We start from the raw sequence: 56950 nt of genomic DNA, 5'->3' as shown, positions 1-56950 counted from the left end.
GTTCTCGATCTGCGTCAACCCATTGACGCCTGTCGCCTCCGGGCGACCGTTCGTCCTGCCGCCGCTTGCTGATCGGCGGCGGGACGTTCATCTTCTGTGTCATCAACGCTGGGGAGCGTTTCATGTCTTTGCGCCGGTCCAACGGCTTCACATTGATCGAGCTCATGGTGACCATGGCGGTGCTTGCCGTGCTGGTCGCGGTGGGGTTCCCGAATTTCCTGAGCGTGATCCGCTCCAACCGGGTGGTCGCGGCCAACAATGAAGCGCTGGGCCTGCTGTCGCTCGCGCGCAGCGAGGCGATCCGCAACAACAAGGGCGGCGGTGTCTGTGGCAGCGCCACCGGCACCAGCTGCGACGGGGACTGGAACAGCGGCATCCTCGCCTTCGCCGACCCCGACGGTAGCGGTACCCTGGAAACCGGCGAAACGGTCCTGCGCTACAGCCAGGGCCACCCCAGGCTGGTCGTGGACGGGCCGGACAACGTGGCCATCAGTTTCGACGGGCGAGGTCGCCGCCAGGCGCCTGCCGACCAGACGCTGACCCTGCGGCCGGACGAATGCAGCGGCCAACCGATGCAGCGCACCGTGACCATCAATTCCTCCGGCCAGGCACGCAGTGCCCAGGGAGCGTGCCAATGAAGCGCAAGCATCCTCGCCGCCTGCGCGCAGCGCCGGGTGGCTTCACGTTGATCGAGGTGCTGGTCGCCATTGTCGTGCTTGCTTTCGGCCTGCTCGGCTTCGCGCTGCTGCAGACCATGAGTGTGCGCTTCACCCAGAGCGCCAACTACCGCACCCAGGCGACCAACCTGGCGTACGACCTGATCGATCAGATGCGCGCCAATCGCTTTCAGGCGGCCTGGTACAGCACGGCGTCGTTCTCGCCCGGGACGGTGGCCGTTGCCGGGGCCTGCGGCCGGCCGACCGGCAATGCGGTCACCATCCAGCAGAACGTTGCGCGATGGCAGTGCCAGGTGGCCAAGGCATTGGGCGAGACCGCCAGTGCCAACGTGGCCTACGAAGATGGCAGCGTCACCGTCCAGATCGCCTGGGGTGACCAGCGCTGGGACAAGGACAAACCCGATGAAAAGACCACCTTCACCGTGACATCGCAGCTATGAGCCCTTTCCCGAACACACGGCGCAGGCAGTCGGGTCTGTCGCTGATCGAGCTGATGGTCGCGGTGGTGATCGGCACCGTGCTGATGCTGGGCGTCATCCAGGTCTTCATCGCCTCGCGCACCGCCTCGAGGTTGGCTGAAGGCGTGGCACGCACCCAGGAAAACGCCCGGTTTGCGATCGATTTCCTCGAGCGCGACATCCGCATGGCCGGCCACTACGGCTGCGTCAACGATCAGGCGCATTTCATCAAGGACGAGGGCGACCCGCGCCATCACTTCACGGCCGCATCCGGGGCCGGCAGTCCGCTGGATTTTTCGGTGGCGGTGCAGGGCTATGAAGCGGGAGGTACCGCGCCGGGCGATACCCTGACCCTGGGCGAGGCCTGGAGTGACGCAGGCAACCTGCCGTCCGAGATCGCCGGGCTGAATCCATTGGGGGGCAGCGATGTGCTGGTACTGCGCTTCCTGGCCGGTGAAGGCGTTCCGGTCACGGCCATTACCGCGGACAGCGGCGGCAGCGAATTGACGGTGGACACCGAGCGCGCCGCCCGGTTGAGCCAGGGCACGCCCGCTGCGCCGACCATGTTCGGCATCGCCGATTGTGCCCATGTCGACATTTTCCCGGGAAGCGTCGCCGGCGGCATCGTCACGGCGACCAATGCGGACCTGTCCAGGTATGCGCCGCCCAATGGGCAGACGCTGGTCTACCGCGCCGAGTCCATCGTGTACTACATCGGGGCCGGCGCGTCCGGCGAGCCAGCGTTGCGCCGTGCCCGCGCCAATGCGGCCGGCGCGTATCCGGCCGAGCTCAATGAGGAGCTGGTGGAAGGCATCGAAAACCTGCAGGTTCTGTTCGGCCTGGATTCGACCCCGGACATCAGTGTCGATGCCTCGCCCATCGGCAACATCACCGTGCAGGCAACCGCCAGTGGCGTCTCCACGGGCACCGATGCGGCCGCGGCCGGGCAGTGGCGACGCGTGGGTCTGGTGCAGGTCGGCGTGCTGGCGCGCAGCCCGCAGCCGGCCGATGCGCTGCAGGCCCAGCAGAAGGTGGCTCGCCAGGGCGCACTGGGCGTGGAGTTCGCGCCGTCCGATACCCGTGATACCCGCTACCGGGCCAGCTATGAAGTATCGGTGGCCTTGCGCAATCGACTCTATGGGAACTGACATGCACGCCTCCGTCCGCCCCGTCGTTCGTTCTCCGGCCCCACATCGCCAGCGTGGCGCCGTGCTGTATGTGGCGCTGGTGATGTTGATCCTGCTGGCGCTGATCGGTATCGCGGGCATGCAGGTCGCCGGCATGCAGGAGAAGATGTCGGCCAATTATCGTGCGAGCAATCTGTCCTTCCAGAACACCGAAGCGACCGTGCGCACTGCCGAGCATCTGGTGGAGAAAATCGCCAATCGTCAGGAGCTGCCCGATGGCAGCCTGATTGTCGCCGGCGACATCGATGCCGGCTGCGATGCTGCCTTCGACCCGTCAGAGTGGGGCAGCGAGCAGAGTTTCGATGCGGTTCCAGCGGTAACGGTCAGGCAGATCGATACCTGCGTGCCCTTCGGCACCGGCGTGGGCCTGGGCGGGCCGCGCGATACCCCCATTCCGATCTATCAGATCACCGGCTACGCCGCCGATGACGCTGAACATCCCACCTCTTCGACCGTGATCGACACGGTTTTCAAGCTCTGAGGACGCGCACATGGTATCGCGCAGGACCACACTCATTTCCGCGTCGGTACTGGCCGTTCTGGTCGGCGGCGGGGTGCTGACCTATCAGCTGATCGCCGCGCAGGGGCAGGGGACGCTGTCCCAGGTGCCGTTGAACAACCAGGTGCAGGCGCAGCCGGCCTTCATCATGACGGTCGACAACTCCGGCTCGATGACCTTCCAGACCCAGTTCCCCGGGGCGGATGGCCAGGCCTGCTGGAATACGTCGACCAAGAGTTTCTTCAGCGGCACCAAGACGCTCAGTACGACGGGTACCTGCGCCTTCTATTACGTGCTGCCGGGCACGCGCATTTCCGGCGCGTATTACGGCATTGCACCGTTCGACAAGTTCGGCTTCGCACGCTCCCCGACCTACAACCCGGCCTTCTACAACCCCACGATCAAGTATGAGCCGTGGATGCGCTATGACACCGCCCAGGAAAAGGTGGTCGATTACGCACAGGCAGCCATGTCCAAGACCCTGATAGATCCACGTCTGGCGGCGAACGCGTCCAATGCGGTGGATCTGACCGCGGCCACCACCGGTGTGTTCAACATGGTCGATGGAATGGTGGTGCCCCAGGGCACTGTCTTCGCGGCGAACGGGAAGGACGGAACGCCCTACGCGGCCAACAAGGACTACGTCTGGAACACCCAGGATTTCTACAAGGTCAACAAAAATCAACCAACGCGATACGACGCGACCTTCACCTACGTTCCAGCCACGTTCTTTCTTCCGTTCACGGGGAAGAGCGATCCGGTTCCGGAGTTGGCCGGGAGCCCCGGCGCCTACACGGCGGTAGCGCGCACGGAGGCCGCCAATGCCTGTGGCACGGGTTGCACGATGTGGAAGTACACGATCAAGAGCACCGACGGCGTCGCGCTGCAGAACTTCGCCAACTGGTTCTCCTACTACGGCAACCGCAACCGCTCCATGATCGCCGGCATGACCCGATCCATGGCGACGGTGGACAACCTGCGCGTGGGCTATTTCAAGATCAACGACAACGCCGACTACGACATGAGCGACAAGGGTGCGGCGTTGCCCATCCGCGATCTGGGTACCAAGGACGACAAGCGTGCGTTGTACGCCGACATGATCGCGTTGAACGCCTCGGGCAGTACACCCAATCGCCAGGCGGTGAAGGCGGCGGCCACCCAGTTCACCCGGACCGATGATCAGGCGCCGGTGCAGCTGGCTTGCCAGAAAAACGCCGTCATGCTGTTCACCGATGGCTACAGCAACCTTGATGGCCCGGAGGTCGCCAATGCGAATGGCGACGGCAACATGGGCATTCCGTTCAAGGATGTCCACGCCAATACGATGGCCGATATCGCGGCTTCGTACTACATCAACAAGGAGGGCAAATCCCCACTGCGTCCGGATCTCGCGCCCGGGCTGGTGCCGGTGCCGGAGGCCTGCAACACGGCCAACCCGGATCCGCGCCTGGATTGCCAGAAGAACCTGCACGTCAATTTCTACGGCATCACCCTGGGGGGACGCGGCAAGCTGTTCAACCCCGATATCGTCCAGGACCCGTATACCAACGCCTCCATCTACAACAACTGGCCACAGCGCGAGAACGGTGCGATCAGCACCATCGATGATATCTGGCATGCCGCCGTCAACACGCGTGGCGAGTTCATCAACGCGCGTACCCCGGCCGACATCACCCAGGCCATGCGCCGCGTGCTGTCGTCGGTGACGGCCGGTGCATCTTCCTCGGGCAGCTACGCGCAGTCGGGCGCGCGCATCGGCACAGGCTCGATGGCGGTGGCGCCGTACTACGAGATCGCCAACGAATCGACCGACTGGTTCAGCCGCCTCACCGCGAGCCAGATCACCGTGGACCAGGCCACGCGCAAAGCGGTCTACACCACAGCGTGGGAAGCCAGCGCCAAGATGCCGCAGCCGACCGCGCGCAAGGTGTTCTTCGGTACGAACACCGACGTGCTTCCCTTCAGCAGCAACAGTGTCACGCTGGAGTCGTTGTGTGACCTGTCCCCATCGTTGTACCCGGGCATGGCCCTGTGTTCGGTCGGTGGGCTGACCGATCTCGGTGCGACGCGCGCAAACGCGGTCAGCTACCTGCTGGGCGAAAGGAGTCTGGAAACGCGGCGAGGGGGGCGCTTCCGCGATCGCACCACGGTGCTTGGCGACATCATCAATTCGTCGCCGGTCATCAGTGCCCCCATCGACGACTACGGTTATCGCGGGCTGGATCAAGGCCTGGGCGCGAGCTACGCCACCTACCTGGAAACCAAGCGCAGTGGGCGTTACATGGTCTATGTCGGCGCCAACGACGGCATGCTGCATGCCTTTGATGGCGGCATGGGCGTAAGCGGCACGATGGATAGTGGCGGCGGCGCGGAAACGTTCGCCTACATTCCCGCCACCTCCATGGGGCACATGGGCAACCTGCTGTTCCCGCTCGATCCGAACAATCAGGCCTTCCAGAAGTTCTCTCATCGCTACTACGTCGATGGTCCGGTCGCCGTGTCCGATGCGCGTATCGGCAACAGCTGGGGCACCGTACTGGTCGGCAGTACCGGCGCGGGCGGCCGCGGCGTGTTCGCACTGGACGTGACCAAGCCGGGCAGCTTCGGCACCGGCAGCCGCCTGTGGGAAATCAACGACCTCAGCGGGTCTGATGGCGTGAAGGCCAATATCGGCCATGTGCTGGGCAAGCCGGTCATCGTTCCGTTCAAGGATGCGAGCGGAACCGTGACCTGGAAGGCCATCTTCGGCAATGGTTATGGCAGTGCCAGTGGCAAGGTGGTGCTGTTCATGGTGGACATCGGCACCGGCTCCCCCAACATCACGATGATCGAAGCGTCCGAGACGGCAGGAACCCCGCCGGCTGGCAAGAATGGCCTGGGCAACATCCTGGTGGTCGACCGCTGGACCGGCAGCGGCCGCAACACGCGCGGCCGTGATGGCTATGCCGATACGGTGTACGCGGCCGACCAGAAGGGCGCGGTATGGAAGTTCGATCTGCGCGACACCAGTGCGAAGGTCTCCACGCCGCTGTTCACCACGCAGACCAGCACCAGGAATGGTTTGACCTACCGTCAGCCGATCACCGGCGGCATCAACGCCACCAACGGTGACCGCGGTGGGGTGATGCTGTTCTTCGGCACGGGCAGTTTCGTCTTCAACGAAGATGCCCGTGACGAATCGATCCAGTCCCTGTACGCGGTCCTGGATGCCTCCGACGAAATGCCTTCCCTGACGATGACCGCGGCCGATCTGCGGCCGTATACCGTGTCTGCCTCGGGTGATGTGCGGACGATGACGCCGGGCACGAAGCCCGCCGATTCGCGCGGCTGGCATGTCGACCTGCCGGCGGGCGAGCGCTTCCTCGCGTATCCCGCGCTGGCGTCCGGGGTGGTCTTCATGCCCACCTATGTGCCCAATCCGAGCACCAAGAGCTGTGCGTCGGATGGCTCCAATTGGCTGTTCGGGCTGAGTGCGCAGTCCGGTGCGCCGGCATTGTCGAAAATGCGCGCCGGGTCGCCGACCGGCACCAAGTTCGGCGCTGGCACGGCGGCGGTTCCGCTGTCGACCGGCGGCAACGCCCCGGTGAAGGATGTCGGGGTGCAGGTACTGCCGCGCCAGCAGCCACCCGGCAAGATTTCCGGCGACAGCCCAGGCGGCGGTGGACCGGGTTCACCTGGCGGCACGCCCCCCCGGTGGACCCGCCCGCCGAGCCCTGCCAGATGCTGGTCACCGCGGCAGGCGGCGTCCCCATGTACGTGCCGTATCCCTGTGGTCGCCAGTCCTGGAGGCAGTTGCAATGAGTCGTTCGTTTCCCGCCCTGGCCCGCGCCGGACGCGTACCGCCTGTCCCCGCCCGCGCGATGGGGGGATTCACGCTGATCGAGTTGATGCTGGTGGTGATCGTCATGGCCATCCTGGCCGGTATCGCATACCCCAGTTACGTCGAGCAGACGCGCAAGTCCAAGCGCGGGCAGGTCAAGGCCGACCTGGTCGAGTACGCGCAGCTGGCCGAACGGTTCCACACCACGCAGAACACCTATGAAGGGTTCACGCTGCCCGGCGGTGGGAACTCGGTCAGCTCGCCGCGCGAAGGGGGTACGGCCGCCTACAGTGTCGGGTTCGTCGGCACCCAGTCCACGTTCACGCTGACCGCGACCGCACAGGGAAACCAGGCCAAGGACAAGTGTGGCGACCTCGGCATCAACCAGGCCAACGTCAAGACCAGTGGGGGCACGCTCTCCGAGTGCTGGTGACATGACGGACGGCGGCATGCACAAGGGTGTTGCCCTCCGCGCGAGTGCCCCGTACAATGCGCCTCCCCGCCCGAATAGCTCAGCCGGTTAGAGCACTTGACTGTTAATCAGGGGGTCGTTGGTTCGAGTCCAACTTCGGGCGCCAGATTCTGCAGAAGCCGCGAGCAATCGCGGCTTCTGTCGTTTTCGTGCCGGCATTTCCGGCAGGCCTGCATCAGCAGGGCGCGCGGTCGCGCAGTCGCTCCGAGCGGGCGCGCCCGGCATTGTTGACAACCACCTTGCTGTGTCTTTGTCCTCTGGTGCAGATGGTGACCGTCAGGTTGACACCCATGCTGCTGCCGTCCGGACGAAACCGCAGCCGAGGGCGCCCGGCAGAGGCCGGAGCCCGCAGGGTCAGGCCGGTCTGCCCCGGGTAGTACTGGAGGATGTCTGCCTCGGCCGGTTGTGGCTGGCGACGGGGATCGCGATACGTCAGCCACCCCGTGCTCCATTCCGACGCGCAGCGCCGGCCATCGTCACTGGGGCAGATGGTGACGATCTCGCGTCGTGTCACCGCGGCCATGCGAGCGCCGGCGAATGCCGAGTTCAGTTGCAGCCGCAGGGCATCGGCACGCAGGCTGGAGACGGTCTCGGCCAGGTTGGGTGCCGCCACGGCGACCACCAGCGCGAGGATCGCCAGGGTGGCCATCAGCTCCATCAGGGTGAGGCCAGCGCTTCGGTCACGCGGGCTGGGCCGGAGGCGCATGGGGCAGGTCATCCGTCAGCGGGGAGCCCTGAGCTTGCGCGCCGGTGCCGAGGCTGAATATCAGCCTGACCGGGCCCCAGGCATCGGTGGATTCCTCAACAGGCCGTCACCAACCCGGCCGTTATACTGAAGGCTTCCCGGCAGTGGCGGCACCATGAGCGATCGTTTCCAACTTGTATCCCCGTATTCGCCGGCGGGCGACCAACCGGCGGCCATCGAGAAACTGACCGCCAACTTCGAGGCGGGCATCGCCAAGCAGACCCTGCTCGGCGTCACCGGTTCCGGCAAGACCTACACGATCGCCAACGTGATCCAGCAGGTGCAGAAGCCGACCCTGGTGATGGCGCCGAACAAGACCCTGGCGGCGCAGCTGTACGGCGAGTTCAAATCGTTCTTCCCGCACAACGCGGTGGAGTACTTCGTCAGCTATTACGATTACTACCAGCCCGAGGCCTATGTGCCGTCGTCGGATACCTTCATCGAGAAGGACAGTTCGATCAACGAGCACATCGAGCAGATGCGGTTGGCGGCGACCAAGACGCTGCTGTCGCGCCCGGATGCGATCGTGGTGGCGACCGTCTCGGCGATCTACGGCCTCGGCGCGCCCGAGGACTATCTGTCGATGCGCCTGATCCTCTCCACCGGCGAGCGGATCGACCAGCGCGACCTGATCAAGCACCTGACCCAGCTGCAGTACACCCGCAACGAGTTCGAACTGCATCGCGGCACGTTCCGCGTGCGTGGCGAAGTGGTGGACGTGTTCCCGGCCGAGTCGGACAGCGAAGCGGTGCGCATCGAGCTGTTCGAAGGCGAGGTCGAGCAGATCAGCATGTTCGATCCGCTCACCGGTGAAAGCCTGCGCAAGATGATGCGCTACACGATCTACCCCAAGACCCACTACGCCACCACGCGCGAACGCGTGCTGTCGGCCGTGGATACGATCAAGGCGGAACTGAAGGTCCGCCTGGAGCAGCTGTACGAGCAGAACAAGCTGGTGGAAGCGCAGCGCCTGGCGCAGCGCACCCAGTTCGATCTGGAAATGATGGCCGAGGTCGGTTACTGCAACGGCATCGAGAACTACTCCCGGCATCTCACCGGCAAGAACGCCGGCGATCCGCCGCCGACGCTGTTCGACTACCTGCCGCCGGATGCGTTGCTGGTGATCGACGAATCGCACGTCACCATTCCGCAGATCGGCGCGATGTTCAAAGGCGACCGCTCGCGCAAGGAAACGCTGGTCGAGTTCGGCTTCCGCCTGCCGTCGGCGCTGGACAACCGCCCGCTGCGTTTTGAAGAGTGGGAGGAGCGCTGCCCGCGCAGCATCTATGTTTCGGCCACGCCGGGTCCGTATGAGCTGCGCGAGACCGAAGGCGAGATCACCGAACTGGTGGTGCGCCCGACCGGCCTGATCGATCCGGTGGTCGAGATCCGCCCGGTCGGCACCCAGGTCGATGACCTGATGAGCGAGGTCAACGAGCGCATCAAGCTGGGCGACCGCGTGCTGGTCACCACGTTGACCAAGCGCATGGCCGAGAACCTCACCGAATACCTGACCGAACACGGCATCCGCGTGCGTTACCTGCACTCGGATATCGATACCGTCGAGCGCGTGGAGATCATCCGCGATCTGCGCCTGGGCAAGTTCGACGTGCTGGTCGGCATCAACCTGCTGCGCGAAGGCCTGGACATGCCCGAGGTCTCGCTGGTGGCGATCCTGGATGCGGACAAGGAGGGCTTCCTGCGCTCCACCGGCTCGCTGATCCAGACCATCGGCCGCGCCGCACGCAACCTGCGCGGCAAGGCGATCCTGTACGCGGACAAGATGACCCGTTCGATGCAGGCCGCGATCGACGAGACCGACCGCCGTCGTTCCAAGCAGGTCGAGTACAACGAGCTGCATGGCATCGTGCCCAAGTCGGTCCTGCGCCCGATTACCGATGTGCTCGAAGGCGCGCGTTCGGAAGCGGCCGAGAAAGAGGCGCGCGGCAAAGGGAAGGGCAAGGGCAAGGGCGGGCGCGTGGCCGAAGAGGCGACCGATTACCGCACCATGGACCCGGCCCAGATCGCCAAGCGCCTGCAGGCGCTGGAGCAGCAGATGTACCAGCACGCACGTGATCTGGAATTCGAAGATGCCGCCCGGGTACGCGACCAGATCCGCCAGTTGAAGGAGGCCAGTCTGGGCTGAACAACACATCGTGAAATATCTTCACAAAAGTGTTGCGCTTTCCGGGGGGCATCCGTAATATACGCGGCCTGCACCGACGCATTCGCAGCGGGGCAGGGAAGCAGAACGGGCGGTTAGCTCAGCGGTAGAGCACTACCTTGACATGGTAGGGGTCACAGGTTCGAACCCTGTACCGCCCACCACTTCAGTACCTGGGAAACCACGGGAACAGGTGGAACAAGACGAAGCCGGCCAATAGGCCGGCTTTTTCGTTTTCTGGCGCCCAGTCAGAAGAAGCTCACGTTGCTGCGTGGAAGCGCGCGTGTTCCTGGCGCGCTGGCGTGTCGCTCTGCCTGGCAGCCACGAGTCTCCCTCAACACCAGGCGGATCCGGTTGCCTCGGCACTGCACGTTGCCCTGATAGGCCAGCGCGCGGGCACCGAGCGCCTGCCTGGCGAGCTCCACAGTACCGGGTGCCAGCGTCCGGTGGGGATCCAGAAGCCCGGCGATCACCACGATGCCCTGCTGTCCTCCACGTTGAATCGTGCGTGCGCGAAGACGTAGAGATCCTTTCTCTGCCGTCAGCAGGACCGCGACGACGTCTGCCATGCTCCGGAACGCCGCCAACTGCAGATCAAGGCTCAGATCACACGGGTCGCCCATCAAATGCGCGGGCAGGACGCGATCCGTCTGCGCCCAGGCATCGGCGATCGCGCCGGCCCGGAGAGCTACGTACAGTCCCGCGGATTCTATTTCGACGGGGTAAACCAAGTTCGCCTGCACCCGTAACGCACCCGATTGTGCGGCATGCAAGCGCTGGAGCTCCAAGGCCAAGCCGTCCTGGCCCTTTGCCGCGAGCGTATTTGCGATTTTCTGCAGGGACCGGTCGATGTCATCGCCGACATTCCGCAGGTACCAAGCGCGCTCGCGCCTGTCCTGTTCGCCGGCGACAAGCGTGGTCCTGGTCATGGCGATGGCGCGGCGCCCCAGCCACTCGTTCTGTCGGAAACGATGATAGTAGTGCGAGGTGGTCGCGCCGAGCAGGAGCAGTACAGTTCCAGTTGCTGCAAGAATCTGCTGTGCGGTGAATGCGGCGGGGTCATGGGAGCCTGGCAGGCCAGTACTATCCATGCGGAGCAGGACCATCAAGTTGACGCCGATCACTACCAGAGAAACCACAGCTGCCAGTGTCCAGCCACGCATTGATTCGGCAGCCATGCGCCTGCGTCGCCACATGACGACCAAGGGCGCGATCAACAGAATGCCCAGATAGTCCCCCACGGCATATCGCGCAGCGCCTTCCCAGGAGACGGCCACGTGCTGCGTGGGCATCAGTAGATACGCAAGGCCCTGATTCAGGGCGGTGACCACGATCGCCGCGAGCAGGGCGACCGAGAGCAGCCACGTGTCATTGCTCGACGCCATCCAGCGTCGATGCGTGTGCACGATCCCTGCGACAGCGGGCATTAGGCTGGCCGAAGCGACCACGGCCCAGGCGAGGCCATATTGCGGGATCAGCGGGTACCGCGCTAGGGCGAAGAAGGCGTACTCGCCCGCAATCAGGTAGACCCAGTAGCGCGGTGGGCAGAGCAGCAGGGCGGCAACGCGCAGGCCCGCAGGAAGATAGAGCTGGTCGACCGAAACATTGCGAGCTGCCCAGAAGGCAACGGCATAGCTCACCGCCAGCAGCACGCCACCGGGATGAAGGCGTACGTGCAGGTGGATGTCGCGTCTCAACCAGTCGAACGCCACGGTCGCCTCCTGTCGGGGGGCTGGATACCAGTCACCAGCACTGCTCGGACACTATCGGCGAATACAGGCTGCTGCAATGGCAGGTCAGGCCTCCCGCACATGGCCAGGCCAAGGCTCTTCCCTGTCCCGTGAGTCTCCAAGTTTCCGACAGACGGGCAGGTCCGGCGCCGATGGGCACACGCTGTGGGAACAAGCACAGTATGGTTTTCAGTGGGGCGTTGCGCATGTCGCGGGTGCTCGACAGTGCCGATCACGCCACCGATGCCGCCTTCCCGATCTTCGGCAAAGCGTGTGTCGTTTCGCTGTTGGCAGGCATCTGCGCGATCATCTTCTCGCCCCGGCTGCTGCCGATGGAATGGGGCGTTGCTGCGGCGGCGGTCGGTCTTCTGCTCTGGATCGTCCCCTCCCGCCTGCGCCTCCTCGGCGCCGCCCTCTTCGGTCTAGGCTGGGCGGCCTTCCACGGCCACGCCGGGCTCGCCCAGCAGCTGACACCCGGCAGCGCCGCCGTCGACCACGTGCTGCACGGGCGGGTGGTCAGCCTCCCCGACCACGGTCCCGGGGGAACCCGCTTCCGCTTCCGGGTGGACGAAGATCCGGCGATGCCCACCAGACTCCGCGGTCGCGACCTGGCGCTGGGCTGGTACGACGGATTCCGTGGCGCCGCCGATGATCGCCGGCGCACGCTGCGGGCCGGCGAGCGCTGGTCGCTCAGCGTGCGGGTCCGGCCGCCGCGTGGCCTGGTGAATCCGGGCGGGTTCGACGCCGAGGGCTATGCATTGCGGCAGCGGGTGGCGGGCAGTGGGTACGTGCGCGAGCCCGCCCGGGCGCATCCACTGGGCGAGCCGGCCGGCTTGCCGGCATGGCGCGAGCGGATGGCCGACGCGATCGCCCGCGCGGTCCAGGACGACGGCCGCCGCTTCGTCCAGGCGCTGGCACTGGGCGATACCCGTGGTCTTGGCCAGGCCGATTGGGACGACCTGCGTGCGCTGGGGGTGACTCACCTGGTAGCGATTTCGGGTTTCCATGTCGGCGTCGTGGCTGGCGTGGCCGCACTGCTGGCAGGCGGGCTCTGGCGGTGCCTGCCGATAATGGGCCTTTACCTGCCGCGCCCGATGGGCGCCGCAGCCGCGGCGGTCGCAGGTGCGGCGCTGTACGCAGCAGCGGCCGGTTTCGCGCTGCCGACGGTGCGCACCGTGCTGATGATCGCGGTGGTGGCAACGGCGCGTTGCAGCCGGCGACGGGCGACGGTCGCCCAGTCGCTGTCGCTGGCGGCGCTGGCGATGCTGTTGTTCGATCCGCTTGCGGTTCTGGCCCCCGGCTTCTGGCTGAGCTTTGCCGGCGTGCTGTGGCTGATCTGGTGCCTGCCGGGGCGCGAGCAGGGCTGGCTGCGGGGATTCCTGAGTGCCCAGGGCGTGGCCACCGTCGCGTTGCTGCCGCTGACCGTGGCGTTGTTCGGGCAGGCTTCGCGCGCCGGTCCGCTGGTGAACCTGGTGGCGATTCCGTGGTGGACCATGGTGGTGGTGCCGCTGGCACTGCTCGGTACCGCGCTTGAGGCGCTGATCGAGGGGGCGGGGCGCTGGCCCTGGCAGCTGGCGGCATGGTGCTTCGACGCGAGCTGGTGGCTGTTCGGCTATGCCGCGCGCAGCGAGCTGTCGCTGTGGTGGCTGCCACAGGCAAACCGCTGGGCATTGCTGGCGGCGGTGTCCGGCGTGTTCTGGCTGTTGTTGCCGCGCGGCAGTGGCGGCCGGGTGGCGGCGCTGCTGTTGTGCCTGCCGCTGCTATGGCCGGCGCGTCACGGGCCTGGCGAGGGCGAGGTGGAGCTGCTGGTGATGGACGTGGGGCAGGGCCTGGCGGTGGTCGTGCGCACGCGCCGCCACACGCTGCTGTACGACACCGGCCCCGGGACCGACGATGGCTTCGATGCTGGTGAGCGTATCGTGGTGCCCACGCTGCGTGCGCTGGGCCAGGGGCGGCTGGACCGGATCATGATCAGCCACGACCACCGGGACCACACCGGTGGCCTGCGCGGGGTGCGCCGCAGCTTCCCCGATGCGGTCGTGCAGGCACCGCAGGGCGCCCTGCGTGGCCGCGCATCGGCCTGCCATGCCGGACAATCCTGGGCGTGGGACGGGGTCACGTTCCGGGTGCTGCATCCCCTTCCCGGCGAAGCCCGGTCGATCAACGACAGCAGTTGCGTGCTGCGGATGGAAACCGCCCGGGGGGCGATCCTGCTGGCCGGCGACATCGAAAAAGGCAGCGAAGCGCGGCTGCTCCAGCAGGCAGGTGCGCTGCTGGCGGCCGAAGCAGTGGTGGTGCCGCACCATGGCAGTGCCAGCTCGTCCACCCCGGCCTGGGTGGATGCCGTCGCGCCGCGCCTGGCGATCGTCTCGGCTGGCCATCGCAATCGCTTCGGCCACCCGCGCGCCGAGGTGGTGTCGCGCTGGCAGGCGGTGGGGGCGGAGGTGCTCAACACGGCCGAGAGCGGCGCGGTGCGGATCTGGCTCGGGCGTGAAGGCCTGCAGGTGCGTGAACAACGGGTTTTCGAGCGGCGTTGGTGGGATGCCGCGGAGCGGAGCCGGTCGGCTGCTATCCTATCGGCGATCAAACAGGCGGCCGCTGGGCCGGAGGATTGAAACGTGTGGGAACTGGTCAAGGCCGGTGGCTGGCCGATGCTGCCGCTGCTGCTGTTGGGCGTACTGGCTTTGGCAATTGTCCTGGAGCGTTTCTGGACCCTGCGCCGCAATGAAGTCCTGCCCCCGGGGCTGGGGCAGGAAGTGCGCAACTGGGCCGCACGCGGCAAGCTCGACCCGAGCCACATCCAGTCGCTGCGCGGCAACTCGCCGCTGGGCGCGCTGCTGGCCACCGCGCTGGAAGCGCGCAATCGCCCGCGCGACCAGATCCGCGAGCGCATTGAAGACGCCGGCCGGCACCTGGTTCACCGCATGGAGCGGTTCCTGAATGCCCTGGGCACGATCGCCTCGGCCGGCCCGCTGCTGGGCCTGCTCGGCACGGTGGTCGGCATGATCCAGATGTTCATGGGCATCCTCGACCACGGCGTGGGCGATGTGAACCAGCTGGCCGGCGGTATCGGCAAGGCACTGGTGTGCACCGCCACCGGCATGATCGTGGCGATCCCCGCGTTGATGTTCCATCGCTACTTCAAGGGCCGGATCGCCGGCTACGTGATCGAGATGGAGCAGGAAGCTTCGGCCCTGCTGGACGCGCTGGATGGCCGCCCGGGCGTGATGAACACGGCCCCGCGTGCCACCGGTGCCCCCGCCGGCGCCGCACCGGTCATGGTCAAGGGCTGACGGATGCGTATCCGCAATGACCGGATCCAGGACGAACCGCATATCGATCTGGTCCCGCTGATCGATGTGATCCTCGTCCTGATCATCTTCTTCGTGGTCACCACCACCTTCGACGCGCGCTCGACGCTGCAGTTGCAGTTGCCGACCGCCAGCCAGCAGGACACCACCGAGCCGCCGCGCTCGCTGAGCGTGCTGGTCAATGCCGAAGGGCGTTACTTCATCAACGATCAGGAAGTGCTGCGCACCGACGTCGAGTCGGTCAAGCAGACGATTGCCGCCGTCGCCGGCAGCGATCGGGAACAGACCGTGCTGTTGCGCGCCGACGCGCGTACGCCTTACCAGGCCGTGGTCACGGCCCAGGATGCCCTGGGCCAGCTGGGCTTCCGCCGCATCGCCATCGCTACCGCGCCGGAGGTGCGTCCATGAGCAAGAAACATTCTTCCGTCTGGCCGATCTACAAGCGGCTGCTCGGGTACACCGGGGCGTACTGGGTGTTCATGGTCGCGGCCGTGATCGCGATGGTGGTCGAGGCGCTGGCCGGCTACAGCTTCACCAAGCTGATGGAGCCGCTGGTCAACCGGGGGTTCGTCAACCCGGAGCCGCGCATGGCGGTGATCCTGCCGCTGACCATCCTCGGGTTGTTCATGATGCGCAGCCTGGCCACGCTGGTCAGCGATTACGCGCTGGCCCGCACCGGGCGCAGCGTGGTGCGCGACCTGCGTGAGCAGGTGCTGGAGAAGTACCTGCACCTGCCATCCTCGCATTTCGATGCCGAGGCCACGCCGGTGATGGTCAGCCGCCTGAACTTCGATACAGAACAGGTCACCCAGGCCAGTGCCGATGCGCTCAAGACCCTGGTGGCCGATACCCTCACCATCATCGCCATGCTGGTGGTGATGCTGCAGATGAGCGTCAAGGTCACCATGGCGATGCTGGTGGTGGTGCCGTTGATCGGCGTGATCGTCTCGATCGTCGGCAAGCGTTACCGCCGGATCAGCCGTGGCATCCAGGACGGCATGGGCGGCATGGCGCAGACCGCCGAACAGTCGTTGGCCGCGCAGCAGGAAGTGAAGGTGCATGGCACCCAGGCGCACGAGATCTCGCGCTACTCGCGTCTGGCCAACCGCATGCTCGGCCTGAACATGAAGGTCGAAACCACGCGCGCGCTGGCCTCCAGCACGGTGCAGTTCCTGGCGGCATTGGCGCTGGCGGTGATCGTGTGGGTGTCCACCCGCGAGGCGCTGGCCGGCAAGCTCAACGCAGGCCAGTTCATGGGCCTGATGACCTCGATGATGGCGATCATTCCCTCGCTGCGTCGCCTGACCAGTGTGCAGACCTCGATCTCGCGTGGTGTCGCTGCTGCCGAGCGCCTGTTCGGGATTCTGGACATGCCGGTCGAGCGCGACGAAGGCCTCCAGCGCATCGGCCGCGCGCGCGGCGAGCTCGCGTTCGAGCACGTGATGCTGCGCTATCGCGAGGATACCGGCATCGCGCTGGACGACATCAGTTTCGTGGCCAGGCCGGGCACGGTGACGGCGATTGTCGGCCGCTCCGGCAGCGGCAAGACCAGCCTCATCCGCCTGGTGCCGCGCTTCTACGAGCCCAGCGGCGGCCGCATCACGCTCGATGGCGTGGCCCTGGACGACTACCCGCTCGCCGACCTGCGTCGCCAGGTGGCCATGGTCGGGCAGAAGGTCATGCTGTTCGATGACACCGTGGGCGCCAACATCGCCTACGGCATGGATGCCACCGAAGACCAGATCCGCGCGGCGGCCGAAGCGGCCAATGCGTGGGAGTTCATCGCGCGCATGCCGCAGCAGCTGCAGACGCCCGTTGGTGAGAATGGCGCGTTGCTCTCCGGTGGCCAGCGCCAGCGCTTGGCGATTGCCCGCGCGATCCTGCGCGACGCGCCGATCCTGATCCTGGATGAAGCCACCGCTGCGCTCGACAACGAATCCGAACGCCTGGTGCAGGACGCCCTGCAGCGCCTGATGCCCGAGCGCACCACGCTGGTGATCGCGCACCGCCTGTCCACCATCGAACATGCCGACCAGGTGCTGGTGATGGACCACGGCCGCATCGTCGAACGTGGCACGCACAACGAACTGCTGGCGCTGGGTGGCCTGTACGAGCACCTGCACAGGATGCAGTTCCGCGAAAGGCAGCCTTGATGGCAGGCAAGGGCACGCAGACGCCGTCGTACTGGTATGACGGCAGCACCATTCCGTTCCTGGCGCGTTTGGCGTCACCGCTGTATGGCGCGGCGATCGCGCTGCGGCGGATGGCCTATCGCCGCCGTTGGCTGAAGCGGCATTCGCTGCCGGTGCCGGTGGTGGTGGTCGGCAACGTCACCGCCGGCGGCACCGGCAAGACCCCGCTGACGATTGCCCTGGTCAACCGCCTGCGCGACGCGGGCTGGAAGCCGGGGGTCGCCAGCCGTGGCTATGGCCGCGAGGAGGCGGGCACGCCGCGCTGGGTGCTGGCCAGTACCGATACCTCGGTCGGTGGCGACGAGCCGGTGCTGATCGCCTGGAAAACCGGCGTGCCGGTGCGGGTCGATGCGGACCGCGTCGCGGCGGGCAAGGCGCTGGTCGAAGCGGGCTGCGACATCATCGTCTGCGATGACGGCCTGCAGCATTACCGGCTGGCGCGCGACATCGAAATCGAAGTGGTCGATGCCCAGCGTCGCTATGGCAACGGCCGCCTGATTCCCGCCGGTCCGCTGCGCGAGCCGGCCAGCCGTGCGCGCGACTGCGATTTCCGCGTGGTCAACATGGGCCAGGCCAGTGACGGTACCGAAGCGCAGACCGCCTGCGGCTTCGGCGAATGGCCGATGCAGTTGCGCATCGACAGTGCGCAGCCGCTGCAGGGCGGCCGTGCGCGGCGCCTCTCGCATTTCCAGGGGCAGCGGGTGCATGCCGTGGCCGGCATCGCCAACCCGCAGCGCTTCTTCGACATGCTGCGCGCGCACCGCATCGGCGTGGTGCCGCATGCCTTCGCCGATCACCATGCCTACCAGCCCGCGGACCTGCGCTTCGGCAGCGAGTTGCCGGTCCTGATGACGGAGAAGGATGCGGTCAAGTGCAAGGCCTTCGCGACCGAGTGGCACTTCGCGGTGCCGCTGTCGGCGGAGTTGCCGGCCGCGTTCTGGATCAGCCTGCTGGATCGCGTCGAGAAGCTCGGCAAGCGTTGACGCCTCCGGTGCCGCTTGCGGCACACTGAGGCCCTGATTGCCTTCCTTTCGTACAGGTCATCCCCCATGAGCGCTTCCGTCGAGTTCGTCGTCGCCATTCCCGCCCGTTACGCCGCCTCGCGGCTGCCGGGCAAGCCACTGCGCCTGCTGGGCGGCGAACCGCTGGTGCTGCGCGTGGCGCAACGCGCGCTGCTCGCCGGCGCTCGCGAAGTGTGGGTGGCCACGGATGACCAGCGCATCGCCGATGCGCTGCAGGGCCTGGCCGAGGTGCGTGTGGCGATGACCTCCACCGATCATGCTTCCGGCACCGATCGCCTGGCCGAGTGCGCCGCACAGGCGGGCTGGTCGGACGACACCCTGGTGGTGAACCTGCAGGGCGATGAGCCGTTCGCCCCGGCCGAGGGCATCCGTGCCGTGGCCGAAGCGCTGGTCTACAGCGGTGCGGAGATGTCCACGCTGGCCACCCCGGTGGAAGACGCCGAAACGCTGTTCGACCCGAACGTGGTCAAGGTGGTGCGCAAGCAGAATCTGGACGCGCTGTACTTCAGCCGCGCGCCGATTCCGTGGCACCGCGACGCCTTCGCGCGCTCGCGCGACACGCTCGCCGGCCCACACTGGCTGCGCCATATCGGCATCTACGGCTACCGCGCCGGCTTCCTGCGCCGGTTCGCCGCGCTGCCGCCGGGCACGCTGGAGCAGCTGGAATCGCTCGAGCAGCTGCGCGTGCTGGAAGCAGGGCACCGCATCAGCGTGGCCCTGACCCCGGCCGAGTTCCCGCCCGGCATCGACACCCCGGACGATCTGGCGCGCGCCGAGGCCTGGTGGGCCGCCCACCCGTGACCCTGGCACGACGGCTGCATGACGCGTCCTCCGGCATAATCGGGGCATGAACGTCCAGCCCGTCCAGGATCTGCCCGAATTCGCCACCTGGCTCAACGCCACGCCCACCACGCTGGGCGAGCTGCAGGGGCGGCCCGTGGTGCTGGCCTTCGTCAACGCAGCCTCGGTGTGGTGCGCGCAGCGGCTGGCCGAGCTGGCCCAGTGGCAATCGCGCAACCCCGGCAAGGTGCAGCTGCTGGTGCTGCAGGTGCCGCGTTTCGATGGTGAGCGCGATCCTGCCCAGTCCCTGAAACTGCTGCGCCGCCATGGGCTGAACGCCCCGGCCCTGCTGGATGCGGACTGGGATGGCTGGCGCCGGTTCGGCGTGACCGCATGGCCGACCCTGGTGCTGCTCGATGCGCAGGGACGCGAGCGTGAGCGGCTGGTCGGTCTCGGTGGGGAGCTGGAGCGTTCGCTCACGGCGCAGTGCGAGGGCAGTTCGCACCCATCCGATGAAGACCTGCACGGCGCCCGCGAGCTGAGCCCCGAGCCCCGCCTGCCGCTGCGCTTCCCGACCGGATTGGCGGTGACCACCGAGCGCCTGTACATCGCCGACACCGGTCACCACCGCGTGCTCGAGTGCAGCCATGGCGGCCGTGTGCTGCGCCAGTTCGGCATGGGCACCGCCGATTTCATGGATGGTGACCAGGCCCAGGCGGCCTTCCATCATCCCCAGGGCCTCGCGCTGGAGCGCGAATGGCTTTACGTGGCCGATACCGGCAATCACGCGCTGCGCCGGATCCATCTGCTCTCCGGGCAGGTCGACACGCTGTGCGGCACCGGCCGCCCTGGCGAGCCGGTCGAAGGGCCGATCGCCGAGCCGCGCCGTACCGCACTGAACCACCCGCAGGGACTGGCGGTCGCCGACAACCAGGTCCACATCGCCATGGCCGGCGACAACCGCATCTGGAGCTACCACCTCGGCCAGCGCAGCCTGCAGTGGCGCGCCGGCAGTGGCGCCATCGACGAACGCGACGGCAGTGGTCATATGGCTGCCTTCGCGCAGCCGTGCTCGGTCGCCGCGGTCCAGCAGGTGCTGTACGTCTGCGACGCGCTGGGCTCGTCGATCCGCGCCATGCAACTGCGTGGCGATCTGGTCCAGACACTGGTCGGGCAGGGGCTGTGGAGCTTCGGCGACCAGGACGGGCCGCGCGCCTCGGCACTGCTGCAGTACCCGCAGGCGATCGCGCTGAGTCCGGATGCGCCGCTGTTGTGGATCGCCGATGCCGGCAACGGCCGCCTACGCACCCTGCGCCTGGGCGGTGGTGAGCTGAGCACGCTGGAGCTGCCGCGGCGCCTGCATGGTCCGGCCGGCCTGGCGCTGGGCGGTGGTGCGGTCTGGATCGCCGAGACCGATGCCCATGCCGTGCTGCGGTTCGACCCCGTCAGTGGTGTCCTGAGCGACGTGCCGATCAACGAATGACTGTTTCTTCCGCCCCCGCCTTCGATGGCAAGGCATTTGCGGCCCACCTGAGCACCGCCCCCGGCGTGTACCGCATGTACGCCGCTGACGACACGCTGCTGTACGTCGGCAAGGCGCGCGCGCTGCGCAACCGCGTGGGCAGCTATTTCAACGGCACGCCCAAGACCACCCGGATCATGTCGATGCTGTCGCAGGTCGCGCGCATGGACGTGACCGTGACCCGCTCGGAGGCCGAGGCGCTGCTGCTGGAAAACCAGCTGATCAAGTCGCTCTCGCCGCGCTACAACGTCTCCCTGCGCGACGACAAGACTTACCCGCACGTGCTGCTGACCCGCGAGCAATGGCCGCGGATCGCGTTGCACCGCGGCCCGCGTGCGGTGCCGGGGCGTTACTTCGGTCCGTACCCGGGCGTCACCGCCGTGCGCGAAACGCTCAACCTGATGCACAAGCTGTTCAAGCTGCGCAGCTGCGAAGACAGCGTGTTCCGCAACCGCTCGCGGCCCTGCCTGCAGTACCAGATCGGTCGCTGCAGCGCGCCCTGCGTGGATCTGGTGGCGCCGGAGGATTACGCCGAATCGGTGCGCCGCGCCTCGATGTTCCTGGAGGGCAAGAGTGACCAGCTCGCCCGTGAGCTTGGCACCCAGATGCAGACTGCCAGCGAAGCGCTGGAGTTCGAGCAGGCCGCGCGCCTGCGCGATCTGATCGCCTCGCTGCGCAGCATGCAGACCCGCCAGTACGTGGATGGCCGCGCGGCGGATCTGGACGTGCTCGCCTGCGCGACCCAGGGCGCCAGTGCCTGCGTGTTGCTGCTGGCCTTCCGTGACGGCCGCAACATGGGCACGCGCCCGTTCTTCCCGCGCACCAATGGCGAAGAAAGCGCCGATGAAGTGCTGGGTGCATTCGTCTCGCAGTACTACGCCGAGCACGCCCCGCCGCGCGAGATCCTGCTCGACCGCGAAATTCCCGACGCGAGCCTGATCGAGTCGGCGCTCAGTGCCTCGGCCGAGCACAAGGTGCAGTTGCGATGGAACGTGCGCGGCGAGCGCGCCGGCTATGTCGAGCTCGCCGCACGCAACGCGCAGATCACCCTGGTCACCGAGCTGGGCAGCCGCAACGCGCAGCACGCCCGCAGCGAGGACCTGCGGCAGGTGCTGGGCCTTGCCGAACAGGTCAAGCGCGTGGAGTGCTTCGATATCAGCCACACCATGGGCGAAGCCACCGTGGCCTCGTGCGTGGTGTTCGATGCGGCCGGTCCGGTGCGCAGCCAGTACCGCCGCTTCAACATCAGTGGCATCGAGCCCGGCGATGACTACGCGGCCATGCGCCAGGCGATCGAACGGCGCTTCCGCCGCGCGGTCGAGGAAGACGGCGTGCTGCCGGACCTGCTGCTGATCGATGGCGGCGCCGGCCAGTTGGCCCAGGCGCAATCGGCGCTGGCCGACCTGGGCGTGGAAGGGGTGATGCTGGTCGGTGTGGCCAAGGGCGTGGAGCGCAGGGCAGGGCATGAAGCCCTGGTGCTGCCGGATGGTCGCGAGCTGCGCCCGGGCGCTGCCTCGCCCGCCCTGCAGTTCATCCAGCAGGTGCGTGACGAGGCCCACCGCTTCGCCATCACCGGCCACCGCGGGCGCCGCCAGAAGGCCCGTATGACCAGCAAACTCGAAGATATTCCCGGCATCGGACCGCGCCGGCGGGCCAGCCTGCTCAAGCATTTCGGCGGCCTGGTCGGCCTGAAAGCCGCCGGCGAAGCGGAAATCGCGAAAGTGGACGGCATCAATGACGCCCTCGCTGCGCGTATCTACGCTAACCTTCATGGACTGCCTACGCCCGATGCGGCGGGCGAGTAGAGAGACGCAATGAAGTTGACCCTCCCCACCTGGCTGACCCTGCTGCGGATCGTGATGATCCCCGTCCTGGTGCTGGTGTTCTATCTCCCTTACAAGTGGACCAATTTCGCTTCCGCGGCGATCTTCGGCCTGGCCGCGCTCACCGACTGGCTCGACGGCTGGATCGCCCGCCGTTACGACCTGCAGTCCGCGTTCGGCGCCTTCCTCGACCCGGTCGCGGACAAGCTGATGGTGGCCGTGGCACTGTTCCTGATCGTGCAGGGCCATCCCACTGCGTGGATGGCGGTGTGGGCGGCGGTGATCGTCGGCCGCGAGATTGCCGTATCGGCACTGCGCGAATGGATGGCCGAAATCGGCCAGCGTGCGAAGGTGCGCGTGGCGGTGATCGGCAAGGTGAAAACCACCGCGCAGATGATCGCGCTGCTGTGCCTGCTGTACTCGGTGGCGCCGCACACCCCGATGCAGGACATCTGGATGGGTACCCAGGTCTTCCATATCGGTGACTGGACCCTGGCCATCGCCTCGATTCTCACGCTGTGGTCGGGCCTGCAGTACCTGCACGCGGCATGGCCGAGCCTGCGCGAGGACGAGCGCCTTGCGCGTGAGAACGCCAAAGCGAAAAAGAATGCATGAGGGCTGTTGACAGCCCCTCGTTTGGCTGTAGAATTTCGCCTCCCAAGCGGGAATAGCTCAGTTGGTAGAGCGCAACCTTGCCAAGGTTGAGGTCGCGAGTTCGAGTCTCGTTTCCCGCTCCAGATACTGTTTCCATCGCGATCCGTCGCGAAGGGAAACGCCTAAAAAAGCGACCTTCCGGGTCGCTTTTTTTGTATGCGCGTGTCTGCGGTCAGTGGCGCGTTCCGATCCGGACGTTGCACCACGTGCGGATGTTTTCGCGGTCGAACCGCGGGCAGCTGTTCTTGATGGGCAAGTACACGTAGAGCGCCTGCTCCGTGTGCACGAAGTGGTAATAGTTCGTGCGGTCCTTGCCGTAACGCCAGTAGTTCGATGAGCCCGGGTTCATCACATAGGGTTCGAACCACAGGATCGAGGATTCGCTCGGGATCACGTTGCTTAGGTCAGTCAACATCATCCACGCATTGGAGAGGACGTGGGTGCTCGTGCCGGAGATGATGATGGGAAGGATGACGCAGTCGGTAAGTCATTGGGGATATGGGATATCGACGGACCCGAGATAAAGTTGTCAGGTATTAGCTTGCTCTGTCGAACTTGATGGTTGATTCTCCGGGGCTATGACTAGGTCTGTCACTAGGATCCAAAGGCTGTCTGGTACTTCGTTGTGGCAGATGAGACCAAGATCAGTGATGCATGCGGTGAATTCGACTAGTACCCGGCTGCCGAGTTTGTGTCTAGGAAGGCTGGACTCATTCTCTTGCGCTATAACCGTTCCGGCCTGTCCGATGAGCTTCCAGTAATTTTCGGAGGCGCGCGTGGTTTGGTTTGGAGTGCTTGTGCCAAAGAAGGTGCGAAGTTCTACCTTTTTCCCGTTAGTGATTTTCATTTATGTCCATTTGTTTTACTGGGTAAGTTGGGGGTGTGTGTCCCGTCTGCGTGGTATTGGATGAGGTGCGATGCAAATGATGTGTTGTTTTGCATTCTTTGGACGGGTGGCTACTGGGTGAGATCAAGGGTTAGGGGGCTTTCGAGATCGATGTTGATTTCAAGGTTCGTGGTGGTTGTCACCTTCACTGTTCGATCGTCCACTTGGACGGCATCAGTGAAAGGGTTTGATGATGATGAGTAAATCGCCCAGGCAAGGTTCCTTTCGTTGTCCAGGTAAGCAATAAATCCGTCGGATCCATAGCTGCATCCACCTGTGCAGCAGTACCCTCCAGTGGTGAGAGGGATTTCCTTGAAAATGTCTATGGCGCAGACGTCCTGCTTATTGTGTTCGTTAAAGTCGTCAAGGCTGAATTTCTCCCCGACGTTTATGCTCGGAACTGGATGGGTCGTAATCCTGCATTCGTGAGACTCCCCGTTGGAGAAGTAGATGGCGTCCTTGATTGGAAGTAATTCCTGTTCCCACAATTTCGCTATTGTGTTTTTCATGAGGGCTGGGCTTATGGATAACGTCGTTCTGTTCCTTGCAACTTCGTCCCCCAGCTATCCAGCTTGTTCGTCCATGACAAAGATGAATTCATTGGAGTGATCCGTTGCTCTGCTCGCGTATTAGGTCATGGAGGCGTCTCCAGTAGGCATCAAAGGAGATTCCCTGTAGCTGATTCCAGCTCGGTTCCTTCCATTGCCGCCCGGGCTGGTGGCGCCAAATGCAGCGCCATGGTTGCTACGGCAGACCTGCGTTTCAACTGAGGATGTGCCAGACCCTGCGGCCAAGCCATGCAACGAGTTGCAATGTTCAGACACGTCGCAGGTTCGGCTTAATCCCCACTCGGGCATCTGCCTTAGTGCGACCGAGTGCCGTGTGGGGTGCGCGATGGGCCGATCACCGGCCCGGGCGTGATCCTCAGGCGACGCGGCCGGGATGTGTTGCCCCGCTCGGCCGGCGGCATCCATTCGTCCTGGCGGCACGGCTGGGCGGTAGGCGATGCGGTCGCCCTGCCATTGCGCGGCGAGGGTTGGCCGGCCGAAGCCGCAGCGGCGCGGGTGGCGCCCAGGTTCCGGTCCAGACGCGCGTTGCGCTGGGCGATGGAGCACCTGCAGGTGGAGTGACCGATCGACTTGATGCTGCAGTCCGGCGCGATGCAGCGGATCGCCGAACAGAGCTATTTCCACCGGCAGGGGATGCGGGTGTAGCCGGGGTGCATCCCTTGGCTCGCACGGCCCGAGGCAACGCACGGAAATGCAGCAAAAAGGATGTTGACGACGTGAAGGAATTCCGACAGAATAGCGCTCCTTCGACGCAGGTCGAGGGGCCGACAGCCTCCAGCACCCCAGGGTGCGGTGCCGTCGGGGCAAGCGAAAGTCTGCGGGAATAGCTCAGTTGGTAGAGCGCAACCTTGCCAAGGTTGAGGTCGCGAGTTCGAGTCTCGTTTCCCGCTCCAGATTTCGACAGGGCCCCCCTCGGGGCCTTGTTTTTCTCCGCGGTGGCACGCGGGCATCCGGTCCGGAAGCATTGGCCGGGATGTGAAAAAAAGTGTGAAAAAGCTGGTGTGTTTCGAGTGGTTTCGGTAACATGCACGCTTGATTTTGCGGGAATAGCTCAGTTGGTAGAGCGCAACCTTGCCAAGGTTGAGGTCGCGAGTTCGAGTCTCGTTTCCCGCTCCAAATCCTGACCAGGCCCCGTTCTCGGGGTCTTGCTCTATCGGGGCATGCAACACGCCTCCGATGATCGTAGGGTCACCGGCCTGGTGGCAGAGTGGTCATGCAGCGGACTGCAAATCCGCGTACGCCGGTTCAATTCCGACCCAGGCCTCCAAATAGAAAGTAGCCCAGAGCCCGCGCATGCGGGCTTTGTGCGTTGTGGGCCTCCATTCAGTTTCGCAGGCGAGAGCCGACAGGGCCTACACAACCCGCTTCGTATGCTGCGCCCGTCCATATTGGCAGCCTTATGCAGACACAAAAAGCACGCGTAGCGACGGGTATCGAAGGCCTCGACAGCATCCTGGGCGGGGGCTTCCCGCAGGGGCGGCTGTATCTGCTCGAGGGTCCGCCCGGCTCAGGCAAGACCACGCTGTCCCTGCAGTTCCTGCTGCACGGGTTGAGCAAGGGGGAGCGCTGCCTGTACATCACGCTCTCCGAGACGGCTGACGAACTCCGGGAAGTCGCCAACGCTCACGGCTGGTCGCTGGACGGGCTGGACCTGTTCGAGCTGGCCTCGGCCGAGGAAGCGCTGGGCGACGGCCGCATGCAGTCGGTCCTGCACTCCTGGGAGGTCGAGCTGGATGAGACGGTCAAGCTGATCCTGGGCGAGGTGGAGCGCATCAAGCCGCACCGGGTGGTGTTCGACTCGCTCTCCGAGCTGCGATTGCTCTCGCAGGATCCGCTGCGCTATCGCCGGCAGATTCTGTCGCTCAAGCAGTTCTTCGCGCCGAAGAGCGCAACCGTGGTGCTGGTCGATGACATGACCGCCTCCGGCGAGGAGCGTGATGGCCAGCTGCACAGCCTGTGTCATGGCGTCGTATCGCTGGAACGGCTGACGCTGGATTTCGGTCCGGCCCGCCGGCGGATGCATGTGCAGAAGCTGCGCGGGGTGAACTTCACTGCCGGCTACCATGACATGACCATCCGCGAGGGCGGTCTGGAGGTGTTTCCGCGACTGATCGCCTCGGACCACCACGCCAAATTCAAGGTTCTTCTCCCATCTGAGGGGAGAAGGCGCACGGCCGACCAGCTAGATTTGTAGTTGTCGAGAAAACAAACCGAGGCCGGCCGTGGCCAAGCTGGATTGTATGCCGTTGCTGGGAGGCTGGGCGGGGTATCGCCTGGATGGATGGCGCCGCGAGGCACGTGGCGGAGCCACGTGGCTGGTGCTTTCGCTGTTGCCTGATTCACGCCGCCGACGACGCTGCAGTGGCTGCGGCAAGTGGGTCGTGGCCATCCACGACCAGACGCTCCGGCGCATCCGTGACTTGCCCGTGTTCGACGAGCCGGTGGAGTTGGAAGTCCAGCGGCAGCGGCTGGCCTGCCCTCGCTGCGGGCCGAAACTGGAGCACTTGGATTGGCTGGAGCGGCATGCCCGGGTAACGCAACGGCTTGCGCAGAGCGTGGCACGCATGTGCGCCACCACCTCGATCCATGCCACCGCAAAGTGGCATGGTCTGGACTGGAAGACGGTCAAAGCGCTTGATTTCAGGCATCTGATGCAGACGCTGGGCCCAGTGGACCTATCGGACGTACGCGTGATCGCGATGGACGAGTTTGCGATCCAGAAGGGGCATCGCTACGCCACCGTGGTCGTCGAGCCATCGCGCAAGCGCGTGCTCTGGGTCGGCCGAGGACGCAGCCGCGCTGACATCCGTCCCTTCTTTGAACTACTCGGCAGGGTCGGTTGCGAACGCATCCAAGCCGTAGCAATGGACATGAATTCGGCCTTTGATGTGGAGGTCAAAGCCCAGTGCCCCAATGCTGAAGTGGTCTACGACCTCTTCCATGTCGTGGCCAAGTACGGGCGCGAAGTCATTGATCGGGTGCGGGTGGACGAGGCCAATCGCCTACGCACCGACAAGCCCGCGCGACGGGTGGTGAAGACCTCGCGCTGGCTCCTGCTGCGCAACCGGCAAAACGTCCCGGCCGAGCAGCGCGTCCAACTCGAGGAGCTGCTGGCCGCCAACAAAGCCCTGCTGACCACTTATCTGCTCAAAGACGACCTGAAGCAGCTGTGGCGCTACCGAAGCCAGAGCTGGGCGGAGAAGGCCTGGCGGTCATGGAAGCATCGCGCCCTGCGAAGCGGGCTGGAGCCGCTGCGCATCTTTGTCCGCCGTCTGCAGCCTTATCTCCCGGGCATCCTGGCCCACTGCCGATGGCCGCTCGGGACGAACCTGGTGGAAGGCATCAACAACAAGATCAAGGTCATCAAGCGCGTTGCCTACGGATACCGAGATGACGCGTACTTCTTCCTGAAGATCCGGGCGGCCTTCCCCGGAGTTGGGTGAAGAACCAAATTCAAGGGTACCCCGATCAGCAGCGGGGTGGGCGAGATCGACAGCCTGCTCGGTGGTGGACCGCTACGGGGCACCAGCACGTTGCTGACCGGCCCGGCCGGCAGCGGCAAGACCAACGTGGCGCTGCAGTATGTGTGGGCCGCGTGCGAGCGAGGTGAGCATTGCTGCATCTTCGAATTCGATGAGCGCATCGGCACCTTGCTGGCCCGCGCGGAGTCATTGGACATCGACCTCAGCAAACATCTGGAGACGGGGCTGCTGGAGATCCAGCAGGTGGACCCGGCCGAGATCTCGCCGGGCGAGTTCGCCTGGAACATGCAGCGTGCGGTGGAAGAACGTCAGTGCCGCCTGCTGGTGATCGACAGCCTCAACGGCTACGTCACGGCGATGCCGCAGGAAAAGCAGCTGATGCTCCAGCTGCACGAGATGCTGTCCTATCTCAACCAGAAGGGCGTGGCGACCATCCTGATCAATCCGCAGCATGGCCTGGTCGGCACCATGTCCACGGGCAATCTCAACGTGTCCTACATCGCCGACTCGGTCGTGCTGTTCCGCTTCTTCGAGTCGCAGGGGCGGATCCGCAAGGCGATCTCGGTGATCAAGAACCGCGGCGGTGCGCACGAGAACACGATCCGCGAGCTCAATATCGACGGCAAGGGCATTTCGCTCAGTGCGCCCCTCAACGAGTTCAAGGGGATCCTGACCGGCACGCCGGAATTCGTGGGCAATACGGCGCATCTGCTCGGCCACACCCGTGCAGACTGACGCCACGTCCGGCGTGGTGCACATCGTTGCACCGTTCGGGCGTGATGCGCCGAGCATCGCTGCCGTGCTCAACGCCGCCGGGTTGCGGACCACGATCCACGAAAGCCTGGCGTGGTTGGCCGATGCGCTTGATGACGAGGTGGGCGCGGTGGTGGTCACCGAGGAGGCCGTGGCGAAAGGCACGGCTGCCCTGCTCGAGCCTCTGGCCCGGCAACCGTCCTGGTCGGATATACCCTTCATCCTGCTGCGGTCCCCGCGCTCGCAGAAGCGGCCGTTGGCCGACGCCGGCCTGCAGCTCGCGATCAACATCATCGAACTGGACCGGCCACTGGGCAGCAGCTCGCTGCTGAGTTCGGTGCGCAGTGCGCTGCGCGCGCGCGACAAGCAGTTCCTGGTGCGTGACCAGATGCGGGCGCTGGCCGATGGGCGTGCCGCGCTGGAGCGCAGCGAAGCCGAACTGCGCCTGGTGGCCGACGCGATGCCGGTGCTGATCGCCTTCATCGACCGTGACCTGAATTACCGTTTCGCCAACAAGGCGTATGAAGCCTGGTTCGAGCGGCCGGTTTCGGACGTGATCGGCAGGCGTGTGCCCGACGTGTTCGGGCAGGAAGTGTGGACCAGTCGCCGGCCGTTGATCGAACGTGCGCTGGCCGGCGAGCACATCGTGTTCGAGGCGAACTGGCCGTTCAGCGATGGCCGGCGGCGCGACAGTGAGATCCGCTACTCGCCACGCGTTGATGCGGATGGAACGCCCGACGGGTTCCACGTGTTCGTCACCGATATCACCGCCTCCAAACTGGCCCTGGAGACCAGCCAGCAGCACGCGCTGGACCTGGAGGCGATGGTGGCCGAGCGCACCGCCGAACTGGAACACCAGATGGCCGCGCGCGAAGCCAGCGAAGCCGCACTGCGCCAGTCGCAGAAGATGGATGCGATCGGCCAGCTCACCGGCGGCATCGCGCATGACTTCAACAACATGCTGACCGGCATCCTGTCCTCGCTGGACATCATGCGCATGCGCGTGGAAATGGGGCGCATGGAAGGGTTGGAACGGTTCCTGGATGCCGCCACCGCCTCCAGCCAGCGTGCGGCCGCGTTGACCCAGCGCCTGCTGGCGTTCTCGCGCCGGCAATCGCTGGATTCGAAAACCGTCGAACTCAACGCACTGGTGGGGTCGGTCCAGCACCTGCTGCGCAGCACCCTGGGGGAAACGATCCGCATCCAGATGGTGACCAGCGATACCCCGCTGCGCGCGAACCTGGACAGCAACCAGTTTGAAAGCGCGCTGCTCAATCTGGCCATCAACGCACGCGATGCCATGCCCGATGGTGGAGAGTTGCGGCTGCGCACCTCGCATGTGCATGTCGCCGAGGCGGAGGTGCCGACCATCCCGGCCGGCGAGTACGCCGTGGTGGCCGTGTCCGATACCGGCACCGGCATGCCGCCGGAGGTGGTCGAACGGATCTTCGAGCCGTTCTTCACCACCAAGCCGATCGGCAAGGGCACCGGGCTGGGCATGTCGATGATCTACGGCTTCATGCAGCAGTCCGGGGGCCACATCACCGTGGACTCCACGCCAGGGCAGGGCACGACGGTGTCCTTGTTCATGCCGGTGGTGCACGACCCGGCCGAGGATGAGGACACGCCGAACGCGCAGGCGGTATCGCTTGGCGCCGGGCAGTCGATCCTGGTGGTGGAGGACGACGAGCAGGTGCGGATGCTGGTGACGGTGGTGCTTGAGGATCTCGGGTATACCGCCGAGGTGGTCGGCGACGCCGATGGCGCCATTCCCATCCTTGGCTCGTCGAAGAAGATCGACCTGCTGATCACCGATGTCGGGCTGCCCGGTCTCAATGGGCGGCAGCTGGCGGAAATCGCGCGGCAGACGCGGCCATCCCTGCCGGTGCTGTTCATGACCGGCTACGCGGAGAAGGCGCAGGAACGCTCGGCGTTCCTCGACAACGGCATGGCGATGATCGCCAAGCCGTTCCTGCTCGATGCATTCAGTGAGGCAGTACGTAGTTCGATCGCCACGCGGCAGTGAGTGCGCGCGGCTGCCCGCAGCGGCCCGGGTGACGAAACCACCGCGCGATGGAAACTTTCGTTTGCGGCGGCATCTGAATGCTTCAGCCAGCGGCTTTATTTAGATACCTGAAAGTGCCAGCATAGTGCTTTGAGAATGTCGGAGTTTACCCATGCCCTTATGCGCGATCGCGTATGTCAGCGACGTTGCGGGCCCGCTGTCTGCGGCGCATCTTGACGCCCTTGTCGAGGATGCCATCCGCTTCAACAGCCTGGCGGGGGTAACCGGCGTACTGCTGTGCGACGGAAGTCGTTTCCTGCAGTACTTCGAAGGTCCCGATGACGGGGTGTCGGCGGTGCATGAGCGGGTGTTGCAGGCGCGCAGCCATCGCGCCATCCACAAGCTCGGCCACGCGCGCGTACCGCAGCGCTTTTTCCCGTACTGGAGCATGCGCTGGCTGGGCGTGGAGCCTGCCTTGATCGAGGTGCTCTCGGCAGGTGACTGGGAGGCTTTCGCAGACCGTATCGCCGGCGGCTCGCCGGCGGGCAGCGGGATGGAGCGGCTGCTGCAGTTCGTCGCCCCGCACCTGCCCGGGCAGGCCGCGTCACAGCCGGTGCGCTCGGCAGCGGAATGAGATGACGCCTGCAGCGTTTACCCGCAGGGGCTGATACCAGGAGCCGGCCAGAGGCGGAGTATCCGCCGCCGCGCTGACATGCTGCTGTCAATATGCGCCCTGCATGATGCAGATGCGGGCGCAGGCGCGAGATGAACCATTCATCAGGGGCGTGGCCTTTGGCCGTGTGGTAATTGACTTAATGCAAAGGAAGTGCAAATTTTAAGTGAACCCGAAGTGAATCCGCCCCTGAGGGGGTTTTGTCGTCCCTGAAGCAAGCAAGTCCCACGGAGGTCGTATGGAATACGGCGAACATGACTTGGCTGACGGAGTGCGAACCGAGCTGGAAGCCAGCTACGTGAAACATGGCTGCGGCCCGGAATTCTGGTCCACCTACCAGCGCGTGCTGGAGCGACTGGTCCCACCGGCGCAGGGCACCGCGCGAACCCGTGTCACCAATGAGCTGGCGTTGATCATCGAACAGTTGGGGATCGTGCGGCGCGCCCAGTTGGTGCCCCCACGCAGTGCGCGACCGCGCGCTCGCTGAAACCGGGTCGGGGGACCGGGAATCGGGACGGGGACAACCGCCAACGCGGCGCCACTACAGGTAATGGAGACCGATGCCCAGCAGGGCCAGCAGCGTGCTGGCCGCGGCAAGCGTGCGCGGGCGGATCCAGCGTGGCGGGCGTTGCTGCATGGCTGACGGGCTGGCACGGCGGATCAGACCGGTCGGGAACTGCCACGCACGCATGCGCGCATCGCAGGCGTCCTGGCAGTCGCCACAGCCGATGCAATCGGCATGCGGCCCGGCGCGCACGTCCAGCGCCATCGGACAGGCGGTGACGCAGTCCCCGCAATCCAGGCAATCGCCGAGCCGATCGGCGCTGAAGTGCGGCATGGGGCCGGCGATGTCCTCATGCGCGGCGCGGAACGCGTAATCGCTGGCGCTGGTGGGATCGAGCAGTCCGCGGCCACGGTCCTGCACGCCACCCAACCCCGCCACGCGCGGGCCACGTGGCTCACCGCGACGCGCGTGATAGTGCATGCGCGGCGTGTCGCTGTCGCAGAACACGCCGTGGACGCGCGCATACGGGCACAACTCGCGACAGACATGTTCACGCAGGAAGCCCGCGTTGCCCCAGGTGGCGGCGGCATAGAACAGGATCCAGAACGTTTCCCAGCCGCTCCAGGCCGGCGGCCACGGCGTGCCGACCAGACCGTGGATCGGGCTGAAAAAGCCCACGAAGGTGATGCCGGTCCACGCGGCCACCAGCAGCCACAGCAGATGCTTGGCCGCGCGCGCCGGTGCGGCCGGCAGGCAGTGCGCGGCGGCCTGTTCGATCCAGCGGAACAACCGGCTCCACAAGGTCTGCGGGCAGACATGGCCGCACCAGACCCGGCCAGCCAGGTTGGTCAGCAGCACCAGGGTGGTGGCCAGCACGGCGGCCAGCCCCAGCAGGATGCCCACGTCCTGCGGCCAGAGCGTCCAGCCGAACAGATCGAAACGGCGCGCGGTCAGGTCGAACAACAGTGCCTGGCGGCCCTCCCAGCGCAGCCACGGCAGGGCATAGAAGCCGGCCAGCAGCAGCGCCGACAGCAGCGGCCGCCAGCGCAGTGGCGCGCGGCGAACGGTGGGCGGCGGTGCCGGTGGTGGATCGACAAGATGCAGGGTGAGGCGGTCTGTCATGGTCACCCCAGCGGCAGATCGTCGTCGTCGCCGGGCATCGGCCGCAGCAGGTACCAGGTGATCGTGCTGGCGGCGGCGGTGACCGCCCAGAACATGAAGAACCCCAGTGTGTAGCCCAGTTCGCGGCTGATCTCGTGTTGCGGGAAGGTGATGTCGCGCAGGCGCAGCGGGTCGACGAACGCGAAGAACACCACGCTGGCCAGGCCGGCTGCGACGAAACTGGGCCACAGGATGGCGCCCCATTGCTGGATCAGCCGTCGGCGGCTGCCGTCGGGCGGGTCGTGCAGGTCGTTCATTGCGGCCACGGTCAGGAGGAGGGGGCAGGGCACGGCTATACTTCGCGCCGACCGGGGGCCGGGATCGCGGGTGCGCGCTTCCTGTCGAGCTCCCAGACTAGAAGGCTTCGCGACGGCCTTCATTGATTCTGATCAAGGCAGCGGCACGCGCTGCCGCCGATGCTGGGCGTTGCCGCCCGAGGACGTTCATGGCCGATCCCACCGACAACGCGCTGCCTCTCCCTGCGCCGGACCTGTGCAGCGAAGATGAGGTCACCCGGCTGGTGCATGACTTCTATGCGCGCGTCCGCGAGGAGCCGCGGCTGGGGCCGGTCTTCGCGGCACGGATTCACGACTGGGATGCGCACCTGGCCCAACTGGTCGATTTCTGGTCGGCGATGCTGCGCGGCACGCGCCGCTTCAAAGGCGCGCCGATGCCCAAGCACATGGCCATGGATGAGCTCGACCGCGATCTGTTCGACCGCTGGCTGGCCCTGTTCCGGCAGACCACCGCCGAATGTGGCAATCCGCCGATGCAGCGGCTGGCCGATGACGTTGCCGGGCGGATCGCCGATACGTTCTGGCGTCGCTTCCAGATGCTGCGTTGGCCAAGCCTGCCGCTGGTCGGCCGCCAGGGCCTGAATTGATCTGACGCAATGCGTGCGCGCCCGCGCGCGTGCACGCTGGCGGCATGGATACTTTCTCGCCTGCCGCCGCCGGGCTTGCCTGGCACTTCGACCCCGAGCTGCTGCGCCGCCACGACCGGCCCGGGCCGCGCTACACCTCCTATCCGACCGCGCCGCACTTCCATGACGGGTATGGCGAGCTGGCCCTGCGCGAGGCCATCGCCGGCAGCAACCGGCTCGGCCGGCCGCTGTCGCTGTATGTGCACGTGCCTTACTGCAGCAGCCCATGCTTCTACTGCGGCTGCAACCGTGTCATCACCCGCGACCACAGCAAGGGCATCAGCTACGTCGCCCGCGTGCTGAGCGAGGCGGACCTGATGGCGCCGCAGTTCGATCCGGCCCGCGAAGTGATCCAGCTGCACCTCGGTGGCGGCACGCCGAACTTCCTCGCGCCAGCACAGATGCGTGAGCTGCTCGAGGGGCTGCGCGAGCGCTTCAATTTCAGCACTGCGGCCGCACGCGATTTCTCCATCGAACTGGACCCGCGCTTCGTCACCCGCGCCGACATCGCCGGCTTGGCCGCGCTGGGCTTCAACCGCGCCAGCCTGGGCGTGCAGGATTTCGATCCGGACGTTCAGAAGGCGATCAACCGCGAGCAGGGCGTGGAGGCCACCCTGGACATCCTGCGCGCGTGCCGCGAGTACGGGCTGCGTTCGGTCAATGTCGATCTGATCTATGGCCTGCCGAAGCAGACGCTGGCCGGCTTCGCGCAGACACTGGAAACGGTGTTGCGTGAGCGCCCCGATCGCCTGGCGGTTTACGGCTATGCCCACCTGCCGCACCTGTTCCGCGCGCAGCGCCAGATCGCCGATGCGGATCTGCCCGGTCCCGACCAGAAGCTCGCCCTGCTCGGCCTGGCGGTGCAACGGCTTTCCGAGGCGGGCTATCAGTACATCGGCATGGACCACTTCGCATTGCCGGAGGAGGATCTGTCGCGGGCACAACGCGCGGGCCAGCTGCACCGCAACTTCATGGGCTACACCACGCATGCCGATACCGATCTGGTCGGCCTGGGCGCCAGCGCGATCAGCCACATCGGCGACACCTACAGCCAGAACCCGCGCGAGCTGCCGGCCTGGGAGGCGGCCGTCGATGCAGGGCGCCTGCCGGTCTGGCGTGGCCTGCAGCTGGACGAGGACGACGTACTGCGCGCCGAGCTGATCGGCCAGCTGATGTGCCAGGGCGAAGTGGATGGCGCCGCGCTGGCAGCACGGCATGGCGTGGACTTCGAGGCGTATTTCGCCGACGGGCTGCGCGCGCTGGCCACGCTGCAGGCCGACGGCCTGGCCGACTACGCGCACGGCGTGGTACGCGCCAGCGAACGCGGGCGCCCGCTGCTGCGGCTGCTGGCGATGTGCTTCGACCGTTATCTGGCGCAGCCGGACCAGCCGGTGCGGTATTCCAGGGCGATCTGAGTGCCATCGCCCCGGCGTGCGTGCATTCCAAAACCGGGCGCGATCAGGCACCCTATGCGCGCCGTTGCCCGGGTGGCGAAACTGGTAGACGCATCGGACTTAAAATCCGCCGGGGGCGACCCCATGCCGGTTCGATTCCGGCCCCGGGCACCAAGGCTTCCCCTTGGCGTGGGTTCTGATCGCGCTGCGATCGACGCACGCCGGTGATGATTCCACGCGAGGGCAGCCAACCGGCTGCCCTTGTTCGTTGCAGCCGGCGTTCCGGTGCAACGCAAACTTTACGCAGCCGGCCGCGCGCCGCCTTACGCTGCGCAGCAACTCACTTCGGAAAGGTCACATGGCCAACGCAGGACGTGCAGGGAACGCACTGGTGTGGGGCATGGCGGTGCTGCTCGGCGGCGCGGTCCATGCCAATGCCCAGGTCCATGCGCCGGCGCAGGAACCGGTACCGGTACCGGCGCAGGCGGCGGGCGAGGTGATCGACCTTGCCCCGGTGCTGGTCTCCGGCGTGCAGCCGGGGCCGGGCATGTGGCAGGTCCGCAACAGCCAGGGGCACACACTGTGGATTCTCGGCACCGTCTCGCCGCTGCCGGCCAAGCTGGACTGGCGCGCCGACGAGGTGCAGGCGGTGATCGCCAGTGCCCAGGAGGTGCTCGGCTCACCCGGCTGGACGCTGGATGCCGATGTGGGGTTCTTCCGCCGCCTGACCCTGGCGCCTGCGGCGATGAAGGCGGCGCGCGATCCGGACGGACGCACGCTGCGCGAGGTACTGCCGCCCGATCTCTATGCACGCTGGGCGCTGCTCAAGCAGCGTCACATCGGGCGCGACAATGGCATCGAGAAAGACCGCCCGCTGGTGGCGGCCACGCAGTTGTACGCCGCCGCCCTCAAGGATGTGGGGCTCGGCCGATCCTCGCCGGTCTCCAGGATCATCGAGAAGGCCAGCAAGACACACGGCCTCAAGCCGGTGTCGACCCAGGTCACCATCAAGATCGCCGACCCGCGGCAGGCGTTGAAGGAAGTGCGCGGGACGGCCCTGCAGGACGTGGAATGCTTCCGTCGCACGCTGGAGGTGATCGAGCACGGGCTGCCGCTGCTGGCCGAGCGGGCCAATGCCTGGGCCGTGGGTGATATCCAGGCGCTGCAGCGCCTTGCAGTGAAAGGGCAGTACGTGGCCTGCGTGGATGCGGTGGCCAACAGTGACTTCGGGCGCCGCCGCGGCCTTACCGACGTCGATGCCCAGGCTCACCGCAAATGGATCTCCATGGCCAGCGACGCGCTGGCACGCAACGCGGTGACCTTCGCGACGGTGCCGGTGACCTCGCTGGTCACGCCCGGCGGCTACATCGATCAGTTGCGCGAGCGTGGATTCGAGGTGCAGATCCCGGAATGAGGCGTGCGCCGACGCGCTTTTCCGGAACGGGATGGCAGACACAGTCGATGTCTACCCAGTGCGAATACTTCATGGCATAGTCAGCTTCAGTTCATTCCGGAAATCCTTCATGCCGCTGCATGCGGTCGCTTATGTCAGCGACGCTGTCGATGGAATCGAAACGTCTGATATCGATCAGATCCTGCGCGCGGCATCGGGATTCAATAAAGTGGCCGGCGTCACCGGCGTGCTGATGTTCGACGGGCGTCGGTTCCTGCAGTATTTCGAAGGTCCGGAGGATGGCGTGGATTCGGTATTCCAGCGTGTGTTCAACGCGCGCATCCATACCAACCTGCGCGAGCTTGCGCGCGGGTCGGTCGGTGCCCGCCACTTCCCCCGCTGGACGATGGCCTCCGCAGCAGTGGAGCCCGAAGCACTGGCGCGCATCATCGATGCGCCCTGGCACGGATTTCTGGCCGTCCTGCCCGCAGTGGGCGACGCGCCCACGGGGTTTGGCTGTCTGCTTGCGGCGTGGACCGGTGTCTCCGGCGAGTTGGAACCGGCTGCGGTGACGCTGGGTTCGTAACGCAGAACAACGCTGCCCGTAACACAATGATCACGGTTGCCCGCCTATCCTCTTCCTACCAGCTGTGACCAGTCTTGCGGGGTTTGCCCTTGGAGGCTGTCTGAAAGGGTAGTAACCGCAGCTGGACCATTATTCCTTTGGCCGTCGTCCGTACTCTCCGCGGGCGGCGGCTTTGTTCTTTGTGGGGCAGGGGCAGGCGCGTTAGGCTTGCATGACCTGTATCCCGGCTCCGTATCGCATGACGTATCCCCTGATGACGCCCCGCCTGCTGGCAGGCCCGGTTCCGCGATGCGGAGCCGAGCGATGACCCAGGCCATTTCCGCCGCGGCCGCGCCGCGCATCGGCGTCATCGGGCTCGGCTATGTCGGGCTGCCGTTGACGGTGACCTTCGGCCGGCAGCAGGCCACGGTGGGCTACGACATCGATACCGCGCGGGTCGCCGAGCTGCAGCGTGGCCTGGATCACACGCTGGAACTGGAGGCCGATGAGCTCGCTGCCGCTGTGCATGCGCGTTACAGCGCCGATCCCGCCGATCTGGCCGCGTGCAATGTGTACATCGTGACCGTGCCGACCCCGATCGATGCGCATGAGCAGCCCGATCTGGCGCCGCTGCGCAGCGCCAGTACCTTGATTGCCGGCCTGCTCAAGCGCGGCGACATCGTGATCTATGAATCCACGGTCTATCCCGGTACCACCGAGGAAGTCTGCGTCCCCCTGCTCGAGGAAGGGTCGGGGCTGCGCTTCAACGAGGATTTCTATTGCGGTTACAGCCCGGAGCGGATCAACCCGGGCGACCGCGAGCGGCGGCTGCCGGACATCCGCAAGATCACCTCCGGCTCGACGCCCGAGGTCGCCGCGGTGGTCGATGCCCTGTACAAGAGCATCATCACCGCAGGCACGTGGCCGGCACCGTCGATCCGCGTGGCCGAAGCCGCCAAGGTGATCGAGAACATCCAGCGCGACGTCAACATCGCCCTGGTCAACGAGCTGGCGCTGATCTTCGATCGGCTCGGCATCGATACCCAGGATGTGCTGGACGCGGCCGGCAGCAAGTGGAACTTCCTGCCGTTCCGGCCCGGCCTGGTCGGCGGCCACTGCATCGGCGTGGATCCGTACTACCTGCTGCACAAATCCGAGAGCGTGGGCTATCACCCCGATCTGATCCACACCGCGCGCCAGGTCAACAACCGGGTCGGCGAGCACGTCGCGCAACGCGTGCTGGCGCTGCTGGCATCGCGCCGCATCGATGTCGCCCAGGCCCGGGTGCTGGTGCTGGGCGTCACCTTCAAGGAGAACTGCCCGGACCTGCGCAACAGCCGCGCGCTGGAACTGGCGCAGCGCCTGCAGGCCAGTGGGGCCCGGGTGGACGTGCAGGACCCGTGGGTCGGTCCGGCGGCACTGGCCGATGCCGGCGTGCGTTGGGTCGAAGCCCCGGATGCGGGCGGGTATGACGCGGTCGTGCTGGCCGTGGCGCACGATCGTTTCCGTGCCCTGGATGCGGCGCAGGTGCGCGCGCTGTTGGCACCGGGTGGCGTGGTGTACGACGTCAAATCCGTATGGCCCCGGGAAGTGGTGGACGACCGCCTGTAGACTCGTTGGCAGCTATTGATTGAGGAAAGCCATGCACCGCTATCTCGCGTATCTGCTCGCCATCCTGCTGTTCCCGGTCTGCCTGTGGTTGGCCACGATCTGGCCCGCCTGGTACTGGGGAGTGGGGGTGACGGCCCTGCTGGTGGTGCTGGGCACGTGGGACATGCTGCAGAAGCGCAGCACGCTGCGGCGCAACTACCCGGTGATGGCGCACTTCCGCTACGGGCTGGAATCGATCGGGCCGGAGATCCGCCAGTACTTCGTGCAGAGCGATCTGGAAGACGTGCCGTTCTCGCGCCAGCAGCGTGCCCTGATCTACCAGCGCTCCAAGAATGAAATGGACGTGGTGCCATTCGGTACGCTGCGCAGCACGTATGCGGTGGATTACGAATGGATCAACCACTCGCTGGCGCCGACCGAGATCGGCCACCACGATTTCCGCATCCAGATCGGGCCCAACTGCGCCAAGCCGTACTCGGCCAGCGTGTTCAACATCTCTGCGATGAGCTTCGGCTCGTTGTCGGCCAACGCGATCCGCGCACTGAACGAAGGCGCGCGCCGCGGCAGCTTCTACCACGACACCGGCGAAGGGTCGATTTCTCCCTATCACCGCGAAATGGGCGGTGACCTGGTCTGGGAAATCGGCTCGGGCTACTTCGGTTGTCGTGACGAGGCCGGCGGCTTCAGTGAAGAGAAGTTCGTCGCCAACGCGAACCATGATCAGGTCAAGATGATCGAGATCAAGCTCTCGCAGGGCGCCAAGCCTGGCCACGGCGGCGTCTTGCCGGCGGCCAAGGTCAGCGAAGAGATCTCGATCACCCGTGGCGTGCCGATGGGCGTGGATTGCGTGTCGCCCTCCAGGCACAGCGCGTTCAATACTCCGGTCGAGCTGCTGCAGTTCGTCGCGCGGCTGCGCGAGTTGTCCGGCGGCAAGCCGGTCGGCTTCAAGCTGGCCATCGGCCACCCGTGGGAGTGGTTCGGTATTGCCAAGGCGATGCAGGAAACCGGGCTGCTGCCGGACTTCATCGTCGTTGACGGCGCCGAGGGCGGGACCGGCGCCGCGCCGGCCGAGTTCATCGATCACGTTGGCGTGCCGATGCACGAAGCCCTGCTGCTGGTGCACAACACCCTGGTCGGGCTGGACCTGCGCGACCGCATCCGCGTGGGTGCGGCCGGCAAGGTGACCAGCGCGTTCGAGATCGCGCGCACCATCGCGCTGGGCGCGGACTGGTGCAACGCCGGCCGTGGTTTCATGTTCGCGCTGGGCTGCATCCAGTCGTTGAGCTGCCACAGCGACAAGTGCCCGACCGGCATCGCCACCCAGAACCCCAATCGCTGGCGTCACCTGGATGCGGCCGACAAGGCCACGCGCGTGCACAGCTACCACGAGAACACGCTGCGCGCGTTGCGCGACCTGCTGTGCGCGGCCGGCCTCAACGATCCCTCCGAGCTGGGGCCGGAGCACATCCTGCGCCGGGTCTCGCCGGTGGAAATCCGTTCGCTGGCCTCGTTGTATCGCTATCTTGCGCCCGGTGAACTGCTGCGCAAGGTGCCAGACCACGCGGTCTTCCACGATTACTGGGCCGATGCGCGCAGCGACTCGTTCCAGCCACCAGCGCGCATCCAGGCGCTGCGCGCGAGCAAATCGCGATGACGGGCGATCGTGCAGTGCGCTTGCGGGTCGGCCGCGCCGACGAGGCGGACCGGCTGTGGGTACTGCGTACGCGCTGCGTCCGCGAACTGTGCAGTACGGCGTATCCGCCGGAGGTAATTGCCCCATGGTCGGCCTCGCCACCGCCGCAACATTACCGCGCGCTGCTCGCCGGCGGTGGCGGTGTGATTGCCGAAGACGCCGAGGGTGCGCTGCTGGGCTACGGCGTGATCGATCTGGCCGGCAACGAGATCGATGCATTGTTCGTCGATCCCGACTGCGGCGGCCGTGGCATCGGCCTGACCTTGATGCAGGCGATGGAGGCGTTGGCCGACCCTGCGCGGCCGCTGGTGCTCTCGGCCTCGCTCAACGCGGTGCCGTTCTACCAGCGCTGTGGTTTTGAGGCGCTGCGCGAGGAGAGCTACCCACACCCCAGCGGCGTCGCACTCGCGTCGGTGCGGATGCAGCGCACGCGTTGATGCCGGCCAGTGGCCGGCACCACCCGGATGCCGCGCTGAGCCGCGCCGAGCGCCTGTCAGGGCACGTCACTGGTAGTGCCGGCCGCTGGCCGGCACCTCGCGATCTATCCCTGCGCCAGCCAGGCCACCACGCCACGCCCGGCGCGCAGCCCGCTGGCGTAGCACGCGGTGAGCAGGTAGCCGCCGGTCGGTGCTTCCCAGTCCAGCATCTCGCCCGCACAGAACGTGCCCGGCCGTGCGCGCAGCATCAACTGCGTATCCAATGCCTCCAGGCGCACGCCACCGGCGGTGCTGATGACTTCATCGATCGGACGCGGTCGTTCCAGGGCCAGTGGCAGCCGCTTGAGCGCGTGCGCGATCTGCGCCAGCGGCAGCTGCCCGGCCTCGCGGCCCAGCACCTCGAACAGCAGGGCGGACTTCACCCCGCCCAGCCCGAGCTGGCGACGCAGGACCTCGCCGAAACTGCGGCCCTGGCGCGGCTTGCCCAGCTTCTCCAGCACCTGCGCTTCGGTCTGGCCCGGCAGCAGGTCCAGCTGCAGTTCCACCTGGCCGTCGCGGGCCAGGCTGTCGCGCAGATCGGCCGACAGCGCGTAGATGAGGCTGCCTTCGATGCCGGTCGCCGTGATCACGCACTCGCCCTGCAGTGAGCGCGGTTCGCCCTTCAGGTCGGTCCAGTGCGCCACCACCGGCTTGAGCGGGGCGCCGGCCTGGCGTTCGCTGAAGTAGGGCGTCCAACCGATGTCGAAGCCACAGTTGGCTGGCTGCAGTGGGGCGATGTCGATGCCGGTGGCGGCCATCGGCGCCACCCACGCGCCATCCGAGCCCAGTTCCGGCCAGCTGCCGCCGCCGAGCGCGAACACTACCGCGTCGGCCGTCACCGACGTTTCGCCATTGGGCGTCTGGAAGCGCAGCGCGCCCGCGTCATCCCAGCCGGTCCAGCGATGCTGCACGTGGAAGCGCACGCCCTGTTCCTTCAGCCGGCGCACCCAGCCGCGCAGCAGCGGCGCGGCCTTGCGGTCGACCGGGAACACACGGCCGGAACTGCCCACGTAGGTTTCCACGCCGAAGTCCAACGCCCAGGCGCGCAGCGCCTCGGCATTGAAATCGGCCAGCCACCCGCCCACCGCCTCCGCGCGCTCGCGGTAGCGCGAAACGAACACGTCAGGCGCGTCGGAGTGGGTCAGGTTGAGGCCGCCCTTGCCGGCGATCAGGAACTTGCGACCGGGCGAGCCCTTGGCCTCGTACAGATCGACGGCGTGGCCGGCAGCGCGCACGGTTTCAGCCGCCATCAGGCCGGCGGGGCCGCCGCCGATGATCGCGACCCGGCGTGGGGTGGTCAGGGCAATGCTCATGCAGGCAGGATCAACGCGGCTTGACGTCGAGCAGCTCGACATCGAACACCAGCGAGGAGTTCGGCGCGATCGGGCCGGCGCGACGGGCGCCATAGCCGTACTCTGCCGGAATCATCAGCGTGCGCTTGCCGCCCACCTTCATGCCCGCGAAGCCTTCGTCCCAGCCCTTGATGACCTGGCCCTGGCCCAGGTCGAAGCTGAAGGGCTCGCCACGGTCCACCGAGCTGTCAAACTTGTCACCGTGCTTGTCGGCGGTGCGCTCGTCGTAGATCCACCCGGTGTAGTGCACCGTGACCTTGCTGCCCGGCGTGGCCTCGGCGCCGGTGCCCGGCTGGGTGTCGATCTTCTCGAACTGCGCGATGCTGCCACCGGGCGGCGGGCCGGGCGGGGTGCAGGCGGCCAGCAGCGACAGCATCAGAGGGGCGAGCAGGTAACGCGGCAGACGGCGCATGGGCGGGCTCCGGATCCAAAAAACGGGGACGCAAGGGTAGCGCATCGCCGGGCGCTATCATGGGCGCATGTCGAAACTGCTGCTCAACCTGCGCAATGTCGCGGACGATGAAATCCAGGATGTCACTGCCCTGCTGGACAAGGCGGGCATTGCCCATTACCGCACCGAGCCCAGCCCGTGGGGCATCTCCTTCGGCGGCATCTGGGTGCGCGACAACGAGGATCACCCGCGGGCCAAGGCCTTGATGGCCGACTACCAGCAGACGCGCGGTGAGCGCGTGCGCGGCGAGCGTGAGGCCGCGCTGCGCGAGGGCACGGCCGAGACCTTCGGCAGCCTGATCCGGCGCCGCCCGGTGTTCGTGGTCACGGTGCTGGTCGGGATGGCCGTCGCGGCCGCGCTGGTGCTCCTGCCGTTCGTGCTGCTGCGCGGCTGATTCCGGCGCGGCTCAGGCGTCGCGGCCGCCCAGCGGCTAAAATGGCGGGATGATCGCCAATACCGCCGCCTACCACTTCACCCCCGTCGCCGACCCGGACGCGCTGTGCGCGACCCTGCTGGAGCGGGCCACCGCCGCGCAGCTGCGCGGCACGATCCTGGTAGCGGGCGAGGGCATCAACCTGTTCCTGGCCGGGGCGGTGCAGGCAATCGATGGCTTCTACACCGCCCTGCGGGCCGATGCCCGGTTTGCCGGGCTGCGGGTGAAGACCAGCTACAGCCACATGCAGCCCTTTGCCCGGCTCAAGGCCAAGGTCAAGCCGGAGATCATCAGCTTCCGCATCGACGACGGCCAGCCGCTGGCCTACCCGCGCGCCCCGTCGATCGACCCGGCCACGGTGCAGCGCTGGCTGCGCCAGGGGCATGACGACGCCGGCAAGCCGGTGGTGATGCTGGACACCCGCAACACCCAGGAGATCGAGTACGGCACCTTCCAGGACGCGCTGGTGCTGCCGATCACCAAGTTCACCGATCTGCCCGACGCGCTGGCCCCGCACCGTGAGGCGCTCAAGGACAGCACCGTGGTCAGCTTCTGCACCGGCGGCATCCGCTGCGAGAAGGCGGCCCTGTGGATGCGCAATGACGGCATGGACAACGTGCTGCAGCTGGACGGCGGCATCCTGGGCTATTTCGAGGCCGTGGGCGGCGAGGGCTATGACGGCCGCTGCTTCGTGTTCGACGAGCGCGTGGCGCTGGACGCGGCCCTGCAGCCGCTGGTGGACCAGGACGCTGACGCCGCCTGAGCCGTCTTCACGGCGTTGATTGTCCTGAATCGTCGCGAGACGGAAATCAGCGTCTTGCCACGCGTGCCTTGTGGGCGGTGGCAAACCGCGCGGACAGCCCCATCTCAGTGAGATATCTCCTGGTTGGAACGAGCATTCATGATGCAGCTGTCGATTCTTGATCTGGCGCCGGTCTGCGAAGGCAGCGACACCACGCAGGCCTTCGCCAACATGCTGGACCTGGCCCAGCACGCCGAAGGCTGGGGTTTCCATCGCTATTGGCTGGCCGAGCACCACAACATGCCCGGCATCGCCAGCGCCGCCACTGCCGTGCTGATCGGCCATGTGGCCGGGGGCACCAAGCGCATCCGTGTCGGTGCCGGCGGCATCATGCTGCCCAATCACTCGCCGCTGCAGGTGGCCGAGCAGTTCGGCACGCTGGCTTCGCTGTACCCGGACCGCATCGATCTGGGCCTGGGCCGCGCGCCCGGCACCGACCAGCCGACCGCCCGCGCACTGCGCCGCTACTTCGACAGCGCCGACCAGTTCCCGCAGGACGTGCGCGAGCTGCTGCACTACTTCGAACCGGCCCAGAAGGGCCAGGCCGTGCGCGCCGTGCCCGGCGCCGGCATTCCGGTGCCGGTGTGGCTGCTGGGCTCGAGCCTGTTCAGTGCGCGCCTGTCGGCGGCGATGGGCCTGCCGTTCGCCTTCGCCTCGCACTTCGCCCCCGACGCGATGGATGAAGCGCTGGCGGTCTACCGCCGCGAATTCCGTGCCTCGCAGTATCTGCAGGCGCCGTATGCGGTGCTGGGCCTGAACGTGGTGGCCAGCGATTCGGAAGCTGACGCCAAGCGGCTGTTCACCACCCAGCAGCAGAGTTTCGTCAATCTGCGCCGTGGCCTGCCGGGCCTGATTCCGCCGCCGATCGACGACATCGAAGCGTTCTGGCAGCCGCACGAAAAGGCCGGCGTGCAGAACGCGCTGGCCTGCGCAGTGGTCGGTGACGTGAAGCAGGTGCAGGAAGGGCTGGCCGCGTTCGTGGCGCGGCACAAGCCTGACGAAGTGCTGGTCACCGCCAACATCTACGACCATGCCGCGCGCAAGCGCTCGTTCGGGCTGGCGATGCAGGCATGGCGCGCACTGCAGGCGTAATGCCCACGGCGCATGCGAAGAAGGTGTGACCGCGCGGTTCACGTCGCCGTAGCCGCCGATCGGCTGTGATGGTGGCTCCCCTTACAGGAGCCACCCCATGGCCGAGCACGATCGTCAGCAGCACATCAAACAACTGGCCGAACTGATCCGCGGCGTGGACATCGCGATGTTCACCACGGTCGGTGTGGACGGACGCTTGTTCAGTCGTCCGCTGGGCACGCAGGAAGTCGAGTTCGATGGCGACCTGTGGTTCGCCACCGGCGCCGACAGCCCGAAGATCGCGGAAATCACCGCCAACCCGCGCGTCAACGTGGCCTACGCCTCGCCCTCGGGCAATACCTATGTCTCGGTCTCGGGTACCGCGCGGGTGGTCCATGACCGCGCCAAGATCGACGAACTCTGGTCGCCGGCGATGAAGATCTTCTTCCCGGGCGGCAAGGACGACCCGAACCTGCGCCTGATCCACGTCAGCGCCGAATCGGCCGAATACTGGGATGGCCCGGGTGGCCTGCTCGGCAAGGCCCTGTATTTCGTGCTGTCGGCCGTGACCGATGACCCGGGCGCGATGTCCGACACCGGCACGGTGGATCTCAAGCCCGGCGCGTAACCGGGCTCACAGGGCCGGCCCTGCGCCGGCCAGTGTGGTGCTGAAGCCGGCCGCGGGGTCGGCTTTTTTCATGGCGCGTCGCGTGAAGGGGGGGGGCCGGCCTCAGCCGAACCAGCGTTGGAACAGGTCCACCGTGTAGCCCACCAGGTGGCCCGAACTGAAGCCGAAGAACAGCACGGCAGCCACCGCGCCGACCCAGTTGACCAGCATGAGCACGCCGTCGCGTTCGAGCAGCGCCAGCGCGAACAGCAGCAACTGGAAGCCGAACAGATAGTTGGTAAGCGGGATCGGCAGCGACAACAGCACGCCGATCAGGATCAGCAGCAGGCCGCTGAAGGCATGGGCGGGCAGCGGCACCAGCAGTCCGGCCATCCGCGGTTTGAGCAGGCGGTCCAAGCGCCGCAGCGGGCCGTCGATGCGCTCCAGGAAGCGATGCATGGTGCCGCGCTTGGGCCCACGGTTGCGGATGAAGCCCGGCAGCCACGGCCGGCGCATGCCGCACAGCATCTGCGCACCGATCAGGACCACCAGCGGCCCACTGACCGCGCCGCCGATCCCGGGAATCGGAATGAAGGCCGGCAGGATCGCCACGAACAGGAACACACCGAACGCGCTCTGCTGCAGGTCCTGCAGGATCTGGCCCAGCAGCAGCCGTTCCTCCGGGTCACCGTGGTCGAACATCGCCAGGAGGGTACGGATACCCTCGTTGCGGTACTGCGGCCGCGTCGGATCCGGCGGCGTCGGCTCAGCCGGTGATGTCATCGGTTTCGTCTTCGCTCAGGGTGCGCAGCAGCAGCTTGTCGACACGGGCGCCGTCGAGATCGACGATCTCGATGCGCCAGCCGGCCCAATCGAAGTACTCGCCCGCATGCGGGATGCGGCCGAAATAATGGATGCACATGCCGGCCAGCGTGTAGTAATCGCCATCGTCGGCATCGGGCAGCTCGGCGTTGCCCATCAGTTCGCGCAGGTCCTCGATCGACAGCGAGCCATCGACCAGGAACGAGCCGTCCTCACGGGTCACGACCAGTGCGTCCTCGTCCACGTTCTCCACCGACTGCAGGCGGCCGACCACCGCGCCCATCAGGTCGCTGATGGTGACCAGGCCCTGGATCTCGCCGTACTCGTCCACCACCAGCGCCATCGACTGCTGCTCCTCGCGGAAGATCTCCAGCAGCTTCATCGCGTGGGTGGACTCGGAGACGTACAGCGGCTCGCGCAGGTTCTGGAACAGCGAATGGTCATCGCGCACCAGGCGCGTCACCAGGCTTTTGACTTCCAGTACCCCGACGATGTCCTGGTCGTTGTCGCGGAACACCGGGTAACGGGAGAACTCGTTCTCGCGCATGGTGGCGATGTTCTTCTCCGGCGCGGCCTGCGTATCCAGCCAGGCGATCCGGTTGCGCGGGGTCATCAGGCTGTCGGCGGTACGGTCGCCCAGGCGCATGACGCGGTTCATCATGTCGCGCTCGTGCGCGTCGATCACGCCGGCTTCGTGGCTCTCGGCCACCAGCATGCGGATCTCTTCTTCGGTGACCGAGGCGGCCTCATCCTTGCCCAGGCCGAGCACGCGCAGCACCAGCCGGGTGCTGTGGGAGAGCAGCCACACGAACGGGAAAGCGATCCGGGACAGCCAGCCCATCGGCCAGGCGACCAGCCCGGCGATGTCTTCCGAACGGGTGATGGCCAGTCGTTTGGGGACCAGTTCACCGAAGATCAGCGTCAGGAAGGTGATCAGGGCAACCGCCAGCGCCTTGCCCACTTCACTGGAGTAGGCGAAGGCCGGGACGATGCCGTGCAGCCACTCGGCGATGGCCAGGCCGATCGCCTCACCGCCGAACACACCGGTCAGGATGCCGATCAGGGTGATGCCGATCTGGACCGTGGACAGGAAGCTCTCGGGCTTTTCGGACAGTTCAAGCGCGCGCTCGGCGCGTTTGCTGGAGGCGGCCATCTGCTTGAGGCGGCTCTTGCGCGAGGTCATGACCGACATTTCGGACATGGCGAAGAAGCCGTTGAGCAGGATCAGGGCAAGGACGATAAGCAGTTCAAACACGGGCTTCATCCCCGGTTGGTGGCAGGGAGGGCGTGTTCAAGCGATGTCGGCTACCGGAGGGCGCGTAAGCGCGGCGGTGCGGCGGGGGGTAAGGGTCGTCGTCCATAGAGTGCACCCGAAGGTGCCCGCGCATCTTAACAAAAGGCCGGGGCAGGGATGCAATCAGGGTCGTTCAGGCAGGGCCGTGGGAGCGTGAAGATGACAGGGAGTACCCGGATTGGACATCAAACCGTCATAATTCCGCCCGGTGCCGTCCTTCCTCGACGGCGAATAGGTTTCTCAATGTTCTCTCTGCAGACCATTTTTGGCTCCGGCAAACAGTTCTACACCCTGCTGGACGAGGCTGCCCAGGCCGCCCAGGACAGCGCCAAGGCGCTGCACGCGATGCTGCGCGAAGCGGACCGCCAGCCGGCGCTGGACGCCTTCAAGCTGGCCCGCCTGCGCGAGCGCGCCGCCTCGGACAAGATCAGCCAGGCGCTGGTCGACAGCTTCATGACCCCGATCGAGCGCGAAGACATCGAAGCGCTGGGCTCGGCGCTGTACAAGATTCCCAAGCAGATCGAGAAGTTCGCCGATCGCTATTCGCTGGCCACCCAGCACCTGGAACACATCGATTTCGCGCCGCGCGCGGCGATGCTGGAGCAGGCCGCCAGCGTGGTGGTGGAGATGGTGGGCGACCTGCGCCACATGAACCTGGACCGGATGACCGCGCTCAACGAGAAGCTGCGCTCGCTGGAGAACGAAGCCGACCGCCTGATGCTCGAGCTGTACCGCGACATCTATTCCGGCCGCCTGGACAGCCTGCAGATGTTCCTGCTCAAGGAGTTCTTCGAGATCCTGGAAAAGGCCATCGATCGTTGCCGCGAGGCCGGCGTGGTCGCCTACCAGATCGTCTTGAAGAACAGCTGACGGACGCCACAGCATGCTGACCCTTGTCCTGGTGGTGATCCTGGCCGCGCTCGTCTTCGAGTTCATCAACGGCTTCCACGACACCGCCAACTCCATCGCCACCGTGGTGGCGACCAAAGTGCTCTCGCCCGGCTGGGCGGTGATGCTGGCGGCCTTCATGAACCTCATCGGTGCCCTGACCGGCACCGCCGTGGCGCTGACCATCGCCTCGGGCCTGCTCAACACCAACGTGGTCGATGTGACCCCGCAGGTGATCCTGTGCGCGCTGCTGGGCGGCATCATCTGGAACCTGATCACGTGGTGGAAGGGGCTGCCGTCCTCGTCCTCGCATGCCCTGATCGGCGGCCTGTGCGGCGCCGGCCTGGCCGCTGCCCATAACAACTGGGACGCGCTGATCTGGTCCGAGCGCATCGGCACCTGGGCCCAGAACAAGGGCCTGCTGTGGAAGGTGTTCCTGCCGATGATCACCTCGCCGATCGCCGGCTTCCTGCTCGGCATCGCGGTGATGCTGCTGCTGTGGGCGATCATCGCGGGCATGGCCAAGGTGGGCGGGTTCATCGGCCGGCTGGCGCGCCCGCGCATCGTCAATGCGTTCTTCGGCAAGGCCCAGATCGCTTCGGCGGCCTACATGGGCTTCGCCCACGGCCACAACGATGCGCAGAAGACCATGGGCATCATCGCGATGACGCTGATCGGTGCCGAAGCGACCGGTGCCCTGAATGACCTGCCGTCCTGGCTGGCCTTCATGCACCCGGACGCGAGCGCCGGCGACGGCATCGCCATGTGGATCGTGCTGACCTGCGCCGTGGTGATGGCCGCCGGTACTGCCTCGGGCGGCTGGAAGATCATCAAGACCCTGGGCCACAAGATGGTCAAGCTGCACCCGATCCACGGCTTCGCCGCGGAAACCAGCTCGGCCACCATCCTGACCCTGGCCGCGCACTTCGGTATGCCGGTCTCGACCACCCACAGCATCTCCACCGCGATCATGGGCGTGGGCTTCGCCAAGAACCCGCGTTCGCTGCGCTTCGGCGTGATCGAGCGCATCGTGTGGGCGTGGATCCTGACGATCCCGGCCGCCGGCGGCTGTGCGTACCTGATCCTGCGCCTGTTCGAACTGTTCGGCTGGGCCTGACCGGTCCGCACGGTTGAACATCGAAAAGCCCGCCGCAAGGCGGGCTTTTTCGTGGGAGGGAGCGTGCCGGACGGGGCGGGACGGGGCGAGGCCGGTATACGCAGGATGGCGCCGCGCCGGTTCTAACGCGGCGCCGGGTCGGCCCGATCCTGCCACTCGCGTGCCAACAGGCCGTAGACGGCTGAATCGGAGACCTCGCCGGCAACCCGCCAGCGCTCCCGCAGCAGTCCTTCGCGCTGGAACCCGATCCGCTCCAGCACCTTCGCCGACGGGACGTTGCGCGGATCGATCTCCGCTTCCAGCCGACGCATGCGCAGTTCATCGAACAGGTAGGCCGCGAACCGTGACAGCGCCTCGTGCATGTAGCCCTGGCCCTGTGCCGACGGCGCCAGGTGATACCCGATCTCCGCGCGCCTGGACGTCTCGTCGATCGCGAACACGCCCACGATGCCCAGCAGCGGTCCGTCCACGTGCTCACGGATCGCCAGTTTCAGTTGCGTGCCTGCCTCCAGCGCGGCGAGATCGTCGAGGATCTGTACGTAGGCCTGCTTGAGGTCGGTCCACGCCGGATGGTTCCAGTAGCGCATGCCCACACGGTCGGACTGGATCGCGAACAAGGCCTGCGCGTCCGTGGCGCGGATCGGTGTCAGCACCAGGCGCGTGGTTTCCAGCATCAGGGACGGGTCGAACGGCATGCGGGTTCCTGCGAATGCGGTGACGCCACGGTAATCCTTCCCGCTGCATGCATCCATGCCTGGTGGCACAGGCAAGAAAAAACCCGCCGGAAGGCGGGTTTTTTCAGTACCACACGAGGCGGATCAGACCTCCAGCGAAGCCAGGTCGCCCTTCTTTTCCAACCAGCCCTTGCGGTCGCCGGCGCGCTTCTTGGCCAGCAGCATGTCCATCAGCGAATGGGTCTGCTCGCCATCATCGATGGTCAGCTGCACCAGGCGACGCGTATCGGGATGAATGGTGGACTCGCGCAGCTGCTGCGGGTTCATTTCACCCAGGCCCTTGAAGCGGGTCACGCTGACCTGGCCCTTGATCTTCTCGCGCTCGATCTTGTCCAGCATCGTGCGCTTCTCTTCCTCGTCCAGGGCGTAGAACACCTGCTTGCCCACGTCGACACGGAACAGCGGCGGCATCGCCACGAACACGTGGCCGGCATCGACCAGTGCCGGGAAGTGCTTGAGGAACAGCGCGGTCAGCAGGGTCGCGATGTGCAGGCCGTCCGAGTCGGCGTCGGCCAGGATGACGACCTTGCCGTAGCGCAGCCCGGCGATGTCTTCCTTGCCCGGGTCGCAGCCGATCGCGATGGCCAGGTTGTGCACTTCCTCGGAGGCCAGCACGCTGCCCGAGGACACTTCCCAGGTGTTGAGGATCTTGCCGCGCAGCGGCAGGATCGCCTGGAAGTCCTTGTCGCGGGCCTGCTTGGCACTGCCGCCGGCGGAGTCGCCTTCGACCAGGAACAGCTCGGTGCGCGACAGGTCCTGGCTGATGCAGTCGGCCAGCTTGCCGGGCAGGGCAGGCCCCTGGGTGACCTTCTTGCGGGTCACCAGCTTTTCGGTCTTCAGGCGCGCACTGGCGCGCTCGATCGCCAGCTGGGCGATCTGCTCGCCCAATGCGACGTTCTGGTTCAGCAGCAGGCTGAAGGCATCATGCGCTGCGCCCTCGACGAAGCCGGCGGCCTGGCGCGAGGACAGGCGTTCCTTGGTCTGGCCGCTGAACTGCGGGTCGGTCATCTTCAGCGACAGCACGAACGACACGCGGTCCCAGACGTCTTCCGGGGCCAGCTTGACGCCACGCGGCAGCAGGTTGCGGAAGTCGCAGAACTCGCGCAGCGCCTCGGTCAGGCCGGTGCGCAGGCCGTTGGCGTGGGTGCCGTGCTGGGCGGTCGGGATCAGGTTGACGTAGCTTTCCTGGACCAGCTCGCCTTCGGGGATCCAGGCCAGGGCCCAGTCCACCACCTCGTTTTCTTTCTTCAGGTGGCCCACGAACAGGTCGGCCGGCAGCATCTCGCGCTCGCCGAGCTCGGCCTTGAGGTAATCGCTCAGGCCGTCTTCGTAGTACCAGGTGTCCTGCTCGCCGGTGGCTTCGTCGTGGAGCTTCACGGTCAGGCCCGGACACAGCACGGCCTTGGCACGCAGCAGGTGGCGCAGCGCGCGCAGGTTGTACTTGGGCGTGTCGAAGTACTTCGGGTCGGCCCAGAAGCGCACGCGGGTACCGGTGTTCTTCTTGCCGACGCTGCCGACCACTTCCAGCGGGGTGGCGCGGTCGCCGTTGCGGAAGGTGATGCGGTGTTCGCTGCCGTCGCGCTTGATATGCACTTCGACCAGGGTGGACAACGCGTTGACCACGCTCACGCCAACGCCATGCAGGCCGCCGGAGAAGGTGTAGTTCTTGTTGTTGAACTTGCCGCCCGCGTGCAGGCGGGTCAGGATCAGTTCGACGCCGGGGATCTTCTCCTCGGGGTGGATGTCCACGGGCATGCCGCGGCCGTCATCGCTGACCTCGCAGCTGCCGTCCTTGAACAGCGTGACTTCGACCGTGTGGGCATGCCCGGCCAGGGCTTCGTCGACGGCATTGTCGATGACTTCCTGCGCCAGATGGTTCGGGCGCGCGGTGTCGGTGTACATGCCGGGGCGGCGCTTGACCGGGTCCAGGCCGGACAGGACTTCAATATCGGCGGCGTTATAGCGGGCGTTCATCTGTCTTCATAAAGCGCAATGCGACGGCGAAGTTTGCGGTCTGGACGGGTTTTTTGCACGCCACACGTTCAGGGGGCGGCCGACCGGGGCGCGATAGACTGTACTGGATGGGAAACCGGAGCCTCCGGCGCCCCATTCCATGCCATACCGCGAGGAGCACCCCATGAAGAAGTTGCTGACCATCGTTGCCATCGCCGCCGCCGTGGTGGCCGTGCCCATGGCACTGGCCCAGAACGCCGGACAGGGCCAGCCCACGCCGCAGCAGGGCGAACAGGCCGACAAGGCGCAGGCCGAGGCGGACGCCAAGGCCAAGCGCCGCGCGGCCGCCACGGCCGAAATGAAGGCCAGGGGCGAGCAGGCCCCGCAGAAGGAAGAGGAAGAAGAAGCGCGGAAGAAGCGATAAGCGCTTCGCGCTGACGCTTCCCCACGGTTTGCGCGGCAAACCGTGGGCCCCGCTCACCCTCTCTTCCACATCCCCGCGCCTGTCGGCGCGCCCCCTTGAACTCCAAGGGGGCTCTCCACCAGAGAGACCTGGGGATCTGAAAAAGTAGTCAACATGAGCCCCGGTATCGCGCCGGGGCTCTTCTTTTTATGTGAAGACCGTCATCCGCCCCTTGGGCTGGAGGCCGTCAATCTGTAAACTATGGCTTTCCGGGAGTAGTGCGTGTCATCCATCAGCGAATGGACTGGCCTGATCGTGCGCGATCGCCAGCAGGGTAGGCAGGAGGTGACGGTCCAGACAGTGGCCGGCACGGCTGCCCCGACGTCGCTGACCCACTCCTGCACCGCACCCCCCCTGATCCCGGCCCTGGCGCGTGAACGCCCCGCAGCCGCCCGGATCGCTCCGATTTCCCCCTTCACGTCGTCCGTCGCCCTGCGCGTCGGCGCCGTTTCCCCCTTCCTGACAGGACACCCCCAGCCATGACTCCCTTGATCTTCGTAACCGGCGGCGTAGTGTCCTCGCTCGGCAAAGGTATTGCCGCCGCGTCGCTTGCCGCCATCCTCGAGGCCCGCGGCCTGCGGGTGACGATGATGAAGCTCGATCCGTACATCAACGTCGACCCGGGCACCATGAGCCCGTTCCAGCACGGTGAGGTCTACGTCACCGATGACGGCGCCGAGACCGACCTGGACCTGGGCCATTACGAGCGCTTCGTGCGCACCCGCCTGAGCCGCAAGAACTCGGTCACCACCGGCCGCATCTATGAGAACGTGATCCGCAAGGAGCGCCGTGGCGACTACTTGGGCGCCACCGTGCAGGTCATTCCGCACATCACCGATGAGATCCGCCGCTGCATGGACGAGGCCACCGAAGGCTTCGACGTGGCGCTGGTGGAGATCGGCGGTACGGTGGGCGACATCGAGTCGCTGCCGTTCCTGGAGGCGATCCGCCAGGTGCGCACCGAGCGCGGCCCGGAGAAGGCGCTGTTCATGCACCTGACCCTGGTGCCGTACATCGCTGCCGCCGGCGAGTTGAAGACCAAGCCGACCCAGCACTCGGTCAAGGAGCTGCGTTCGATCGGCATCCAGCCGGACGTGCTGCTGTGCCGTTCCGAGCAGGTCGTGCCGGATTCGGAGCGCCGCAAGATCGCCCAGTTCACCAACGTCTCCGAGCGCGCCGTGATCAGCGTGCCGGACGTGGACGTGCTGTACCGCATTCCGATGGGCCTGCACGCGCAGGGCCTGGATGACATCGTCATCAACCAGCTCAAGCTCGGCGACAAGGCCGGCCCGGCCGACCTGCACGAGTGGGAAGCGGCGGTGGACGCCACCCTGCACCCGCTGGACGAGGTCACCATCGCGGTGGTCGGCAAGTACGTCGACCACCAGGACGCCTACAAGTCGGTCGGCGAAGCGCTCAAGCACGGCGGCCTGCGCCAGCGCACCAAGGTCAACCTGAAGTGGCTCGAAGCGCAGGAGCTGGAAGACAGCGACCTGGCCGCGCTGAAGGATGTCGACGGCATCCTGGTGCCGGGCGGCTTCGGCGACCGTGGTTTCGAAGGCAAGGTGCTGAGCTCGCAGTTCGCCCGTGAGCAGCAGGTGCCGTACTTCGGCATCTGCTACGGCATGCAGGCCGCAGTGGTCGATTTCGCCCGCCACGTGGCCGGCCTGGAAGGTGCCAACAGCACCGAGAACGATCGCCAGTCGCCGAACCCGGTGATCGGCCTGATCACCGAATGGCGCACCGCCACCGGCGATGTCGAGAAGCGTGACGACAAGAGCGACCTGGGCGGCACCATGCGCCTGGGCCTGCAGGAGCAGCGCCTGAAGCCGGGCACGCTGGCCCGCGAGCTGTACGGCAAGGACGTGGTCGCCGAGCGTCACCGCCACCGTTACGAGTTCAACAACCGCTACCGCACCCAGCTGGAAGATGCCGGCCTGGTGATCGCGGGCAAATCGATGGATGACACCCTGGTGGAAGTCATCGAGCTGCCGCGCGACCAGCACCCGTGGTTCCTGGCCTGCCAGGCGCACCCGGAGTTCCTGTCGACCCCGCGCGACGGCCACCCGCTGTTCATCGGCTTCATCCGTGCCGCGCGCGAGCGCAAGGCCGGTGGCAAGCTGGCCCAGGACGCGGCCGCCTGATCGGCACGCCGCACTTGCAGTGGGGGCCACGTGCCCCCATTGCAGAGCGCTAATCACCCACGGCGGCTGGCCTGGCCAGTGTTCGCCGGACAACAAGGAAACGCCATGAAACTGTGTGGATTCGACGTCGGGCTGGACCAGCCCCTGTTCCTGATCGCCGGCCCGTGTGTGATCGAGTCGATGCAGCTGCAGCTGGACGTGGCTGGCAAGTTGAAGGAAATCACCGATCGCCTCGGCATCAACTTCATCTTCAAGTCGAGCTTCGACAAGGCCAACCGCACCTCGGGTACCGCCTTCCGCGGCCCGGGCATGGAAGAGGGCCTGAAGGTCCTGGCTGAGGTGAAGAAGCAGATCGGCGTGCCGGTGCTGACCGACGTGCACGAATACACCCCGATGGACGAAGTGGCCTCGGTGGTGGACGTGCTGCAGACGCCGGCGTTCCTGGTGCGTCAGACCGATTTCATCACCAAGGTGTGTGCGGCCGGCAAGCCGGTCAACATCAAGAAGGGCCAGTTCCTGTCGCCGTGGGACATGAAGCCGGTCGTCGAGAAGGCCAAGGCCACCGGCAACCAGGACATCATGGTCTGCGAGCGCGGTGCCAGCTTCGGCTACAACAACCTGGTCAGCGACATGCGTTCGCTGTCGGTGATGCGCGATACCGGTTGCCCGGTCGTGTTCGATGCCACCCATTCGGTGCAGCTGCCGGGCGGGCAGGGCAACAGCTCCGGCGGCCAGCGCGAGTTCGTGCCGGTGCTGGCACGCGCGGCAGTGGCTGTGGGCGTCTCGGGCCTGTTCGCCGAGACCCATCCGGATCCGTCCAAGGCGCTGTCCGATGGCCCCAATGCGTGGCCGCTGGATCGCATGGAAGAACTGCTTGAAACCCTGATGGAACTCGACGCGGTCACCAAGAAGCACGGGTTCTCGCGCTTCGCATGATGGCCGACGTGTCGGCGTCACCCGCGGTGCGCCGCGGCTGGCGCGGTTGGGCCTGGGGCTGGATCGCGCTGGGTGCGGCGATGACCGCCTGGGGCGGTGTGTTCGTGCTGGTGCTGCTGGTATTCGCCAGCGTCGGCTCGCCGGGCGATGGCGACAACGCGCTGCGCTCGGTGCGCCCGCTGCTGCTGGTGACGCTGTCGCTGACCGGGACCGTCGCGCTGGTCTGTGTCACTGCCAGCGTGCTCGCATTCCGGCTGCGCCGGCAGGCGGCTGGCGGCGGTGGCGCACTGCTCCTGCTGGCCCTGTTGATGCTGGTGTTGTTGATCCCATCGCTGGTCTCGCGCCAGGCCACCGTGGCCGGGGTGCTGCCGTCGGCCCCGCCGATTTGGCAAGTGACGGGTGTGCAGGGATAATCACGCGGCATGTTTTTTTCGGCGCTGCATTGGCGGCGCCTCCCCTCTCTGACTGGTAACCGGCCCGCTATGACCACGATCCGCAGCATCCACGCCCGTGAAATCCTCGACAGCCGTGGCAACCCCACGCTGGAAGCCGAAGTCATCCTCGAGGACGGCTCGTTCGGTCGTGCCGCGGTGCCGTCGGGCGCCTCGACCGGCACCAAGGAAGCCGTGGAACTGCGTGACGGCGACAAGACCCGTTACCTGGGCAAGGGCGTGCGCAACGCCGTGTCCAACGTCAACACCACGATCGCCACGGCACTGAAGGGCTTCGACGCCGCCGA

49 protein-coding genes, 7 tRNA genes and 3 pseudogenes (1 of these 59 only partly in view) are annotated in these 56950 nt (G+C 66.2%); 47 read left to right on the top strand and 12 right to left on the bottom strand.

Annotated elements, in window-relative coordinates; all coding sequences use genetic code 11:
- Positions 1-122 precede the first annotated feature (122 nt).
- From POS15_RS10295 to POS15_RS10260, 7 genes and pseudogenes are all read left to right on the top strand, one after another.
- On the top strand, positions 123-638 hold the full coding sequence (locus POS15_RS10295) for a GspH/FimT family pseudopilin (protein WP_261997347.1): 516 nt from the start codon (positions 123-125) through the stop codon (positions 636-638).
- Positions 635-1117, top strand: a complete 483-nt coding sequence (gene pilV / locus POS15_RS10290; protein ID WP_019186180.1) for a type IV pilus modification protein PilV — start codon at positions 635-637, stop codon at positions 1115-1117. The genes POS15_RS10295 and pilV overlap by 4 nt, the downstream gene beginning before the upstream one ends.
- The gene (locus POS15_RS10285; RefSeq protein ID WP_019186179.1) at positions 1114-2283 is read left to right on the top strand and encodes a PilW family protein; all 1170 of its coding nucleotides are present in this window, start codon (positions 1114-1116) and stop codon (positions 2281-2283) included. Before pilV ends, POS15_RS10285 begins: the two co-directional genes overlap by 4 nt.
- Position 2284: 1 nt before the next feature.
- Positions 2285-2803 carry a PilX N-terminal domain-containing pilus assembly protein gene (locus tag POS15_RS10280; protein WP_284128108.1) on the top strand — a complete coding sequence of 173 codons (519 nt, stop codon included), beginning with the start codon at positions 2285-2287 and terminating at the stop codon, positions 2801-2803.
- Positions 2804-2813: 10 nt separating this feature from the next.
- A pseudogene (locus tag POS15_RS10275) lies at positions 2814-6722 on the top strand (PilC/PilY family type IV pilus protein); the annotation flags it as partial.
- Positions 6682-7074, top strand: a complete 393-nt coding sequence (locus POS15_RS10265; protein WP_026070245.1) for a type IV pilin protein — start codon at positions 6682-6684, stop codon at positions 7072-7074. The pseudogene POS15_RS10275 and the gene POS15_RS10265, both read left to right, overlap by 41 nt.
- Before the next feature lie 68 nt (positions 7075-7142).
- Positions 7143-7219 (top strand) — tRNA-Asn (locus POS15_RS10260).
- Between the two features lie 69 nt (positions 7220-7288).
- Here the strand turns inward: POS15_RS10260 and POS15_RS10255 are convergent.
- Positions 7289-7819 (bottom strand): GspH/FimT family pseudopilin, encoded by a 531-nt coding sequence (locus tag POS15_RS10255; protein ID WP_019183382.1) that lies wholly within the window; start codon positions 7817-7819, stop codon positions 7289-7291.
- 154 nt (positions 7820-7973) lie between these two features.
- Between POS15_RS10255 and uvrB the strand changes: the two genes are divergently transcribed.
- Both uvrB and POS15_RS10245 read left to right on the top strand, forming a co-directional pair.
- Positions 7974-10004, top strand: a complete 2031-nt coding sequence (uvrB, locus tag POS15_RS10250; RefSeq protein ID WP_019183381.1) for an excinuclease ABC subunit UvrB — start codon at positions 7974-7976, stop codon at positions 10002-10004.
- A gap of 107 nt (positions 10005-10111) precedes the next feature.
- Positions 10112-10186: transfer RNA gene (locus tag POS15_RS10245), tRNA-Val, on the top strand.
- Between the two features lie 84 nt (positions 10187-10270).
- Here the strand turns inward: POS15_RS10245 and POS15_RS10240 are convergent.
- Entirely contained in the window at positions 10271-11734 is a 1464-nt protein-coding gene (locus tag POS15_RS10240; RefSeq protein WP_284128107.1) for an MASE1 domain-containing protein, read from the bottom strand.
- Between the two features lie 224 nt (positions 11735-11958).
- Here POS15_RS10240 and POS15_RS10235 point away from each other — a divergent pair, with 224 nt between their 5' ends.
- From POS15_RS10235 to POS15_RS10190, 10 genes are all read left to right on the top strand, one after another.
- Complete coding sequence (locus POS15_RS10235) at positions 11959-14367, top strand: DNA internalization-related competence protein ComEC/Rec2 (RefSeq protein ID WP_284128106.1); 2409 nt, start codon at positions 11959-11961, stop codon at positions 14365-14367.
- Between the two features lie 3 nt (positions 14368-14370).
- Complete coding sequence (locus POS15_RS10230; protein WP_284128105.1) at positions 14371-15045, top strand: MotA/TolQ/ExbB proton channel family protein; 675 nt, start codon at positions 14371-14373, stop codon at positions 15043-15045.
- A 3-nt stretch (positions 15046-15048) separates the two neighbouring features.
- Entirely contained in the window at positions 15049-15471 is a 423-nt protein-coding gene (locus tag POS15_RS10225) for a biopolymer transporter ExbD (RefSeq protein WP_019183376.1), read from the top strand.
- The gene (gene msbA / locus POS15_RS10220) at positions 15468-17216 is read left to right on the top strand and encodes a lipid A export permease/ATP-binding protein MsbA (RefSeq protein ID WP_070470672.1); all 1749 of its coding nucleotides are present in this window, start codon (positions 15468-15470) and stop codon (positions 17214-17216) included. Before POS15_RS10225 ends, msbA begins: the two co-directional genes overlap by 4 nt.
- Positions 17216-18238 carry a tetraacyldisaccharide 4'-kinase gene (gene lpxK / locus POS15_RS10215; protein ID WP_019183374.1) on the top strand — a complete coding sequence of 341 codons (1023 nt, stop codon included), beginning with the start codon at positions 17216-17218 and terminating at the stop codon, positions 18236-18238. Before msbA ends, lpxK begins: the two co-directional genes overlap by 1 nt.
- 66 nt (positions 18239-18304) lie before the next feature.
- On the top strand, positions 18305-19078 hold the full coding sequence (gene kdsB, locus POS15_RS10210; protein WP_019183373.1) for a 3-deoxy-manno-octulosonate cytidylyltransferase: 774 nt from the start codon (positions 18305-18307) through the stop codon (positions 19076-19078).
- Between the two features lie 46 nt (positions 19079-19124).
- Positions 19125-20540 (top strand): hypothetical protein, encoded by a 1416-nt coding sequence (locus tag POS15_RS10205; RefSeq protein ID WP_284128104.1) that lies wholly within the window; start codon positions 19125-19127, stop codon positions 20538-20540.
- Entirely contained in the window at positions 20537-22384 is a 1848-nt protein-coding gene (gene uvrC / locus POS15_RS10200) for an excinuclease ABC subunit UvrC (RefSeq protein WP_019183371.1), read from the top strand. Before POS15_RS10205 ends, uvrC begins: the two co-directional genes overlap by 4 nt.
- Positions 22385-22393: 9 nt before the next feature.
- Complete coding sequence (gene pgsA / locus POS15_RS10195) at positions 22394-23017, top strand: CDP-diacylglycerol--glycerol-3-phosphate 3-phosphatidyltransferase (RefSeq protein ID WP_019183370.1); 624 nt, start codon at positions 22394-22396, stop codon at positions 23015-23017.
- Positions 23018-23063: 46 nt separating this feature from the next.
- Positions 23064-23139, top strand: a tRNA-Gly gene (locus POS15_RS10190).
- Between the two features lie 89 nt (positions 23140-23228).
- Here POS15_RS10190 and POS15_RS10185 read toward each other — a convergent pair.
- The gene (locus POS15_RS10185; protein WP_019183369.1) at positions 23229-23471 is read right to left on the bottom strand and encodes a hypothetical protein; all 243 of its coding nucleotides are present in this window, start codon (positions 23469-23471) and stop codon (positions 23229-23231) included.
- Positions 23472-24013: 542 nt separating this feature from the next.
- Positions 24014-24451, bottom strand: a complete 438-nt coding sequence (locus POS15_RS10180) for a hypothetical protein (protein ID WP_284128103.1) — start codon at positions 24449-24451, stop codon at positions 24014-24016.
- Positions 24452-25328: 877 nt separating this feature from the next.
- Here POS15_RS10180 and POS15_RS10175 point away from each other — a divergent pair.
- The 9 genes and pseudogenes from POS15_RS10175 to POS15_RS10135 all read left to right on the top strand — a co-directional run bounded on the left by POS15_RS10175 (position 25329) and on the right by POS15_RS10135 (position 31911).
- A tRNA-Gly gene (locus POS15_RS10175) sits at positions 25329-25404 on the top strand.
- A gap of 147 nt (positions 25405-25551) precedes the next feature.
- A tRNA-Gly gene (locus tag POS15_RS10170) sits at positions 25552-25627 on the top strand.
- Positions 25628-25704: 77 nt separating this feature from the next.
- Positions 25705-25778 (top strand) — tRNA-Cys (locus POS15_RS10165).
- A gap of 132 nt (positions 25779-25910) precedes the next feature.
- Positions 25911-26639, top strand: a pseudogene (locus POS15_RS10160) (ATPase domain-containing protein); the annotation flags it as partial.
- Positions 26640-26733: 94 nt separating this feature from the next.
- Entirely contained in the window at positions 26734-27954 is a 1221-nt protein-coding gene (locus POS15_RS10155) for an ISL3 family transposase (protein ID WP_284128102.1), read from the top strand.
- 24 nt (positions 27955-27978) lie between these two features.
- Positions 27979-28728: pseudogene (locus POS15_RS10150) on the top strand (ATPase domain-containing protein); the annotation flags it as partial.
- The gene (locus tag POS15_RS10145; RefSeq protein ID WP_284128101.1) at positions 28718-30772 is read left to right on the top strand and encodes a PAS domain-containing sensor histidine kinase; all 2055 of its coding nucleotides are present in this window, start codon (positions 28718-28720) and stop codon (positions 30770-30772) included. The pseudogene POS15_RS10150 and the gene POS15_RS10145, both read left to right, overlap by 11 nt.
- 151 nt (positions 30773-30923) lie before the next feature.
- A complete protein-coding gene (locus POS15_RS10140) occupies positions 30924-31385 on the top strand; it encodes a BLUF domain-containing protein (RefSeq protein WP_284128100.1) in 462 nt (153 codons plus the stop codon).
- A gap of 277 nt (positions 31386-31662) precedes the next feature.
- Complete coding sequence (locus tag POS15_RS10135) at positions 31663-31911, top strand: hypothetical protein (RefSeq protein ID WP_019183363.1); 249 nt, start codon at positions 31663-31665, stop codon at positions 31909-31911.
- A gap of 54 nt (positions 31912-31965) precedes the next feature.
- On the opposite strand, the gene POS15_RS10130 is transcribed toward POS15_RS10135, so the two are convergent.
- Positions 31966-33051, bottom strand: coding sequence for a 4Fe-4S dicluster domain-containing protein (locus tag POS15_RS10130; RefSeq protein WP_284128099.1), 1086 nt, complete (start codon positions 33049-33051; stop codon positions 31966-31968).
- A gap of 2 nt (positions 33052-33053) precedes the next feature.
- The gene (locus POS15_RS10125) at positions 33054-33347 is read right to left on the bottom strand and encodes a hypothetical protein (RefSeq protein WP_019183361.1); all 294 of its coding nucleotides are present in this window, start codon (positions 33345-33347) and stop codon (positions 33054-33056) included.
- Between the two features lie 188 nt (positions 33348-33535).
- On the opposite strand from POS15_RS10125, the gene POS15_RS10120 reads away from it, so the two are divergent.
- The 8 genes from POS15_RS10120 to POS15_RS10085 all read left to right on the top strand — a co-directional run bounded on the left by POS15_RS10120 (position 33536) and on the right by POS15_RS10085 (position 41105).
- A complete protein-coding gene (locus POS15_RS10120; protein ID WP_284128098.1) occupies positions 33536-33973 on the top strand; it encodes a group III truncated hemoglobin in 438 nt (145 codons plus the stop codon).
- A 44-nt stretch (positions 33974-34017) separates the two neighbouring features.
- Positions 34018-35427 (top strand): oxygen-independent coproporphyrinogen III oxidase, encoded by a 1410-nt coding sequence (gene hemN, locus POS15_RS10115; RefSeq protein WP_019183359.1) that lies wholly within the window; start codon positions 34018-34020, stop codon positions 35425-35427.
- A 66-nt stretch (positions 35428-35493) separates the two neighbouring features.
- A tRNA-Leu gene (locus POS15_RS10110) sits at positions 35494-35580 on the top strand.
- 184 nt (positions 35581-35764) lie between these two features.
- Positions 35765-36820, top strand: coding sequence for a TraB/GumN family protein (locus POS15_RS10105; protein WP_284128097.1), 1056 nt, complete (start codon positions 35765-35767; stop codon positions 36818-36820).
- 109 nt (positions 36821-36929) lie between these two features.
- Positions 36930-37385 carry a BLUF domain-containing protein gene (locus POS15_RS10100; protein WP_070427077.1) on the top strand — a complete coding sequence of 152 codons (456 nt, stop codon included), beginning with the start codon at positions 36930-36932 and terminating at the stop codon, positions 37383-37385.
- A gap of 303 nt (positions 37386-37688) precedes the next feature.
- Positions 37689-38975 carry a nucleotide sugar dehydrogenase gene (locus tag POS15_RS10095; RefSeq protein ID WP_019183356.1) on the top strand — a complete coding sequence of 429 codons (1287 nt, stop codon included), beginning with the start codon at positions 37689-37691 and terminating at the stop codon, positions 38973-38975.
- A gap of 31 nt (positions 38976-39006) precedes the next feature.
- Positions 39007-40629: an FMN-binding glutamate synthase family protein gene (locus POS15_RS10090; RefSeq protein ID WP_019183355.1), complete on the top strand. Its 1623-nt coding sequence runs from the start codon at positions 39007-39009 to the stop codon at positions 40627-40629.
- Entirely contained in the window at positions 40626-41105 is a 480-nt protein-coding gene (locus tag POS15_RS10085) for a GNAT family N-acetyltransferase (RefSeq protein ID WP_284128096.1), read from the top strand. Before POS15_RS10090 ends, POS15_RS10085 begins: the two co-directional genes overlap by 4 nt.
- A gap of 104 nt (positions 41106-41209) precedes the next feature.
- Here POS15_RS10085 and POS15_RS10080 read toward each other — a convergent pair whose 3' ends face one another.
- Both POS15_RS10080 and POS15_RS10075 read right to left on the bottom strand, forming a co-directional pair.
- Positions 41210-42457: a TIGR03862 family flavoprotein gene (locus POS15_RS10080; RefSeq protein WP_284128095.1), complete on the bottom strand. Its 1248-nt coding sequence runs from the start codon at positions 42455-42457 to the stop codon at positions 41210-41212.
- A 10-nt stretch (positions 42458-42467) separates the two neighbouring features.
- On the bottom strand, positions 42468-42908 hold the full coding sequence (locus POS15_RS10075) for an FKBP-type peptidyl-prolyl cis-trans isomerase (protein WP_019183352.1): 441 nt from the start codon (positions 42906-42908) through the stop codon (positions 42468-42470).
- Between the two features lie 67 nt (positions 42909-42975).
- On the opposite strand from POS15_RS10075, the gene POS15_RS10070 reads away from it, so the two are divergent.
- The 4 genes from POS15_RS10070 to POS15_RS10055 all read left to right on the top strand — a co-directional run bounded on the left by POS15_RS10070 (position 42976) and on the right by POS15_RS10055 (position 45881).
- Positions 42976-43341, top strand: a complete 366-nt coding sequence (locus tag POS15_RS10070) for a DUF6164 family protein (protein WP_070470656.1) — start codon at positions 42976-42978, stop codon at positions 43339-43341.
- A gap of 49 nt (positions 43342-43390) precedes the next feature.
- Positions 43391-44143: a sulfurtransferase gene (locus POS15_RS10065; protein ID WP_284128094.1), complete on the top strand. Its 753-nt coding sequence runs from the start codon at positions 43391-43393 to the stop codon at positions 44141-44143.
- 138 nt (positions 44144-44281) lie between these two features.
- Positions 44282-45274, top strand: coding sequence for an LLM class flavin-dependent oxidoreductase (locus tag POS15_RS10060; protein WP_266084648.1), 993 nt, complete (start codon positions 44282-44284; stop codon positions 45272-45274).
- A 97-nt stretch (positions 45275-45371) separates the two neighbouring features.
- The gene (locus POS15_RS10055; RefSeq protein ID WP_284128093.1) at positions 45372-45881 is read left to right on the top strand and encodes a pyridoxamine 5'-phosphate oxidase family protein; all 510 of its coding nucleotides are present in this window, start codon (positions 45372-45374) and stop codon (positions 45879-45881) included.
- Between the two features lie 102 nt (positions 45882-45983).
- On the opposite strand, the gene POS15_RS10050 is transcribed toward POS15_RS10055, so the two are convergent.
- The gene (locus POS15_RS10050; protein WP_019183347.1) at positions 45984-46643 is read right to left on the bottom strand and encodes an exopolysaccharide biosynthesis protein; all 660 of its coding nucleotides are present in this window, start codon (positions 46641-46643) and stop codon (positions 45984-45986) included.
- Positions 46627-47937, bottom strand: coding sequence for a hemolysin family protein (locus POS15_RS10045; protein ID WP_284129607.1), 1311 nt, complete (start codon positions 47935-47937; stop codon positions 46627-46629). The genes POS15_RS10050 and POS15_RS10045 overlap by 17 nt, the downstream gene beginning before the upstream one ends.
- A 282-nt stretch (positions 47938-48219) precedes the next feature.
- On the opposite strand from POS15_RS10045, the gene POS15_RS10040 reads away from it, so the two are divergent.
- Both POS15_RS10040 and POS15_RS10035 read left to right on the top strand, forming a co-directional pair.
- Positions 48220-48846, top strand: a complete 627-nt coding sequence (locus tag POS15_RS10040; RefSeq protein WP_019183345.1) for a DUF47 family protein — start codon at positions 48220-48222, stop codon at positions 48844-48846.
- A 13-nt stretch (positions 48847-48859) separates the two neighbouring features.
- The gene (locus POS15_RS10035; protein WP_019183344.1) at positions 48860-49981 is read left to right on the top strand and encodes an inorganic phosphate transporter; all 1122 of its coding nucleotides are present in this window, start codon (positions 48860-48862) and stop codon (positions 49979-49981) included.
- A gap of 122 nt (positions 49982-50103) precedes the next feature.
- Here the strand turns inward: POS15_RS10035 and POS15_RS10030 are convergent, their stop codons facing one another.
- On the bottom strand, positions 50104-50676 hold the full coding sequence (locus POS15_RS10030) for a GNAT family protein (RefSeq protein WP_284129606.1): 573 nt from the start codon (positions 50674-50676) through the stop codon (positions 50104-50106).
- 123 nt (positions 50677-50799) lie between these two features.
- Complete coding sequence (parE, locus tag POS15_RS10025) at positions 50800-52689, bottom strand: DNA topoisomerase IV subunit B (RefSeq protein WP_284129605.1); 1890 nt, start codon at positions 52687-52689, stop codon at positions 50800-50802.
- Between the two features lie 163 nt (positions 52690-52852).
- Between parE and POS15_RS10020 the strand changes: the two genes are divergently transcribed.
- The 5 genes from POS15_RS10020 to eno form a co-directional block, all read left to right on the top strand.
- Complete coding sequence (locus POS15_RS10020; protein WP_176989627.1) at positions 52853-53092, top strand: hypothetical protein; 240 nt, start codon at positions 52853-52855, stop codon at positions 53090-53092.
- Positions 53093-53610: 518 nt separating this feature from the next.
- Positions 53611-55275, top strand: a complete 1665-nt coding sequence (locus POS15_RS10015; protein WP_070427084.1) for a CTP synthase — start codon at positions 53611-53613, stop codon at positions 55273-55275.
- A 105-nt stretch (positions 55276-55380) separates the two neighbouring features.
- On the top strand, positions 55381-56211 hold the full coding sequence (gene kdsA, locus POS15_RS10010; RefSeq protein WP_019183338.1) for a 3-deoxy-8-phosphooctulonate synthase: 831 nt from the start codon (positions 55381-55383) through the stop codon (positions 56209-56211).
- A complete protein-coding gene (locus POS15_RS10005) occupies positions 56211-56624 on the top strand; it encodes a hypothetical protein (RefSeq protein ID WP_284129604.1) in 414 nt (137 codons plus the stop codon). Before kdsA ends, POS15_RS10005 begins: the two co-directional genes overlap by 1 nt.
- 69 nt (positions 56625-56693) lie before the next feature.
- Positions 56694-56950: the 5' end (the start) of a phosphopyruvate hydratase gene (eno, locus tag POS15_RS10000; RefSeq protein ID WP_019183336.1), read on the top strand. Its footprint extends 1030 nt past the window's final position; the window shows 257 of its 1287 coding nt (coding positions 1-257); it begins with the start codon at positions 56694-56696; the stop codon falls past the right edge of the window.

Origin of the sequence: Stenotrophomonas sp. BIO128-Bstrain (assembly GCF_030128875.1) — a bacterium.
Classification (GTDB): domain Bacteria; phylum Pseudomonadota; class Gammaproteobacteria; order Xanthomonadales; family Xanthomonadaceae; genus Stenotrophomonas; species Stenotrophomonas bentonitica_A.
Note: the sequence above shows the minus strand (reverse complement) of the source record. Positions and strands in the feature narration are given on the sequence as shown.

Coding starts and splice junctions, on each gene's coding strand:
- POS15_RS10225 (WP_019183376.1), top strand. CDS start 15,049: ATGCGTATCCGCAATGACCGGATCCAGGACGAACCGCATATCGATCTG.
- lpxK (WP_019183374.1), top strand. CDS start 17,216: ATGGCAGGCAAGGGCACGCAGACGCCGTCGTACTGGTATGACGGCAGC.
- kdsA (WP_019183338.1), top strand. CDS start 55,381: ATGAAACTGTGTGGATTCGACGTCGGGCTGGACCAGCCCCTGTTCCTG.
- POS15_RS10235 (WP_284128106.1), top strand. CDS start 11,959: ATGTCGCGGGTGCTCGACAGTGCCGATCACGCCACCGATGCCGCCTTC.
- POS15_RS10005 (WP_284129604.1), top strand. CDS start 56,211: ATGGCCGACGTGTCGGCGTCACCCGCGGTGCGCCGCGGCTGGCGCGGT.
- POS15_RS10055 (WP_284128093.1), top strand. CDS start 45,372: ATGGCCGAGCACGATCGTCAGCAGCACATCAAACAACTGGCCGAACTG.
- POS15_RS10185 (WP_019183369.1), bottom strand. CDS start 23,471: ATGTTGACTGACCTAAGCAACGTGATCCCGAGCGAATCCTCGATCCTG.
- POS15_RS10180 (WP_284128103.1), bottom strand. CDS start 24,451: ATGAAAAACACAATAGCGAAATTGTGGGAACAGGAATTACTTCCAATC.
- POS15_RS10065 (WP_284128094.1), top strand. CDS start 43,391: ATGATCGCCAATACCGCCGCCTACCACTTCACCCCCGTCGCCGACCCG.
- POS15_RS10125 (WP_019183361.1), bottom strand. CDS start 33,347: ATGAACGACCTGCACGACCCGCCCGACGGCAGCCGCCGACGGCTGATC.
- kdsB (WP_019183373.1), top strand. CDS start 18,305: ATGAGCGCTTCCGTCGAGTTCGTCGTCGCCATTCCCGCCCGTTACGCC.
- POS15_RS10015 (WP_070427084.1), top strand. CDS start 53,611: ATGACTCCCTTGATCTTCGTAACCGGCGGCGTAGTGTCCTCGCTCGGC.
- POS15_RS10080 (WP_284128095.1), bottom strand. CDS start 42,457: ATGAGCATTGCCCTGACCACCCCACGCCGGGTCGCGATCATCGGCGGC.
- POS15_RS10040 (WP_019183345.1), top strand. CDS start 48,220: ATGTTCTCTCTGCAGACCATTTTTGGCTCCGGCAAACAGTTCTACACC.
- POS15_RS10050 (WP_019183347.1), bottom strand. CDS start 46,643: ATGACATCACCGGCTGAGCCGACGCCGCCGGATCCGACGCGGCCGCAG.
- POS15_RS10205 (WP_284128104.1), top strand. CDS start 19,125: ATGAACGTCCAGCCCGTCCAGGATCTGCCCGAATTCGCCACCTGGCTC.
- uvrC (WP_019183371.1), top strand. CDS start 20,537: ATGACTGTTTCTTCCGCCCCCGCCTTCGATGGCAAGGCATTTGCGGCC.
- POS15_RS10265 (WP_026070245.1), top strand. CDS start 6,682: ATGGGGGGATTCACGCTGATCGAGTTGATGCTGGTGGTGATCGTCATG.
- POS15_RS10020 (WP_176989627.1), top strand. CDS start 52,853: ATGAAGAAGTTGCTGACCATCGTTGCCATCGCCGCCGCCGTGGTGGCC.
- POS15_RS10100 (WP_070427077.1), top strand. CDS start 36,930: ATGCCGCTGCATGCGGTCGCTTATGTCAGCGACGCTGTCGATGGAATC.
- POS15_RS10095 (WP_019183356.1), top strand. CDS start 37,689: ATGACCCAGGCCATTTCCGCCGCGGCCGCGCCGCGCATCGGCGTCATC.
- POS15_RS10140 (WP_284128100.1), top strand. CDS start 30,924: ATGCCCTTATGCGCGATCGCGTATGTCAGCGACGTTGCGGGCCCGCTG.
- POS15_RS10060 (WP_266084648.1), top strand. CDS start 44,282: ATGATGCAGCTGTCGATTCTTGATCTGGCGCCGGTCTGCGAAGGCAGC.
- POS15_RS10130 (WP_284128099.1), bottom strand. CDS start 33,051: ATGACAGACCGCCTCACCCTGCATCTTGTCGATCCACCACCGGCACCG.
- POS15_RS10070 (WP_070470656.1), top strand. CDS start 42,976: ATGTCGAAACTGCTGCTCAACCTGCGCAATGTCGCGGACGATGAAATC.
- parE (WP_284129605.1), bottom strand. CDS start 52,689: ATGAACGCCCGCTATAACGCCGCCGATATTGAAGTCCTGTCCGGCCTG.
- POS15_RS10285 (WP_019186179.1), top strand. CDS start 1,114: ATGAGCCCTTTCCCGAACACACGGCGCAGGCAGTCGGGTCTGTCGCTG.
- pilV (WP_019186180.1), top strand. CDS start 635: ATGAAGCGCAAGCATCCTCGCCGCCTGCGCGCAGCGCCGGGTGGCTTC.
- POS15_RS10035 (WP_019183344.1), top strand. CDS start 48,860: ATGCTGACCCTTGTCCTGGTGGTGATCCTGGCCGCGCTCGTCTTCGAG.
- pgsA (WP_019183370.1), top strand. CDS start 22,394: ATGAAGTTGACCCTCCCCACCTGGCTGACCCTGCTGCGGATCGTGATG.
- POS15_RS10135 (WP_019183363.1), top strand. CDS start 31,663: ATGGAATACGGCGAACATGACTTGGCTGACGGAGTGCGAACCGAGCTG.
- POS15_RS10030 (WP_284129606.1), bottom strand. CDS start 50,676: ATGCCGTTCGACCCGTCCCTGATGCTGGAAACCACGCGCCTGGTGCTG.
- hemN (WP_019183359.1), top strand. CDS start 34,018: ATGGATACTTTCTCGCCTGCCGCCGCCGGGCTTGCCTGGCACTTCGAC.
- POS15_RS10255 (WP_019183382.1), bottom strand. CDS start 7,819: ATGCGCCTCCGGCCCAGCCCGCGTGACCGAAGCGCTGGCCTCACCCTG.
- POS15_RS10105 (WP_284128097.1), top strand. CDS start 35,765: ATGGCCAACGCAGGACGTGCAGGGAACGCACTGGTGTGGGGCATGGCG.
- msbA (WP_070470672.1), top strand. CDS start 15,468: ATGAGCAAGAAACATTCTTCCGTCTGGCCGATCTACAAGCGGCTGCTC.
- POS15_RS10075 (WP_019183352.1), bottom strand. CDS start 42,908: ATGCGCCGTCTGCCGCGTTACCTGCTCGCCCCTCTGATGCTGTCGCTG.
- POS15_RS10090 (WP_019183355.1), top strand. CDS start 39,007: ATGCACCGCTATCTCGCGTATCTGCTCGCCATCCTGCTGTTCCCGGTC.
- POS15_RS10120 (WP_284128098.1), top strand. CDS start 33,536: ATGGCCGATCCCACCGACAACGCGCTGCCTCTCCCTGCGCCGGACCTG.
- POS15_RS10295 (WP_261997347.1), top strand. CDS start 123: ATGTCTTTGCGCCGGTCCAACGGCTTCACATTGATCGAGCTCATGGTG.
- POS15_RS10280 (WP_284128108.1), top strand. CDS start 2,285: ATGCACGCCTCCGTCCGCCCCGTCGTTCGTTCTCCGGCCCCACATCGC.
- POS15_RS10085 (WP_284128096.1), top strand. CDS start 40,626: ATGACGGGCGATCGTGCAGTGCGCTTGCGGGTCGGCCGCGCCGACGAG.
- uvrB (WP_019183381.1), top strand. CDS start 7,974: ATGAGCGATCGTTTCCAACTTGTATCCCCGTATTCGCCGGCGGGCGAC.